Origin of the sequence: Flavobacterium piscisymbiosum (assembly GCF_020905295.1) — a bacterium.
Taxonomy (GTDB): domain Bacteria; phylum Bacteroidota; class Bacteroidia; order Flavobacteriales; family Flavobacteriaceae; genus Flavobacterium; species Flavobacterium piscisymbiosum.
In genome coordinates this window covers 3,228,997-3,286,667 of record NZ_JAJJMM010000001.1, presented here as the reverse complement: position 1 = coordinate 3,286,667, position 57,671 = coordinate 3,228,997, and the positions used below count along the sequence as shown (strand labels likewise).

Genomic DNA, 57,671 nt, shown 5'->3' with positions numbered 1-57,671 from the left:
AATCATAACAGAACTAAATGAAGCTTGTACAACGCGTGTTATCGAAATTTCGTTAGAAAAGATGAGCAGTCCTCCTCCGGTAAAATTTGCCTGGCTGGCTTTAGGAAGTCAGGGACGAAGCGAACAAATGCTGCATACAGATCAGGATAATGCAATTGTATATGAAAATGTGTCTGACGTTTTTAAGGATGAAACCAGAGTATATTTCTTAAAATTTGCTGCTCTTGTCAATAAAGGCCTTTTTGAAATTGGTTATGATTATTGTCCTGCCGAAATGATGGCATCGAACCCAAAATGGTGCATGAGTCTGGAGGAATGGAAAAATCAGGTACATCATTGGATTACCAATCCGGGGAAAAATGAAGTTTTATTGTCCTTTATATTTTTTGATTATAGTTTGACATACGGCGATGCTGAGATTGTGGATGAACTATCGGAATCTATTTTTGAAAACGTAAAAGCAAATCCTATTTTTTATGTTCATTTGGTAAGTGGCGCTTTGCAAAGTCCGTCACCAACAGGCTTTTTCAGGCAATTTCTTGTAGAGCAAGACGGTGCTAATAAAGATCATTTTGATATAAAAAGAAGGGCTTTGATGCCATTAACCGATGCTGCAAGGGTTTTGATTTTATCACATTCGGTTAAATCGATCAGTAATACGGCGGAACGTTTTGAAAAACTAGCCGAATTAGAACCTAATAACAGGGAATTGTATTTATCGTGTTCGTATTCGTTTAAAGCCTTACTGAAATTCAGAACCAAACAAGGCCTTTTACACCATGATTCTGGACAATTTATTGCTTTGGAATCATTATCGAAAATGGAAAAAATAAAGCTGAAAAGAACTTTTAAAACCATTAAGGAACTTCAGGAATTGATTTCGGTACGTTTTAATGTTTCAAATCTGGTATAGTTATGAGTTTATTAAATTTTTGGAAAAAGGAAGAAGATCTCTTTGATGAAAATGTTTCGATTGAAGAAACGCGCTTTGTCGTTTTGGATACCGAAACTACTGGTTTTGATTACGATAATGATCGAATATTATGTATTGGCGCATTGGTCCTGCAAAACGGAACAATTGCTATTCAGGATAGTTTTGAGGTTTATATAGAACAAGATCATTACGATCAATCGACTGCCCAGATTCATGGTATTTTAAAGGCATTTGTTATCCAACGCCCTACAGAATTAGAGGCTTTGCAACAGTTGCTGGCTTTTTTAGGCGATTCAATAATTATTGCCCATCACACTGTTTTTGATGTGACTATGATTAATAAAGCTCTCGAACGAAATGGATTACCCGAATTAACGAACAAGTGCTTAGATACCGCTATTTTGTATAAAAAAACACTGATCAAGTCTCATTTGTTCGAACGAAAAGATCACTATACTTTAGACGATCTGGCAGACAAATTTGATATCTCTAAAAAAGACCGTCACACTGCTTTGGGTGATGCGTATATTACAGCAATTGCTTTTTTGAAAATTGTAAAAAAACTAAAAGAGAAGAAACACGTTAATTTGAATGCTTTGTTTAAATAAAAAGCCTGATTTTAAAAATCAGGCTTTTTAGTAAATATTTTCTAAATGGTTGCAATTTCTCTTATAAACCTCTTCTAAGTGAATTTTTCATCCTTTTTAATTTATCTAAACTTATTATTGTTTTTAAATTTATAAGTGAACTCCGTTGATTGTTTTTCTCCCGGTAAGCTATATTTTAAAACTATTTCATAATTTCCGTACCTCATAAATAAATAGTTACTATTTAAAAAACGTTTTGCAATGGATTCGACACTAGTATCCCCATTAACATAAGCATTAATAATCTGATTATTTAAATCGACCCAATCTTGTTTGTATAGCAATGGTATGTTATACTTAAATGGGAAATTCCCTTTAGTCCATGACTGATTTACATCATTCTCAATGCTGGTCATGTAATATGCGTTTAGCGAAATTGCTTTTGCAGGAATAATTCCTAATTCATTTGTATCTCTATTACTTATAGAAAAACTATTATTTAAAGGATAATCTTTATATAGATACGGAAAAATATCTGTTGAATAGTACTCATCATTAAGCTTTGACTTTGCAATTATCAATGATTTACTATCGCTGTAAGTTACTCCCTGTAATTCAGCCAAATCAAATGCTTCCTGACTTGAAATAGTATTCGTTAAGTAGATAACATCTGAATATAGTACCCCAAAATTATAGCTTTGAGTATTTATAGCATTCATTTTAGAAGTAAATGTTTTATACTTACTAGTACTAAAAGAATACGATAAGCGATCAATACTACCTTCTGCTTTAGATAACGCATCAGCTTGATTTTCTTTTATCTGTATGTCATTACCATCATCACTGATTGTATTTATTCTTGCCTCTGATATAGTATTTCTCTGCGGTGCTTGCTTCAAATTACTCACTATCGAAAAGTTATACTTCTTTTCTTGTTTAATATCCGGTAAATCATAATAAACTTCATTCGAATTCGTATTGTAATTAAACACTGTCGCTTTTGCATTCGATATCCCTTCTTCATTTACTTTTATACTAGTTTCCCATCTGGTATCTTCAAACAAATAATCCTGTCCTCGTTTCAGCTGAATATATCCTTTTGGGTATTCTTCTTCAAGGAAATATTTCTGATCTACAACCGGGTATGAATATTTAATATTTGTCAAGGGAATATGGTCTGGCGCTCCTCCAGTTGTAAACATTCTTTCTTCATATTCTGTAGCCACTTTTCCATCTACTTTTATAGGCTGGAAAACACCATTTATCATTTTTTGAAAACTAACCTCAACCTGAACTTTAAGTTGTTTGTTTGGAGGCAGAATATCTGTTGAAACAAAATTTACTCTGTCTTTCATAGAACCCCACTCAAAAGTCCCAGGTATTTCTGTTACACCATCAAGTACTTTGAATTTCTCTAATATCACTTTATAAGTAACATCCCCAGTATCTTCAGGAATTACAAAAGCTTCATTTACTTTCATTGAGAAGGCTGCTTGTGGTATTGCAAAAACGTCTAAATCAGCTGAACTTTGTTTAGGAGTTACATCTGTTATCAATTTAATTCCTCCCAGTGGCGATGCATTCTCAAATTGACATTCCTGTCCTATTTCTAACTTAAAACGGAATTTTCCTTTAATTAGCCCTCCAAGAATATTCATATTTCCTCCTACATAACCACGCATCCAAACCGGATTTGGTAACTTTGCCTGTAACAAAACAGCAGCTCCTCCTGAAATAATAGGCACTTTAAATTTTAAAAATGCTATTTTTACCCTAATTCCTAACTCTCCTTGTAAATAAGCATACGATTGCCCGTTGGCATACCAGCCATTCATTCCAACTTGTTTACCTGTATTAGAGCATCTTGCTTCCTGATAATCTTTTAACATAATATCAAATCCCATTCCTGCCTGAAAACGAGCATAGAATAGCAAGAAACTTAAATCCCCGGTATCAAAATCTAAACTAGCCCCAAAAGCTAAACCTCCTCCATTAGCCAATGCGTTTTCATCACGCATATAATCTAATTGTTTTGCATCAACACCTAAAATTTGCGCAACAACTGCCGGTGGCGGCGGACTTGCGGGAAGCACCGTTCCTGCCATAAAGTAACTTGTTGTTTTTAAGAATAAACCCGCTATTCCTATTTTTATACCACATCTGTCATCAGGTGTTCCCAAATACATATACCAGTCTTTTGGGTCTTTATGGAAAACTCCCCAAACAGCTCTTCCTTCTGGTCCTGTGCCTGAGAGGAAATTTCCTGGTGTATTAATATAAACATCAGTTGTAGCGTGTAAAGATTTATTTTCAAAATCAAATTCGATTGCGGCCGCCATTCTTATACCGACGTCAGCTGATAGCTTATCCGGAGAAAATGCTTTTGCCTCTGGTATATATTTACTCGCAAACGATCCTTGAAGGTCAGTATCACTTACACCCAAAAACTTATTCTTTGAATTAATATCTGAAGTTACCTTATCTAATAAATCATTAATTTTTTTCATGCCCGGTATTTTCCCCGCAACATCTGCTTTTCCAAAAATGGCTAACCTATTCAGTCCTCCTTTTGAATTGAAAGCTACTTCGAATCCGGCCTCACCATTACAAATCTCCTCAGATCCTACATGAAAATAAATTAAAGCCTTAACTCCCAGATTTATTTTTTCATCGGGTGTATAACTTAGTCCCGAAGGAGAGAAATCTCCAATAGCAATATCTTGATTTCTGTGCATTTTATAATAAGCCCCGCCTCCAAAACCTGTAATCATAAATGGGGTTCCTGGTGTTGGAGGGAATTTTACTGCGGCATCAAAGTACCAGTACCTAAAAGTAGTACGGCCAAAAATAGCCTTAGCTTTTACGTTTACAATTTCTGCTACATCAACTTCCAGATCTGCATTAAACCCATTACCATAAACGGGATCTTTTTCCATTAAGATTAGACCTCCTTTAATTTTCAACCCGCTAAATTGGCAGTCAATTTTAATAGCTGACATGTCAAGACCTGCATACCTGCTTCGTTGTCTGTATCCATCTTCATACATTTTTCCAAGAATCCCAATTCTGGCGGTAGCTCCCGCTCCATTGCTTCCATCCATTAAATTAATCCCTAAATCGAAATCAATTCGGGAATCATCTCCATTTATGGCTACGTTTATGTTACCAATAGAAACTGGGAAATTTGCAAATGCAACCGTGCCTTTGTATCCCATGTTTCGTACAGAAATTATTGGCGAAACTGTCTGAAGCTGTAAATTTTCGAACGATATTCCTTTAAAATCAACCGTTCGTTTTCCTTCTACTTCCCTCTCATCTGTTGCCGTTTTATTAGTACCAAAAGATATTGTCCCGTTTAGATTGGCTTTAGGTAAAAATCTTCCATTTACTAATTTTAATTCAACAGAACTATTTGGGAGCAATAAAGCTTTAGCTTTCCAAATATCAAAAGAAATTGAATCTTTACTAACAACAACTAATTGTTGCTCTTCCATCGATATAAAACCACTATAAAGCAATCCCTTTCTATCAGTCTGAGTTTTTTTTAGGATCTGCTGTCGTTGATTTATTTTCAGTTGCTGCTTTAGTAATTGGTAATAAGATTTCGCCATTTAAATTTGCTTTTACAAAAGTATTGGCGGCAATCGTTACATCGATATGATCTAATGAATAAGCCCATGATTTTTCCTGACCTGTTATTCCACGATCTAACGGAAAAACATTATTAGCATAAAAAGTTCCTGAAACGCCATATTTATCTATAATAAGATTTTGGGCTCCTAAATGAATTCTTCCTTTATTTGATGCTGTATCTGTAGTTTGAAACTCTTTAGGAAGGCCTACATCAAAAGTCTGGATGAATACTCCTTTCCAGGCTTCCGGACTAGGTACTAAAAGTGCATTTTTTGTATAATAATCCGGAAAAATGACTGTTGGATCATTTTTTAAATCGCTTAAATCTAAAACTGCGTTACTTACTAAAAACTGAAAATTACCATCAAAATCTTTTCCATTACGTTTATCTTTCAAAACAAAGGGCTGCAGACTTACATTGACCAAAATGTCATTCCAATCGCTTGCTGTAAAACTAAAATCACCACGAACCCTATTAGGAACATCATATGTATTTCCATTATAGTATGTTTTTGGAATTTTTGTTTTGTTTTCATCCACTTCACCTGTCTGCAAATTTTCAATTGGTAATATTAAATCTCTGGAAAATTCAACTGCTCCGGAAATCTTCATTTCTTTAAACCCATCACAATCTATTGTTACATAAGTTAAATCATTTACATGCCCTGTCGCCATTTCGAAACCTCCGTACAAAGACAATTGCCATTTATTTTCACTAAATGGAATATCAACATTACCAAGTAATACCAATTTGGCTTCTCCAATAATACCTCCCTGATGAGAAAGTTTGACATCATCTGCTCCAAAGAACAATTGCATTGGTTGACCGTTCTTATCTTTTTGCGGAATATCAACCCTGCAAAATACGGTCAGCGTGGTATACTCCGGCGAGAAAATGGCTTTCGTAATCCCTATTGAATACTGAACATTATTTACTGTATTTCTAATTCCTACAGGCAACTCTACCAAATCCTGATTAGAAAAATGATCTATCCAGCGATTTGCTGCCTCGATCTTTTCGATAGAGCCTGAAGCAGCACTTAATTCTTTTGGAGGTACTATATTCTGCCCGTAAGAACTGACAATCGAGAATAATATAAAGAATAAGTAGAAAGGCATTTTGTAAAACTTCTTCATAATAAATAATCTGTATTATAAATCGAAAACTGAATTTCAATCTTGTTTTTTTAAAGTGTATTTTATCCCTAAAAACTATAACCGTAATTTAGGTTCATCATAATATCATTGTTAGAAGGCCTGTCTGTCGAACTTCTAAACATCGATATCATGCCTAATGTAAAATTGTGTTTTTGCAATAAGGTGTAAGTGTTATTGAGTTTTATCCCGAAAACAGAACCTGAATTGGTATCACTTTGAGTATTGTTATACAATAATCCAAAGTTGGCATTCATTTTTTCTTTTAGTATTTTTTTTGAAACACCAATTGAAGCTCCTAAAGATGAATTATCGAATTGTCCAACCTGATTGTTTGTATAATCTAAAGAACTGTTTAGAGCCGTTTTAATTCCAGTAAAATTTACAGTATGTGCTAAATTAAAATTCTGCACCGTACTGGCCTGCCCTCTCCTAATAATTCCTCCCTGCTCATTCGCTTGTCCTGCAATACTGTAATTAAAATTCATATTTTGATTTTTCTTTTTCCCAAAAGAATAAGTTACATTAAGATTTGCATTTGAGATAATTGCTTATAATTCAAAGTATCAGCAGCAATGACATTTGGATTATTAATCAATTCAAACTGGTCTAGTTTTTTATTGGTATAAGTTGAAAAGTTCGAGTAACTTCCCGTAAAATTAATTTGATCATTAATTTTATAATTCATATTTACAGAACCCACTACACGCTTAGAATTTTGTTTTTTATTTTGGGCCAAATCATCTCTTTGATAGCCTAAGCTTGTCGAAAAATTGATCTTATCATGATAAAAAGGTCTTGAAAATCGAAGCGCAATATTTTCTAAATCATTATTAAAATACATTGCTCCCAATGTGTTATAATTGGGATCAATACGTTCGTAAGTCAAACCTAAATTGCTTTTTTGTATAGCATAATCTAAATTTACATTCACCGCATTTAGATAACTGGTGCTTTCTTTTGCTGAAAAAAGTCTATCCCTATAATTTCTTCCTATAGTACTCTCTGCACGAGTATCGTCTGTCAAAACAGATAATGCATATTCTACATTAAAATTTAAATTCTTGACCAGGGAAGTATTAAAAGTGAAACTATTTACCCAGTTTTCTTTTGGGGTTACCCCGGCATCTGAGCCTACAAAAGATAGTGAGTTTTCATTGTCCTTAGCATAAAAACCAATCCATCCTATTTTATAACTTTCTTTTTCGAAACCTATTTTTGCACCGTAACCAAAACGTTCGTAAACGGGAACTCCTCCAAGAGCATCATCTTCAGATACTGCCTTTAATAATTTACCTCCCATTAAGCTAATTTTAAAAGGACTTCTGGGAGTTAGTTCCAAACCCACACCTTTAAAAGGAAAACCACTTAAGGTGTAAGGCGAAAAAGTCATACTTACATTGCCTATATAAGCTTTTACCCATTTGTATTTGGGCATAATACACAATCTGTTAAAATCGAAAGGTGCCGTATAACCTAAATTATTTCCCTGATTGGTAATGCTGTAAAATATTGGAATATTAAAACTAAATGCGGTAACATTTAAATTACCTGAAAGCAAATAGCTAAATGGTTCACGGGAATTCTGCTGATTTGAATTGTAGAACATCAGATTCGCATTTACACCACCTGTAACTTTAAAGTTAGGTTTATAGAAATTTTCAAGATCAACGTCTTGCGAATGGGCATTTTTTGTTATTAACAACAGTAAAACAACAAAGAGTTTTAACCAATATTTTTTATTTTCTATCTTCATTATTGATTTCCTTTCTATTGCTTTTGTACTTTTATGTCGCATAAAATATAAGAGCTGGGTCCATTTTTTACCATGTCTTTGATTTTGATTGCTCCCTTTCTTCCATCTTGTGTTTTAAACAAAATAATTCTTGGATATATAAATCCAAATTGCTGTTCTCCCGCTGCACTGTAATTTATATTTAATGATTTTATGGGCGTGTCATTTACCATGGCATCAAACTGTGCTTCGGTAAAATTTAATCCACAATTACACAGACTTTGAGAATTTACAAAAACAGTACTTTGAGCATTCTTAAGGTTCAGAAATCCGTAGTTATTTACCTGATCAGGTGAGATAAATTTGTTATAAGTCAGATTACTGTTAAGTCCCTGAAATACGATATCAATTAAACCACTGTTTTGATCATTAATTTCATTTGCTTTATAAACTTGTCTGGTTGTAGTCGAAAACATTGCCCCAATATTGTTGTTATTGTGTGCCGTATTTATTCCAAGTTTAATATTGGTTAGAACACGTATATTCGTATCAGGCTGTACTGTTATTATTGACTTAAAAATCTGACTGGTTTTATCATTAGACACTTCAAGAGTAACTTCATGAATTCCTATACTTGTAAAAACAACTGTTGGATTTTCTTCTGTTGAAGTGGCAGGATTTCCTCCCTGAAAAGTCCATTTGTAACTTGTAGCACTAATCGACTTATTGATAAAACTAATCGTTACAGGAGTTTCATAATCATCATTTTCAAACTTAGGTTGGTACAAAAATAAGCTCGCTAAAATTGGCTCAACATTGATCGTTTTGGTTAACTTTTGAGATTCAAATCCATTAGAAACCGTTAAGGTAATTGCATGTTCTCCTACAGTTGTAAAAATAACATTTGGAGGTGTTTTTCCTGTAAAATCAGATGGTACACCATTTTCAAAATCCCATTTATACATAAGTCCTTCACCAAGAGTGTTATTAGTTAAAACTACCTCAACAGGAGAATAATTACTTTTTATTATTTCATGTGTAAAATCAATATTGATTCCTTCTCTAATCACAACCGTTTTACTAATTTCTTTACTCTCGCCATCTGCATTTACAGCTCTTAATTTTATTGTATAGGTACCTTGTTTATCATACAGTACTTCACCCGGATTCTTTAGGTTTGAAGTACTGGGACTTCCTCCTTCAAATGTCCATTCATAAGTATCTGCGCCGGTAATTTTACTGTCAATTTTAATAATGACAGGTATTGATTCATCACCATTTACATAGGAGGCTGTAAAATCACCTTCTACAGCTATCGACGTTTCCTGATAGCACGAAGTAATTGCAATAAATACCAGTAAGAGTAAAGCTTTTTTCATTTTCTTGTATTTTAAACCACTAACCGTTTTATAAAATGGTTAGTGGTTTTAATCGTTTAATTATTTATTGCTCATGTTTTGATAATCTTTCAAGACTTTTATCAACCCTTCAAGTGTTTTAAAATCATGATCTTCAAACACAAACGAATCGCATTTTAAATATTCGATTGCATTTTTCTTCAATTTATCATCACTTGATTTGTTAGTATATAAACCTTTTTCCTGAGTAGGGATTTTTAGAATAAAATCTGATGGTAATAAAGGATCAACCAATACCAAATAACCATTATCTTCGTATAGAATTTTATAAAAACTTGAAAAATCAAAGCTTAAAGAATTTAAACTACCTGCTGCTGCAAGTGTATTTCCTGTTGTTTTAAGACCTAAATAACATTCTTCTTTTCCATTTTTATCTACGCAAAATCTTATACCGTTTTTTGATTTAAAATTTTCTGTTTTTTCTCTACCTTTCTCATTTGTAAATTTCAAAGTCACTGTTTTCCCATAAGCTGTCATATCAGCCATCCCGCTTGACGACTCTGCTTTTATAGATTCAAATTCTGCTGTAATAGGTCCTGTTCTTTTTTCTCTTTTTTCAGTTATAACATACCCGTTCTGCTCATAAATATTGGCAGAATTCGAACGTTCTGTTGCCACTTTTTCATCTTGAACTTTTATCTGTTCGGTTCTTATTTCAGCTACAGCCATTTTTCCCTGATGCTGCAACGTATATCCATTACCTACCAGAACCCTGACAATATTCATAGCGGTAATATCTTTGCTCATCTTATAACCTATTGGATTACCGTGATTATCAAAAGCCGCTTTAAATACTTTCATATCAAAAGTGATCAGTTCCTGATTTAGCAATTTATTGTAGCCGGAATACATCGCCCCTTTTGCAAACCATGTCGCGATTAGATAATTGTCTAAATCCAATACTTCATATTTTAACTCTCCATTTGTTGAGGGCGACGTTACTTTGATATAACCAATTCGTTTATCGAGCGGATCTTGATTTTGCGCTTTTATACTGTAAATAGTACCTGTATCGTCGATTGATAACTGATAGCTATCGATGATGTTTTTTTCTTGCTCTAAATTATTTTGAACACCAAGCAATTTTGCTGAAACTCCAGACGGCTCTCCATTAACAAAATTTTCAATTGCCTCCCTATTTAGTCCGTCTGTATTTAAATAATTATGTTCTATCATAGCATTTACAACGCTTTTCTCGCTATTAAAAAGATTAAACTTTCCTGTTGTAAACACAATTTCATTAAACTTTCCTGTTTCTTCATTTTTTAATTCCATGATAGGAATAGCTGGCACTGGTATTATTTGCTTTAATTCAATAGTGACTTTATAGCTTTTATCTAAATTATAAATCATAAAAACAGGCTTTTTACCTTCAATATAAGCAACCCTTTTTTCATCAAATTTTATTTCTCCTTTATCGATCTTGATTTTTTGACCAAAACTGCAAATAGAAAAAAGAACTATTAATAAGGTTAAAATTTTATTTTTCATACGTAAATACTTTTTATTAATTAATTTTAAGTACAAGAAAAGTCTAGCCAATTTGTTCAATGACTAGATTTGTTCTTTAATGTTAAGTGTGGTATTATTGGTATATTGAAATTTGCAATCTTAATTAGGCAGCGACAAAGCTTACTCAAATATCTTATCTCATTAGCTCTTAAATTTTGCTAATTATCTTCATTTTATGGTATTTCATCACTAAAACTTATAAAATAAACTCCCTGTTTTTATCTAATTTGTACTTTCTCTTTATTTATTATTTTTTTAGTTAGCGTGAACTAAATTTGTTAACGTTCACCCGCTACCACATTTGTACTCACTATGAGAAGTCTCCCAACTTCGTACCCTCACCATTATTCCTTTTTTTTATTCATGAACCCTAGGCTATTAAATCTGCTTTTGACTACTTGTTACTACGAAGTCTGGAAGCTTCGTAGAGCAAAAAAATTTAACAGACTGTGGTAAACTTTTGTTGCTATATCTTCATTCTTTATAATCATTTATATTTACTATTATCATCTTTTCATCAGCAAGATGTTCTAGCTGAAAAAATGGATAGGTTTTGTATCTTAATTAGAAGTCTTGCAGACTACTACTATTTCTCGAAAACTCCATAAATAAAAATACTTTCGGGCATATTTCCACCTTCCATACAATAAATAACAGCTAATTCTTCATTTTCAGAAATTTCAAATTGTCTAGAACTATGATCGTCGCTATAAGCATAATAAATACCTTTTTCTTCTTTTATTTTGAAATTATATTTAGTCGCTAATTTCTCAAGTTCTATTTTATCAAAATATCTAAAAGTGGATAATACTTTTACATTTTCTTTAATAATGTAAATTCTTTTATTTTGAATTTCAATATATGAATTATTCCAAACCGAATAATCTGTTGAACTTAACCAATTATCATATTCGTTAATTACGTTATGTAATTTTAAACCATCGAAAAATGTATAACGATCTGAAAATAAATCTAAATCATTATTAGGAATTTCATTATTTATTAATGTACTAGAATCTTCTATAATATAATTTCTCCAATCTCTTATAAAATCATAGATCTCTTGTGTTGTAATTTCTGAAATACATTTCCAATCATCATAAGTATCAATTACGAATGAGGTTTCTTTTTTACATTCAATGGAATAGACTTCATATCCAAAATCGTAATACTCCAATTCTCCGGATAGAACTTGTTCTAAGGAAACTACTATTTTATTTAAATAATCAAACTTTAGATTTTTAATTTCTGTAGAAAAATGCTCGCCGTACTTTTCTTCATTTTCAATTAATATTATTGAAGTTGATTTATTAAGATTATCTCTTTCGTCGAGATAATTATATTTTTCAAATTTATATTTCATCTTTTATTTATCTTTTATTTATCTTTTTTTAGGAAAAAATGAACCTATAGATCCATCAGCATTCAGATAAAAATGGATTTCCACTTTATTATCTTTTGAAAAACCAAAATATTCTGTTCCATTTGGATTTTCAGGAATTCTCCCATGATTATTTGCTATTGCATATTCTACTTCCTCTATTATTTTATTTTTATCCCAGTTTTTAGGAAAAAAAGAGGATATACCTTGATTATTTCCTTTAATTATTTCAGTACCATCTGATTTAATTACTACTGGTTTTGCTTCAAATACTCTTGATGTATTATCTAAACCAGAATTAATATCATAGGTAATATCTCTAAATTCGTATCGAGTCGTAGGATTACTATTTTTGTAATTTTGTAATGAAATTTCACTATGGCATCCTTTAAATTTTGTTCCTGTAGTATTTAAATCTAAAGTTTCTATCACATGCCCCACTTTTGAATTTACCTTGGTTGTAATATCGTCTACCTGAACCCAATTAAGATGCTGTACTTTGCTCCAAGTTCCATCCTTCATCTTCCATGTTTCCACAATTTCTATTTCTGCGGAAAGATTTTGAAAAGGACTTGACGTTTTTACTTGTATCGCACCACCCAATTCATCAAACCAAGGAATTGCTTCGCCATATTCAAATACCCCCGCTACCGCACGAATCCTTTCGTGTGGTACGTTCTACTTAAACATCAAACATTCTAAAAACAACTATATCATCTACCAAACCTTTCTGTCCTGAATAATCAATTGCACTACTATACACATAATCTTCTGCTTTATAAACCAAGCCTTCTTCAACTGGATTATTATGTACATAATCTATTTTTTGCTGAATAACTTTATTGCTCCAAAGTTCAATTGGCTTATTATCATGTCTCCAAAATTGATAATGTTTTACATTAGAACTTTTTTCTGCCTCTTTTTTAAAGAAATCTAACAAGAATTCTTTCCTACTTTCTCTTGGATTTTCTTGTATGCTTTTTACGATAGATTGACTTGTAAACCTCTTTAAATCTCCTATCAATAATTCAGGATTTTGCCCTTTTATACTTCTAAAAACCAAATGAACATGATTGGTCATAATACACCACGCATGAATTTCTAAACCCTTATTTTTTTGACAATATTCTAAACTTTCCAAAAACAAATCTTTATACTCGTTTCTTGTAAATACATCAAGCCAACCCACAACAGCAAAACTGATAAAATATAAACCTTCTGGATTGTGAAACTTGTAATTTCTACTCATAATTACCTTTATTCTTTACATTTAACTTGATTGCTCAACAGCCACACGAAAGGATTCGTGCGGGAGCGGGGAACATATATTCTTTTCTTCTATAACACCTCTTTAAATTTATGAGTAAGATGCTCGCAACAGCGGCAATAAACATCTACTAGTATTTTTTATATGGATCTTTTTTATACAAATCTGAAACATTTTTATATGTATCTTTTAAATCTTGCAATTTGTATTGTACATAAAACGTTGTATTTTCTAATTCACTAAAAATAGGTTCCACAACTTCTTCAAAAAGTACATGGCCAGAATATTGAAGTTTTGGTCTCTTATTTACAGCAAATAACTCAATGTAAAGCATATTTTTTAATCGAAATAATAAAAATTCTTCTTCCGACATATTTTCGCTGTTAAAAGCAACAACATTAATCTCATTTAAAAATTTCATTACCAGCTCAACTAATTCTATAACAGACTCTTCATATAAAATTATTAAATCTGAATATATTTCTTTTAAAGCATGTTTCTTCCTCATTTCTATCTTTCGTAATTCCAGTTTTTCTTTATCGGAAAGGGATAGCCATTCGACATCTTTTTTTAAACCTTCTATAAGTTTTATTTCATATTTGTGAGAATTGAATGAATTACTTTTTAAAAGATACAATTCTTCTATTTTTTTTATTTCATCTACTTTCATAATTCTTTTATTGTTATTAAATAAAAATTCTTAACTATATCTGGAGCTGCACCATCCATTGCTACATCATCTGGATTTAACATTTCTTTCTCAATAAATTCAATCTTTTCTATTTCAAATTTTGTTTTACTTTTATGTAACATTTCATACTCTCCTCTCCATACATCTCCCCCGCTACCGCACGAATCCTTTCGTGTGGTACGTTCTACTTAAACATCAAACATTCTAAAAACAACTATATCATCTACCAAACCTTTCTGTCCTGAATAATCAATTGCACTACTATACACATAATCTTCTGCTTTATAAACCAAGCCTTCTTCAACTGGATTATTATGTACATAATGTATTTTTTGCTGAATAACTTTATTGCTCCAAAGTTCAATTGGCTTATTATCATGTCTCCAAAATTGATAATGTTTTACATTAGAACTTTTTTCTGCCTCTTTTTTAAAGAAATCTAACAAGAATTCTTTCCTACTTTCTCTTGGATTTTCTTGTATGCTTTTTACGATAGATTGACTTGTAAACCTCTTTAAATCTCCTATCAATAATTCAGGATTTTGCCCTTTTATACTTCTAAAAACCAAATGAACATGATTGGTCATAATACACCACGCATGAATTTCTAAACCCTTATTTTTTTGACAATATTCTAAACTTTCCAAAAACAAATCTTTATACTCGTTTCTTGTAAATACATCAAGCCAACCCACAACAGCAAAACTGATAAAATATAAACCTTCTGGATTGTGAAACTTGTAATTTCTACTCATAATTACCTTTATTCTTTACATTTAACTTGATTGCTCAACAGCCACACGAAAGGATTCGTGCGGGAGCGGGGTCACTAAGTAATATTTTTAGATTGCCATTCATTAAATTCATTATGAGTACTTGTAAACAATAATTGATAAGGCTTTTCATCTTTTAAAAGACTATCATAAATATTTATTAAGAATATGATATTATTATCAAATCCTGTATTACAAAACTTGTAATCTTTATTTTTATAAGTCTTAAGTATAAACAGATTAATCTCTTCATAAAATTTATTACTTTGATTGGGATAATCTGAATACTTATTTATTTTTTCTTTTATTAATTTATCTATTTTTTTTTCAACATCAGAAAGGTTTATACTTATTACTTGGCAATTAATTTGATCATTAAAAGACAAAATTAGATCTTTTAATATTTTATATCTTTCAGATGTTATCTTTCCAAATTCAACAGATTTATTTTTGTTATTTAAAATATAAAAAAACTTCATGATTTATAATTTAGGGTTAAAATATATTATTACCTCATCAGCTGAGTTCTTTAAAATTTCAACAGTTCCATCAAAATTATTAGCTTTAAGAATTTTACCCGTTGGAGTTTCAAAAACAGCTTTTTCGGGAGAAAATCCTTCTTTTAATTTCTGCTTGAAAATAGAAAGATTTATCGATTCATTTCCAGTATAAATATCGGATGTTTTCCACCATCCTTTCACTTTTGATGGTGCATAATCAATAATTGCTTGTTTAAAAATCTCTGAGCCTATACCTTGACCTTGTAATTTTTCAGGAATATTTAAATGAAATTCTAAAATATTATTATTTGAAAAAGCAATCCCAACTTGTTCTCTATATGCTTGATAGGTCACATTAACATCATAATATGTTGCATGGTTTCCGTGAAAGTCTCCACTATGCTCGTCAATTTTTGTCCAAAGCTTCTCTAATTTATTTTCAATACCATACTTCTCAGGATGAGCCTGTAAATCTTCTAACGCATCTTCAACCTGTTTTGCTGTATATTTTCCTCGCCAGGCAGAAAATTTGCTTATACCAAAAGTAACTACTTTTTGAACTACAATATTTAAAATTCCCTGCTTTATTCCGTTTAAGGTGCTTTGGCTTACTTCTATTTCAGATAATTTTTTTCCACTTTTTAACTGTTTCAAAACATCATCGCTAAAACCTACCGCAAAACCGCTAATTCCAGCGCATCCTGTGCCACATTTATTGACCAATGTAGCTGTTGCGCAGCTTGTTGCTGCACTAGGCACTGAAATTTCTTTTACTAATTGCTGGGTTGTAAAATTTTCATTTAAATATAGTTTTACAATAGCATTTATACCCATTTGAAAACCTGCATCAAGAGCAAAACCAGTTACACATTCAGATAACTTTACACCGCCTGCCACTTCTGCGGCGGCAATGCTCAATGTGGCATAAAAAACTACTTCCTCAAAATTATCTGCAAGCTGAGCTTGAATGGAAACTCCTTTTGCAATAGTCGTTTTTTGCGTACAGAAAGGCTCTGCCTGATTTGGCACAGGTTCTTTAAAATAAACAACAACATCAATACTAGCTGCATTTCCATCCACGTTATTAGGAGCATAACTAAGCCAAAACTTTGTGATTTTTAGTTTGTTTAATTCTGAATCTTTAGTTTCAATCAGGAATAAATTCTGTACAGGACTACTAATGCTCCAGTCTTTATAATGTGTTATTTTTAAAGCACCATTTCCTTCATCATAAATAGAAACATTATACTTTTTGTCAGTCTCTGAAACTGAAGTTGCGTTTTTTGAAACTTCACTTGCTGCTAACTTTAAATAATTGATTTTTTCTGTTGCTAGAAAAGCTACAATACTTTTTAGAGAGGCATCACATTTGTCGCTAACGAATTTATTTAGTGCGTCATAAGCTTCATTTGTTTTGGTTAGATTTTCTATTGTTTGATTACCCTTTGTTGTAAAATTATTAGATGCTAATTCGACAAAAACAGGATCTAAATCTGCAATTTTTTTTCTTAAATCTTCGGGAATATCAGAAGTATTATCTACTAATATTTTGTATTTATCATTTGTTTTCTCTAAAGATTCATAAATTTCTTTCCAATTCTTGTTGTACTCGTCTTCATTGATTGTTCCATCCTTTTTTTGTTCTTCTAGTTTATTTGCTCTGTCAAACAAATCACTAATTCCATCAATTAGTCCTTTAAAATCATTAATAACATCTTGAACTGCAACAACATTACCCCACTCCGGATTGTAACTTGTCTCGACAACGCCGCTAATCAATTGATAATCTGTATTGATTGTAATGTTGCTAAATTCAACTGCAATTTTGGTATCTGCCAGATAAGGCACAATAATATATCCTTTGCCAGAATAAGGACTATTTTCTCCTTTCAATTCTAAAACTGTTACAGGAAAATCGCCTGCCGTGAAAGTTTCACTCTGAATTAAATTGGTAAGTGTTTTTTGGTTTTGTATATTGATTTTAGGGATAATACCACAATTGTAAGCAGGAACTCCGTTGGTTTGTGTCGGCGTTGTAAATGTGCTGATTTCTGAGTAAGTAAAGGACTGAACTCCTTCGGTTGCAGGATCACAACTTGAACCAACCCTGAACTGATAGGTTACTCCCGGCTCTAAATTGGTAATTAAACTTTGGGTGTTTAAACTATTGGTCGAAAACCATTGTGCATTTCTTACATCCTGCTTTTTGTATTGAAGCTGATATTTGGTATGCTCAGGAATTCCCTGCCAGGTTATTTTAACGCTCGTTGGTCCTTGGGCCTCACTTAACAAAAAGGTTGGCGAAGCACAGGAAGCAGTATACTTAAACGAATATATTTCGCTGTAACCATCGTTTTTAAATATTGCATTTTCTGAAAGCCCGGTTGTTGATATTGCCCTTACACGCCATGCATAACGCATGCCCGGAGTCAGTATCGGCATACTTAAATTATACAGCATAGCAGTACTAAAAACTGTTTCCTCATATAGAAGCGGTGCCATTTGAAACGCAAACTGTGGGTCTAATGTTGGGTCAATGAGTTGCTTTAATTCGAACTTATACGAAACGTTAGTTGCATTCATCTGGCGTGGTGTCCAGGTAAACATAATATTCGAAAAATCACTCGCTGCTATTTGTTCATTTTTTTGCGGTGTGTTTAATAACGGCGGATCATTTAATATAAGATAAATACTGGCACAGCTTTTCTGCGATATTTTTTGATTGGTGATGTAGTCATACATTTCAAAACAAAAATCATACATCCCATCAGGCAGAGGATTTGCATATTGTGAAGCAGTTATTCCCTGCAGGTTCTCTAACCTGAACAATGCTGAAATATCAGAGTTTGTTAAAGTTTGAAATTCACCTCCATTGATAAAAATGGGCCTTTGTCCTGTTATATAGTCACTGCTTCTTATGTTAACTCCATTGCCTTGTATGTATAATTTTAAGCGTACTTGTCTTTGCGATATTGTGACATCGGTAGGATTAATAAGCAATTGGAATTTGGTATCCATGCTAGTCGCGTAGTCGGATATTTTGACACTGTACGGGCTTTTAAAAACAGGCGTTAACTGAACAGGAAATAATTGGGCATAACCATTTAAACCGAAAAACAGTACGAGAACAAAAAGATAGATTTTATTGAAATGATTCTTCATTTTTAATAGATGATAATTTTTTTAACCATTGTTTGTTGTTCCGTTTCCAATACCAAAACGTACATTCCGGATTGTAACGAAGTATTAAAATCAACTTCGTAGTTTTTCCTGCCTGAATCTTTTTTCTGTGCAGTAAACTCTCCGGTTGTAGAAAACAGTCTTAAATTGACAGCGCTGTTATTTTCTAAATTAATAATGGCTTTGAAGTTTCCGTTGCTTGGGTTTGGTGTTACAATAAAGTCTATAATAAACTTGGGAGCACTGCCGGGATTTGGTAATGTGCTTCGTTTTTCTACGGTTATGTTTTTATTGTACTCAGCAAAACATTCTCCTTGAGTTTGCTGTAAACCAATGGCGTAAGTACCTATTTCGTCAAATTTTAGTATGATATATTTTTCTTTTTGCTCTACAATATTTACACCTTCCGGCACATTCCATTGTGTACTTTCTCCAAATGGATCACTGGTATTAACTAAGATTACTTCTTCGTCTAAATAAGCCTGAGAACTCAATAAAAACTCAGAACTAATTATTGCCTGGCTTGTTTTTATTACGATTTCATCTTCGCCAATACAGCCTAGACCTGTAGTCACTTTTACATGATAGGTTCCGGCTTTTGTTAAGCTTACTTTTGCCTGATTTGAAATAAATCCATTTGTAGAAGTCCAGCTATATTGCGCATTTATATCTGCAATTGTGGCATCTAAATCTAAAATTTGATCATTACACAAGGTTCTGTCTTTTCCTAAATCAACCACAATTGGGTTTGGATCTTTTAAAATAAATTTCTTTTTATAAACACAGCAATCTGCACAAGTAATAGTTACGTCGTAATTTCCTGCTGTAAGATTATTTAAGTCTTTTGTGGTTTCTCCCGTGTTCCATAAATAAGTGTAAGGTAAATTTCCTCCTGTGACATTTAGTTGTATTGATCCATCATTACCTGCAAAACAGGTAGGATTTTTGATGGTCTCAGTAGTAAATATTCCTTTAGGATCTCCCACAAAAATACTTCCCTGAACTGTACAGCCTTTTGCATCGGTAACTACTACAAAATAATTATTAGTCGTAATATTTTCAATTTTTGATGTTGTATCGCCATTTGTCCATTCGTATGTATAAGGCGCAGTTCCACCTGTTACATGAGCTTCTGCCCAGCCGTCATCTCCATTATTACAGCTCGCATTTAGTTTTGTAAAAGTCAAGTTCAGTTTTGCTGGCTCTGGCATAAACTTCGTAACATCTGTTTCTTTTACCAAAACATTGTTTACATAGGTTCCCAATTTTATTCCATTGGCATCTTCAATATTTAACGCATAGGTTCCGTCAGACAGGTTTTCTGCTGTTTCATCATAATCGTTCCAGATGCTCCATGAGCCATCTTTTTGTTGTTTTTTCCAAGTGTAGAAATAGGGTAATCCGTTATTTTGACTTGCCTGCAGCTGAATTCCTCCTTTTACGTGAGCTTTTAAAATTCCATCCTGCGACTCGTCTCTTTGATTATCTTGTGGATTAGCGTCTGTCTCATTTCCAAATTCGTTATTTACATTACAAGAAATGGTACGAACTACTTCAAAAGTAACTTCAAGTGGATCTGGGTCATCTAATGTTATGCTAGAATTGGCTACAGTACAACTCGTTTTATTTGTAGCTGCATTGTAATTGGCGTCACGAACATTTAAGCTGTAGGTTTCCTCCCCAAGTCCATTTAAAATAATGGTGTAAATACCATTACTAAAATTAACCGCTGTTGTAGTCTGCACTATTCCTTTGCTGTTTTTCCACTCAAACCAATAGGTATTGTCGGGGAAAATAGTACCGCCGGTAACCTCTACTACAATTTTTCCATTCGTCGCCTTGTAAAAACTTGGATTAAGAATTTCAGTGTATTTTATTGCAAGCGGCGCTGTTGGTCCTGTAATTGTAACATCGGCTTGTGTTGTACAGCCTTTGGCATCTGTAACAAACACCCAATACTCACCTGCTTTTAAAACTGTGTTTTTGTCAATTTCTACCTCATTCGACCATTTGAATTCATATGGAGGTGTTCCTCCTGTAACATTTGCAGTCGCCCAGCCATCATTTCCTCCATTACAAAAAACATTACCATACATAATGGTTACAGAGAGTTTTGGAGGTTCCTGCATCAATTGTGTTGCATCAATTTCCTTTACAAGAACATTATTAAAGTACGTACCCAGCATGATTCCGTTTCTGTCTTTTACGTTTAAGGCATAATTTCCATGAGAAAGGTTTGAGGCCGTTTCTGATGTAATGTTAGGCAATACTGTCCATGAACCGTCTGTTTCTTGCTTTTTCCAATAAAAATAATACGGTAATCCGTTATTTACAGAAACGGCCAGCGGAGTCCCACCGGTAACATGAGCCACTAAAATACCGTCCTGCGACTCATCACGCTGACCATCTTGTGGAGTTGTATCTGTATCATTCCCAAACTCATTGCTTGTATTACATGAAATAGTACGAACAATTTCAAAAACAACTTTTAAAGGATCGGGTTCATTCAGTGTTACTTTTGACTCTATTACTGAGCAATTTATAGTCTGATTATTTCCTTCATCGTTATTTTTATCCTTAATAGTTAAAAAATAATCATCAGCAGGAAGTTCTTGTATTGTAATAGTATAAATTCCGTCTTTTAATTCAGCAGCTGCGGTTTGCACCTCGCCTTTTGAATTTTTCCATTCATAATTATACGTTTGGTCGTCGTTTGGTGTTCCGCCTGTTATTTTAGCAACAATTCTTCCATTCGTTGCTCCGGAAAAAGTAGGTGTAAAAATCTCTTCATATTCAATTGCCACAGGAGATTGTGGTTCAGTAATCACAATATTTCCTTTTGTAAAACATCCATTTTTATCGGTAACTTCAACAGTATAGGTTCCTGCAATTAAGCTGGATATTTTATTTTTATCTATAATTCCGCTGCCTGTATTGTACCATGTATATTTATAAGATCCAGCTCCTCCTGTTACATTTACTGCAGCCCAGCCGTTATTGCCTGAATGACAAGAAACATTACCTAAATTAAATGATAATTCAAGTTTAGCAGGTTCTGAAATTTCTTTTGTTGTTGGAGTTGCTGTTACTAAATCAGTACTATTATAAATTCCCTGTACTATTCCGTTTGCATCTATAATATTTACAGCATAATTACCTTTAGAAAGATTTTGTAATATATTATATGTTTCATCTTCCAATATATCCCAGACATTTGTGGTTGTATTAAACTTTGACCAAACATATTGATAAGGCTGAATACCTCCTTGAACATTAGCTTTTAAAATACCGTCAGAAAATTTATCGGCAGCAGTCTCCAGATTCTCTGTATTACAAGAAATAGATTGTGTTTCTACTAATGCTATTACAATTTTTTCTGGCTGAGTTACTATTTGTGATGATTCTATAATAGAACAGCCTTCTTTATTGGTAGCAGTATTGTAATTTTTGTCTTTTACAGTTAGTTTGTATTGGCCGTCCGGAATATTATCTAATGTAATATTATAGGTTTTATCAGCAGTATTATACTGGGCTATTGCTGGTAAAATTACTCCGCTGGCATTCTTCCATTCATAATCATATGATTTATCTTCATTTATAGTTCCACCTGTTATTGCAGCAACAATTTTCCCATTTGCTGCTCCATAAAAAGTTGGATTTTGTGTGTAAGTATAATTTAATGCAAGCGGCGTTAAAGGTTCTGATATGGTGGTTTCTATAATTTTTTCTTCACCAAGTTGAATTTCGCCATTTACTAAAGTTTGAGTTTTGGCAATACAGCCATTCATGTCTTTTACTTTTACTCTATACGCATCAGGACCCAAACCTGTAATTGTATACGGTTTATTATTTGGAAAAGATATCCAGCTGGCTCCATTATCTAATGAGTAATAATCATTTGATAATATATTACGAGTCCCTCCTGTGGGAGTTATTGTTATGGTGCCATTATTGCTTCCATAACACAAAATATTTGAACTAGTTATTGTGAAATCAACAGGTTTTGGCTTAATTATTTCAAATTGCAATGGGTTTAATATAGTAGATGAGTAAATAGGTGCCCCATTATAAAAGCCATTAAGCTGTAAATTATATTTTCCTGGTTCTAAATTTAATATGTCAAATGAATTATCTTCATTTAAAACTATTTCAATATAATTGGTAAGTTCATCACCTTTATCTTTATTAGTTAGCGTAATGTTTAATTTTTCATTTTCAGATAAAGGTCTGTCAAACTTCACATTTAAAGAATTACCAGCTTCATCATAACATTTAGCATTTGAAGGTAGCAAAGAAGCAACATTTGGTGCAGATTTTAAATAAGTAAATGAAATAGCATTGGAATTGTAACTTTGGTATCCATCTACTAATTGTGGCGTATAAATTTCATCAAAGAATGTATCAAATTTTAGTGAGCAAGCTCTTCTACATATTGGACGAGTTAAAAAATTTCCAGTACAATTATCTGCACACTCGTTGACTTTATAAAATGCCTCTATCTTTGCAGAGCCTTTAGCTTGTTCTTCTCCTGCAGTACAATTCATTTTGACGTAAATTGAAACAGTTTTTCCGAAATCTGCTTCTGTCAAAAAGTCTGAACCCTTAATATTTAAAGTAGCTTTATAATTGTAAGGATAAGGAATTGTTTTTTCAATTCCACCTCCAACTCTATATTTCCAATCAAAACTACTTGAATCCAAATTATCAGGTAATTCTATTTTTATATTTTCTGAATCTCCAAGATATAATGGTTCTACAGGATTATTGATTTTAACGAAAGGCTTAGAAGTAACTGTTAAATGTAATAAGCTGCTTCCTGCATCTGATTGGTATGAAGAGAAACATTTATTAGTTATTTTGATTTGATCGTAATTATTATTTGGCCCCCCATCACAATTGCCTGCCCAATTTTTCCATCTAACTATTTTATAAAACTCTAAATTTACAATTGGATTAGCTTTAGTAAACGTTTCCTCTAAATTTATTTCAGAGTAGACTTTTCTACCTTGAAATATAAAAAAACTACTTCCATCCTGACGGGTTGCTTTAATATGTCTCAATCCATCACTTTCACCACATCCATCGGAATCGCGGTCCTGATAGCCCAGAATATTTAATTTATATTTTGTTTCACCACTTAAATTGATTTGTGCAAAACCAAATCCTGAAACCAATAAAAAAACTAATAAGTAAATCTTCTTCATACGTCTAATAAACAACGGTTAAAACTTCTTCTTTTGCAGGGCTATTGCTCTCTAGGACAGGAATTAAATGATATTCGTATTCCACGTTTATTTTTAGATTTTTATCTTCAAGAGTAAAAATATCGCCATTAAGTTCTTTCCATAATGTTGGCGGATTTCCTTTTGTATTCTTATAGATACTTAAACTTGTTACTTTATCTTTACTTTTATTATAATCCCAATTCAGAATGATTTTTTTATTTTCTCTATCTGGCAATCCTTGTAAAAATGAAATTATTTTAATTGGTGCAAAATCTAAAACCTGTACTGTAATCGTAGAATGATCTAATGATGACCAGTTATTACTTTTATCTTTAGCCAAAATAGCATATTGATATGTCTTTTTGTTCTCTACTCTTTCATCTGTAAATTCCTGAATAGTGTCGTTAATTTGTTTGATCTCCAACCACTTTTCTTGTCCTTTTTCTCTCCTTCTTAGGCTATATCCTACTACATCTTCGCTATAACTTCGTATCCATTTAAGATGTACTTTACCATCTTTATTATCATAATCTTTGAAAATTGGCGCGGCCGGCGGAATTTTATCCGGCTTCTCTAAAATCAAAATATCAGATGGTTCTGAAATATTAAAACGCATATCCTCGGCAGCGATTCTATAATATACCTTGCTGTTTGTCATTTTCAGACTCACACTGTCTTTATAAGTGTTGCCTATATATGATTTATGATAAATATCCACGAATTCTTCACCTGCTGTATTGGCTTTTAAAATTCGGTAACCTCTGAGATCCTTTTCCTGATTAGGTTTCCATTTTAATCGTACTACTCCGAGGCTGTCAATTATTCCTTCAAGACCTATTGGTTTAGATGGCGGAATAGAATCTACAGGCTGAACAAGCATGCTTTGAGATGTTAATCGCTGGTTGTTTTTACCTACAACAGATATTGTAAAGTAATTGGATGGATATAAATTCTCCTTATAATTTAGCTTTCTCTGTGATGGAGGAATAATTTTAGAAACAACTTTATAAGGTCCTCTATCATTAACTGCCAAGTTAATTTCATATCCCTGAATAAATCCTTCTGATGCTGCAGGAAATTCCCATTCCAAGTTAACCTCGTTTGAGTTGACAATATTATAATCTATCAGCCTTGCTGGAGTAACTATAGCATCAATTCCTGTTGCAGTAATAGGGTTTGTCAATTCACCTTTTTCTCCAAATGAGGTTGTACCATATAGCCTATAGTGATATATTTTATCGTTGACACTAAGTGTGTCAACATAATACATCGTTTTTGATGGATGATCTTCTTTATCATTTAAGTTAACCAATGCTGTATTTGAAATTGGGGCATAATTGATTCCATCAGAAGATTTCTCAACCATAAAAGAAGTATAAATTCTTTTAAAAGTTTCATAATCCCAGGAAAGTAATACTTTTTTATCGTCAGGAATTGCTATAAAATCAGTTGGTGCCGGTAAAATTCCGCAATCTTTCAAACCAATCATACAGGAAGATTCTTTTACTTTTGGACTTTCAAAAACACTTACCTGATAGGCATAAACTTCATTTTTCTTTACATTACTGTCTACAAATCCCCAGCCTGCTTTTACGGCACCTTCAAAACTCATATCAGCTGCATATAAAGCAAAAGTATAGCGTTGATCGAGCTCATCAGCCATATTTACTATTTTGGACAAATCCCCTTCTTTAGCGGCAGTTACCTCAAAGCTTTCACCATATATCGATTGCGCTATAATAGCCGCATTATTATCTTTTTGTACTAAATCAATCCATGAATCAAGAGGTTCAGGCATTAGAGGCTTTGGAGTTAGAAGAGCTTTTTCTGGTTTTGATAAAATATTACCATCCCGTAAGACAGTAGTTCTGGTAATTACAAATCCTTTTTTGTTCGCTTTTTGCCATTCTATTGGAGAATTAACTGCCCAACGTATCAAAATTTTATCTTTTTGAGCGCGGGCATTGACCATGACAGTTGGGTATTTACCCTGAGAATAGGATAACGTTATAAATAGTAAGAATAAAAAAAAGAGTAATTTTTTAGCCATTTTTTTGCAATTGTTATAATATAAAAAAACAAATACCCCATTGAAATGGAGCATTTGTTTTTTTAATTAAGAATTTTTAATAAGCGTACAGAGTAGTTTCTGTTGTAGTTGAACTACCATTTGGGAAGGCTGCTACTCTTTCAGTTGGATAATTGTTTGCATCATATTTATAACTATAGATTGTTTCATAAGTATAAACGTTATTACCTGATCCTGAAGTTTCAGTCCTTTTAATTACATTATTAGTAGTCGGCTCTTCATCTAATAATAAATTATAGCCAGCAACATTTTTAAAAGGATTATTTTGAGTGTCGTACTCATATATCTCCACAGAACCAAATTGATCATACGATCTTTCTGCTTTTATTAAATTGCCATCTTTGAATGTTAATTTTCCAGTTTGTCCATATTTTTCTTCATCGCCTGTAGAAATATTGACCTTAAATTGTTCATAAGAAACTGTTCCATCATTATTATGAATATATTTAGTTTTATGATTATAAAGATCATCGTATTTTTTAACATAGCTTGTCATTAGTCCATTGGTATAGCCATACTCAATAGGCCCCTCTGACAATCCATCCTCGTCAAATTCTTCGATTTTTACTATTTGATTTCCATTGTAAGTAAATTTTGTTTGAGAACCATCAGTTTCTGTTATACTTACAATTTTATTTCCATTATACAGAACATCTCTAGAAACAGGCAAACTATTTTCATACTCAGTTATTTTTTTAACTAAAATTGATGAAGCAGGATCAGATGAATTATTATCATCATTTGAACAAGAGGTAAATACCAACAAACTAGCGGCAAATAGGTAAAGTAATTTTTTCATGGTTTTGATTTTAAAATTAGGTGCAAACTTAAATTAAGTTAAAACCTAAAACCGCCACCAGAAGTTATAAAAGCACAATAATAAGACATTTATAAGCACTTAAACATCAATCAAAACACTAACATTCAATAAATTGCAACCAAACAATATTTCCGTATTCATCTAAGAGATGCCAATATATATTGGAAATGAAAAAACTGACATGTATTATAAAAAAAACGCTAAGATAAATCTTAGCGTTTTTTTGTTTGCATATTATTCTAAAACCAACCCAATCTGGCCGTCGTCATCTAATTCTGTTTCTACCGAATCGTCTTCATCTAATTCCGGTTTTTCAGGAACTTCTTCAACGGGTTCTTCATAAGGTAAAGGATCCAGTAAATTTACTTGCTTCAATTTATCAGTTGTAAGTTGATTTCCTAAAGCTTTAAAACCTTTTACAGCAATAAAATCTTCTACGTCAATATGTAAATCTTCTTTTTGAACGCCTTTTACTTTTGCAAAAATAAGTTGCGCTACCGGACGATAATCTGTTGATACAATTTCTAATTGCGAATTTGGATGGTCTGTAATAAAGCTTTCTTCTTTTCCTTCATTTTCTACAAGGAAACGTTTCAGATAATAGCGTTCTTTTTCTCCATCATAATAAATCGCCGAAATTGGTTTTTTAGGATTAAACTTCTCGAGAACAATCATATCTTCTTCGAAATGAGTTGACAATTCCGGAATAATGACTTTTAATTTACCTGTCTGACTAATTACTAAGATTTTATCACTTGGTTTAAACTCTCCTAACAATTCACCTCTGGCATCAACATTTAAACGTTTAACAGTATCATCAAACCAAACTTTTCTTGGCAATAAAGTCGAAATTCCTTTTTCTTTTAACTCGATTTTTTTGATTGGATATTTCGTTACCAAATTTCCTTTTGAAGCCCTGCCTTTAATAGCAAGCTTAGCAAAATCAATATCGAATTTCAGTTTTTTGATTGTTCCTACCTGACGCAATAAAATGGTTACGACCTCAGCTTCTCCATTCGGATTATGTGAAAAATAAACAACCTGAGAACCATTAGTTCCATTTGTTAAATCGTACGCTTTATCCCTGGTAACACCCGAAACATTGAAACGTTTGATATAAGAAGGACCGGATTTACCATCACGATACATCATATTATAAATCGTACGTTTATCACTCTTATCAAAAACAGCAATATGAATAATATCTTTTCCAATAAACGTTTTGGCATCAACTTTTGTTACCATCAATGTTCCGTCTCTTAAAAAAACAATAACATCATCTATATCAGAACAATCACCTACGTATTCATCTTTTTTAAGGCTGGTTCCAACGAAACCTTCTTCTCGGTTTACATACAATTTTGTGTTACGTAAAACTACTTTTGTAGCCTCGACATTATCAAAAACACGAAGTTCTGTCTGACGTTCGCGACCTTTTCCGTATTTCTCTTTTAATTTGGTGAAATATGCAATGGCAAAATCAGTAAGGTTGGCTAAATGATGCTCTACTTCTTTCATCTCATCTTCTAACTTGGCGATAAAATCATCTGCTTTATCAGAGTCAAAACGAGTAATACGAATCATAGGGATTTGAGTCAAACGCTGTAAATCATCGTCATTGATTTCTCTAACAAATGATTTTTTGAAAGGCTCGAATCTATCGTATAAATATTTATAAAGCGATTCTCTATCAGAATACAGTTTGAAATCGATGTACATTTCTTCACGAATGAAGATTTTTTCTAAAGTAGAAAAATGCCATTTATTTTTTAATTCTTCTAACTGAATTTCTAATTCTTGTTTCAGCAAATCAACAGTTCTGTGTGTCGAAATTTTCAACATTTCAGAAACTCCAATAAACAACGGTTTGTTATCCTCAATAACACAACCTAGAGGAGCTACAGAAGTTTCGCAAGCTGTAAAAGCAAACAAAGCATCTATTGTTTTATCTGGAGAAACTCCCGGGAAAAGGTGAATTAAAATTTCAACATCTGCCGCAGTATTGTCTTCAATTTTCTTGATTTTGATTTTACCTTTATCATTGGCTTTCAAAATACTATCAATCAAAGTCGTTGTATTGGTCGAAAACGGAATTTGCGTAATCACCAATGTGTTCTTGTCTAATTGGGCAATTTTAGCACGTACACGTACACGTCCGCCACGAAGTCCGTCATTATAGTTAGACACATCGGCAATACCTTGTGTCATAAAATCAGGATATAATGTAAAGGCTTTTCCTTTTAAAATTTTGATCGAAGCATCAATTAGCTCATTAAAGTTATGAGGTAAAACTTTAGTCGAAAGACCAACTGCAATTCCCTCCGCTCCTTGTGCCAATAGCAACGGAAATTTTACCGGAAGATTATTTGGTTCTGCACGACGACCATCGTATGAAACACCCCAATCGGTAATTTTTGGAGAATACAAAACCTCCAAAGCAAATTTAGATAAACGTGCCTCGATATAACGAGAAGCCGCAGCTCCATCGCCTGTTAAGATATTTCCCCAGTTTCCCTGGCAATCAATTAATAAATCTTTCTGACCAATTTGTACCATCGCATCACCAATACTCGCATCTCCGTGTGGGTGATACTGCATGGTGTGACCTACAACATTCGCAACCTTATTATAACGACCATCATCCAACTCTTTCAAAGAGTGCATAATACGACGCTGAACCGGTTTAAAACCGTCTTCAATCGCCGGAACTGCACGTTCCAGAATTACGTACGAAGCATAATCCAGAAACCAGTCTTTGTACATGCCCGTTACTTTGGTAATAACGTCCTCTCCTTCTTCTTCCTGATTTTCGTAAAAATGCTGTCCTTCAAAATTCTTAGCATTTACACTAATAATTTCTTCAGAATCATCTCCGTCCTGATTGTCATCAAACTGGTTTTCTTCAGAATTATTCTCGTCGTCGTTCGGAATTATGTTATCGTCTTCTTCGTCTTTCATTTATTTATATTCGAAATTATAAATTTGTATTTTTATTCTGAAAAATTTGATCTCCTTATCAAATCAAAATTAGTATATTCTTAATTCGAATTATACTTATCCAGAATAGTATTTTTTAAAATATACGGTTTTAATTCTTTATAACTAAAAAAAATCTCAGGTTCTCCGCCTGCAAAACCTACTAATTCATATGGAGCATAAGAAAAGGTAATTCCTGTTGGCAAAATATAAAAATTGTTAGCAAGTTTTATTGGAGTTAATAATTCATCACCGTAATCTGATCTTATCTTATTTCCATAAAAATCAATAAAATTTTCATCTTTTGTGTTTAGAATTTGTGCTATTTCTATTTTTTTTCCACTACTTACTTCGTAATTATCATATGATGTATGATACATACCGTGTGCTCCACCCATATAATTGTACCAATAATCAGAAACTACATAAATATTTGAATCAATAAAAATAGGCGAACTAACAGATAAACTTTCTGTCGTGTAATTGTCCTCATTACTTACCGCTTTTTTAATATCAAAATTATGTTTCCATTTATGATGATTTTTTATACTAACCGAATCAATAGGCAAATACTTTAAATTTAAACTTAAAGCTTCAAAGCTTTTATCGTTTGATAAAATTTCTCCTAAAAAAATATAATCCCTTGATGGGGTATAATCTTTTGCTATCCCTTTTTTATAAGTTTTTCCGGTATCAAATAATGTATAATCAATTTTATCAAAGCATTTATAAGATGGAAATTTTTTACTTGGATAAATTTTATATGTTTTTTTATTATAGATGCACTCTATAAACATTTCATTAGTGAATAAATTGTATAATTTAAGATTGCAAATAGTTTTCTCGTTTTCATTCCTGTCATAATACACTTCGCCTGTGTAGAAATCCTCTTTGTCATTTTTTATTAATCCAAAGCCAAAGATTTGGTTTTCTCCATCAATATAAAGATTACCTGACTTCCAATATCCTCCAAATTCTTCAGTCAATTTATTAGAAATATGAATTTGAATTTTTTTATCATTATCTAATTTCCCTTCAAAAGAATAGATAAAAGGAGCTTCGATTTTTAATGTATCACCACCTATTACTATTGTATTTTCTTTAATTTTATAAATTAAACTCTCGTTTTTTTCTTCAATTTTTATTTCACTTACAGGCTTAGGCACAATTACTGATTTCTTCTCATCATTTTTTGACTGACAAGAAAAACATAACGCGATTATCAATAAACCCAGAATAGTTTTTCTCATAAAATTAAACTTCCGCTTCAACCGCATCCAATTCTACCTTCAAATTCTTGATGATAAATTCTTGTCTGTCAGGTGTATTTTTTCCCATATAGAAAGACAACAATTGCTCAATCGAAGTATTTTTATCCATCATAATTGGGTCTAATCGAATGGTTTCTCCAATAAAATTCTTGAACTCATCAGGAGAAATCTCTCCTAAACCTTTAAATCGCGTGATTTCCGGTTTTGGTTTTAATTTTTCAATTGCATCTTTTCTTTCTTCGTCTGAATAGCAATAGATGGTTTCTTTTTTATTTCTAACCCTGAAAAGTGGTGTTTGCAAGATATATAAATGTCCTTCTTTGATTAATTCAGGGAAAAATTGCAAAAAGAAAGTAATCAACAACAAACGAATGTGCATTCCATCGACATCGGCATCGGTTGCGATTACAATGTTGTTGTAACGCAGTTTTTCAAGTCCGTCTTCAATATCTAATGCGGCTTGCAGTAAATTGAATTCTTCGTTTTCGTACACAATTTTCTTTGTCATTCCGTACGAATTCAAAGGCTTACCACGTAAACTGAAAACTGCCTGAGTATTCACGTCACGTGACTTTGTGATCGATCCGGAAGCCGAATCCCCCTCGGTAATAAAAAGCGTACTTTCTAAGTTTCTAGGGTTTTTAGTATCCGGAAGATGCGCTCGGCAATCTCTTAATTTTTTATTATGAAGATTAGCTTTCTTAGCACGATCTGTCGCCAGTTTTCTAATTCCTGATAATTCTTTACGCTCTCTTTCGGCTTGCAAAATTTTACGCAATAATGCTTCTGCAGTCGGAGGATTTTTATGTAAATAATTGTCTAATTTGTTTTTAACAAAATCATTTACAAACGTACGAACAGATACTGCCGGTGTTCCATCATCAGAACCCATATCTGTAGAACCCAGTTTTGTTTTGGTTTGAGACTCAAAAACGGGTTCCATTACCTTGATACTGATCGCACTTACAATCGATTTACGAACATCAGATGCTTCGAAATTTTTATTGTAAAACTCACGAATGGTTTTTACGATTGCTTCTCTGTAAGCTGCTAAGTGCGTTCCTCCTTGTGTGGTGTTTTGCCCATTAACAAAAGAGTGATATTCTTCGCTATATTGCGTTTTACTGTGTGTTAAGGCGATCTCAATATCATGATCTTTCAAATGAATAATTGGATATTCAAGATCTTCTGCACTAATTGTTTCTTCTAATAAATCTCTAAGACCATTTTCAGAAATATATTTTTCGCCATTAAAAATAATTGTCAAACCATTGTTTAGGTAACAATAATTTTTGACCATTTTAATGACATATTCCATACGGAATTTGTAATTTTTGAAGATGGTTTCATCCGGCGTAAAGGTTACTTTTGTTCCTTTTCGTTTTGTAGTATCAATAATATCTTCTTCGAGAACCAGATTTCCTGCCGAAAACTCTGCTCCTTTTTGTTTATCATCACGAACTGATTCTACTCTGAAATAATTCGAAAGTGCATTTACTGCTTTTGTTCCGACACCATTTAAACCTACTGATTTCTGGAAAGCTTTAGAATCGTACTTCCCTCCTGTATTCATTTTAGAAACTACATCGACTACTTTTCCTAACGGAATTCCACGTCCGTAATCACGAACCGAAACCGTTTTATCCTTGATGGTCACCTCAATAGTTTTTCCGGAGCCCATTACGAACTCATCGATACAGTTATCTAAAACCTCTTTTAACAGAATATAAATACCATCATCTGGCGAAGATCCGTCTCCCAATTTCCCGATATACATTCCGGGACGCATACGGATATGTTCTTTCCAATCGAGTGATCGAATATTATCTTCGGTATATTGATTTTGCTCTAGCATAAAGTAAATTGGATTTTTGGCTAATGTACCATTTATAGTCAAAAAATGAAAGCGTATTTTCTTTTTGTTACGATTAATAACAGCTTTAAATTCTATTTAAATTGATTTTAAAATAATACGGCCGATAAAAATATAAAAAATCAGCTTTTAAACAAAAAAACATTTGATTCCTAAAACTTGCTTCGCTAAAGCAATCATTTCGGGCGTTCCCGTATTTTTATTTTTTTCGTCAGAAAGCTTCACTACACCCTGCCAATGCGTGTTATCGAGTTTAACTTCGGTTAGTTTTATGACCATATTCATGGGAGGTAAACCTACATCATTGGTAAAATTAGTCCCAATACCAAATGACATTTTGATTTTGTCTTTACAGAAATCGGTTATGAGTTTTACTTTATCATAATTTAGTGAATCCGAGAAAACAATTACTTTCGATTTGGGGTCAATCCCCATTTTGGTATAATGCGAAATTACTTTTTGCGCAAACTCAATCGGATGTCCGCTGTCATGACGCACGCCATCAAAAAGTTTGGAATATTTTTTATCAAATTGTTCAAAAAAAACATCTGTGGTATAAGTATCTGTCAAGGCAATTCCGAGGTCACCTCCGTAAACTTGTGTCCAATGTTCCAAACTTATTAAATTCGCCATTTTAAAACCATATTGTGCCGCATGAAACATAAACCATTCGTGTGCATGCGTTCCTAAAGGCCTAATATTATTGACCATTGCAAAATGTACATTGCTTGTACCGATAAAACTTTCTGAACCAAAACTTTGCAAAGTTTTATTGATTAAAACATGTACATCATAAGAATGACGGCGTCTTGTACCAAATTCTAAAATTGAAACCCCTAAACTATTATAGTTGTCAATTTTGTTTTTGGTTAATGTTTTTATAGCCTCATCATTTAGGCGAATGAGATGATTTGATTTATAAAAAAGTTCCGAAATTAAAGCCATCAAAGGTACTTCCCATAAAATTGTACGGTACCAAAACCCCTCAATTGTTACTTTTATTTCTGATCCTTCTTGCGTAATCTGAACTTCTGATGGATCATAAACATAACCATGTAAAAAATCTAAATAGGTAGGATCCAGATACGGACAAAATTTGGACAAATACTGTTTTTCGTTTTTTGTCAATCGTAAATCAGCCATTGCATCTACTGATTTCCTAAGTAAATCAGCAAAACCCGGAGGAAAAATATGTTTGCCTCTATTTATAAAACCATAACGTACTTTTGCCTTTGGAAAAAGTTTTATTACAGCATGCTGCATCGTAAATTTATAGAAATCATTATCTAAAATTGATTTCAGGAAAGTTGTCTCCATACTCATAATCACATTTTAACAGCTACATTAACTGTTATCATTAAATCTCATCTCTTTACGGCTAAGATACGGCAATTCGATAAAAGAAGAAAATTCTTTAAAACAAACCTCTTAATTATATTTTATTTCCGAATTATTTTAAACGAAACAATGCTGGCAGTATCCAGATAAATAGTAATATAATCACCTATATTTTTATCATAGGTGATTTGAAATTCTAAACCACCACGCTTTTCTTTAGAGTTCGTAATCTTAACGGGTTGATTCTTTTTATTTAAATAGAAAATAAGGTCTGATTTTGAAGCATTTTTGATTTCAAAAGTAATCTTATCTCCGTATTTCGCTTCGATTATTCCGGAATCCGGTGATTTAATTTTAAAATCGCCCTGAATTGTTTTATTATAAATCAGAGGTCCGTTTAGAAATTCTTCTTTATTTAGTTTATTCCCCAGATAAGAACCCGAATCAGGAAAATGTTTGGCAAAAAAATAATCAGGATCTGTATCAAAATAAATGGGATCAAAATCATTTACCATTCGTCCTTTACTGCTGTCGTAATATCCCTGCCCCCAGGTAACATCAATTAATCTCCATTTTTTATCGATCAAAACCATATTCCAGGCATGATTTGATGAAGTGTTTTTTCGGCCAATATCTGCCAGTCTTGTTTTTGAATCTCCTCTAATTATTTCTGATTTCAAGCCCACCAGTCCTGCCAAATGTTGGTACAAAGCTGTAAAACCTTCACAAACTGCTTTTTGAGAATCAAAAGTTTTCTGAATCAGTTTATCGTTGATTTGTTTAATTTTCCTTTGTTTCTCAGCTTCAGTCGAATAAGTAAACCCCTGAGTTCTGGGTGGATTTAAATAAGCTTTGTAGTCATATTTTATATTAAGAGCAATCCAAGTGTAAATACCTCGTGCTTTATCCTGTTCTGAAGAAAAATCGTCTTGAATTCTCTGAGCCAAATCGTTTGTAGAACTAAAGTTTTTAGGATATTTAGCCACGATCTTATCAACATCACTATACTTTTGGGAGTACGAGGAATGCAAAAAAAGAATATTAAGAAAAAGAATTATAAAGGCAATATTTTTTATTTTCATAGATTTAAAAACATTCTTTTATAAGATCTTTTAATTCTTTGTCTAATTCTGCATTAGAAATTTTATTTTCTTCTAAATCAAAATTAGCATTAAAGGCAGGTAATGAAAATGTAGCTTTAATTTCGGCGCCATATCTTGGTAAAGCATTACGTCCTATTTCTAAAACTGAAGCACCGCCTCTTGTTCCTGGTGAAGTCGCCATTAATAACATTGGCTTTTTCTGAAATACGTCTTTGATAATTCGGGAAGACCAATCGAATACATTTTTAAATGCTGTAGAATAATTGTTGTTATTTTCTGCCAGAGAAACTACTAAAATATCCGCACTTTCTAGTTTGCCCAAAAATGCTTTTGCTTTTTCATGCTGTCCGACTTCTTTCTCAAGATCAACGCTAAATAACGGCATTGCAAAATCGTTTAAATCCAATACTTCAATTTCGGCATTTTCGAATAAACTTGCCGCATAAGTTGCTAAATGTTTATTGATAGAATGCTGACTGTTACTTCCTCCAAAGGCTATAATTTTCATATGTTTGTTTTTTATTAATTAAACCCTATAAGTTATATAAGTACATTGAATTACGTTATCAAAATTAGTTTCGACAAGCTTAAATTATCTTATATAACTTTTATGGTTAATTATATTTTATTTGGTTTTTCGATTTCGTAAATCTCTTTCTGAATTTCTACTGAGTATTCATTCGGGTAAATTTTACCTCCGTAAGATTTTGCATATACTTTGGTAAATTCTGCTCCAAAATACAGAATAATTGCCGAATAATAGACCCAAACCAAAATAATTATTACAGAACCCGCTGCGCCATAAACTGAAGCAACTGTAGAACTTCCTAAATAAAAGCCAATTGCAAATTTACCAATCATAAATAATATTGCCGTGACGGTTGATCCTATAAAAGCATCTTTCCATCTTATTTTTCCGTCTGGTAATGTTCTGAAAATAATAGCAAAAAGCAATGTTATACTCGCCAAAACAATAATGATATTGACTACATAAAACAAATAAACGGTACTTTCCGGAAAATATACTTTTAAACGTGCACTGACTAAATCTAATGTAGTACTTATAAAAAGACTGACCAACATTAAAAAACCAACTGAAGCAATCATCGAAAATGACATTAAACGATTTTGAATAAATTTCTTAATTCCTTTATCCGGTTTTGCTCTTAATCCCCATATAAAATTGATAGAACTTTGTATTTCGGCAAAAACTCCCGATGCCCCAATTAGCAACATCGCAATCCCAAATATGGTAGCAAAAACATTATCTCCTGATAATTGCACATTTTTTATCGCTTCCTGAATCTGAATTGCTGCGCCGTTACCCACCAAACCGTTTATTTGCCCGTAAAGCTGGCCTGTTACAGCATCTTCGCCAAAGAAAAAACCGCAAATGGTAATAATGATAATCAATAAAGGCGGTAATGCAAATATGGTATAATACGATAATGCAGCACTAAGTTTAATAGCATTGTCATCATTGAATTCTAAAAAGGTGTTCTTAAGCAGAAACCATGACTTGGAGAATATATTTTTGATTTTCACGATACTTCTGGTTTTTAGATATACTCTCAAATTTAAGAAATTATAAAAAAATGAGGATTCTTGCTTTTTTGATGAATTTTACATTTTTCCCATGTCGTTTTTACTTTTAAGTATTGTCATTAAGTTAAGCTTTGAAAAAATAATCTCGCAAAGGCGCTAAGGCGCAAAGTTTAAAGAAAATATTGTCATAAAATGAGAAAAAAAATTGCGCTCTTAAGCTTGATTTATTTATAATGGCAAAAAATCCCTTTATCATAAACCGTCCATAAACTTGCTTTTTGATTGGCAGCTTTTAAGGCGCAATTCGCCCAGGTGTTGCAGGTATAAAACAAACTATAACTTCCTTTGGCTTCATAGAAAGCATCTTTTCTTCCGTAGCTGTGACCTTCTATCCATTGTGGGTGAATGGAATCAGTAAAACTATCTGAAATAAAAGTGACTAATTTTTGATAGTTTTCTTTTGAAATTAAAATGCGTTTGCAATCATCACCTTCTTTTAATTGTTTGAAAAATGTGGTGTGCATTGCTGATGAACTGACTCCGAATGCTGCTTTTAAGGCTGTACTTGCTTTTAAGTCTGACCATTCTGGCGTATCGAGATAAAAGCCTTTGTCGCCCCAGCCAAAAGCGATATAATTCATCAAAGAATCTTTTGATTGTGTTTGACCAAACTGAATTTCGTTTCGCCAATCTTTAGTATCATTTACAATTGGAACTACAATATCCGTATGAACTCCGTTTGAAAGAATATAGATAGAAACTGCATCTTTTTCTTCTACCTGTGCAACATCTGAATTGACAGTGATTTTAGAAATCAGATAAACCGAAATGAGATACAAAACAAGAAAAGTTATGATTCCGAGGATAGTCCAGCCGAGAAATTTGAAGGTTGATTTTAGCATTTTGATTGGTTTGTTTTTAAATTAGTTATTGATTAATTTTTCTGTAACCAATTTTTAAGCCAAAAAAAAATAAAAGCTAATAATTTTGTTTTGCAAATTTAATGATTCAAACAAAAGGTCTTGTTTTTGCTGACTACCCCAGATTGAAACGGAAAGCATTTTTTATGAATTTATATTTTTTGTGGCGATAAAAAAGCGACCGGAGGAAGCTCTTTTTATGCCGGACAAAAAAATAAATTCAGGAAAAATCTTGAAGAGTAAAGCTGGAAATTGGTCCTGAAAAATGGCACACGGATGATACGGATTCGCTAACGCGAAAGCGCGGATTTGCACGGATTTTTTTACTCTTATTTTTTTATTTACTTCTTTTCTAATTTCTTTTTTGAGCATAAAAAAACTGCTGAATTCCTTCAGCAGTTTAGTCTATTCTCTATATTCTTTCTTCTTTATTCTTTATTCTTTATTCTTTACTCTATTCTCCAGAAATTTATACGTTGAAACGGAAGTGCATTACATCACCATCTTTTACTACATATTCTTTTCCTTCGACTTTGAATTTTCCTGCTTCTTTTGCTTTTGCTTCTGAACCGTAATGAACGTAATCTTCGTATGAAATAACTTCGGCACGAATGAATCCTTTTTCGAAATCAGTGTGGATAACTCCAGCCGCTTGTGGCGCTGTTGAACCAATGTTGATGGTCCAGGCACGAACTTCTTTTACACCTGCGGTAAAATACGTTTGTTGTTTTAATAACTTGTAAGCTGCACGAATTAAAACTGATGCTCCCGGCTCTGTTAATCCCATATCTTCAAGGAAAACCTGACGCTCTTCGTAACTCTCTAATTCTGTAATATCAGCCTCTGCTCCTACTGAAAGAATGATAACTTCAGCATCTTCGTCTTTTACTAATTCACGAACCTGATCTACATATTTGTTTCCGTTTACTGCTGAATTTTCGTCAACATTACAAACGTATAAAACTGGTTTTGCAGTAATTAACTGAAAAGATTCCATTAAAACTTCTTCGTCGTTTCCTTGAGGTGTAATAGTACGAGCTGATTTAGCTTGTAATAACGCTTCTCTGATTCTGTCTAAAAGTGCTTTTTCAGTTTGAGCTTCTTTATTTCCTGTTTTAGCGGCACGGTTTACTTTTTCTAAACGTTTTTCAACGGTTTCTAAATCTTTCAACTGTAACTCGATATCGATCGTTTCTTTGTCACGAATTGGGTTTACATTTCCGTCTACGTGTACGATGTTATCGTTATCAAAACAACGCAAAACGTGAATAATAGCATTACACTCTCTAATGTTTCCTAAAAATTGATTTCCAAGACCTTCACCTTTACTTGCTCCTTTTACCAAACCTGCGATATCAACAATATCTACTGTTGCCATTTGTACGCGCTCTGGTTTTACCAATTCTTCTAACTTGTTGATTCTTGGATCCGGAACGTTTACAACACCAATATTAGGTTCGATTGTACAAAACGGAAAGTTTGCACTTTGCGCTTTTGCATTAGATAAACAATTAAATAATGTTGATTTTCCAACATTTGGTAATCCTACAATTCCTGCTTTCATCTGTTGTTTCTATTTATTTTTTATTAGATCCTGATTCTCTCAGGTCTTTATCATTTAGCTTCTACCTTAATATATAGGTCGTTACTTTAATGATATATAATTTATGTATCGATTTTTTGTTTCTGCCAAAATGATATTTTTTGGCTTTAAAATTTTGCAAATATAAGATTTAATAGCTCGTAAGTGAAGTAAAAATGACGATTAATGTATTTTAAAACGCCTTCTTTAAAATAATTAAACTTTTTATTAATATTTTGTTAAAAAACAGTAATTTTATCAAAGATCAAAATCAAACAATAAACCAAACTCACAAAACCATGAAAAAGATTGCATTATTTTTATTTCTATTAAATACGATGTTTCTTTTTGCACAAAAAGAAATTTCAGGTGTTGTAAAAGACAAATCCGGCGCGCCTTTACCGGGTGTTAATGTTCTTGAAAAAGGAACTGCAAACGGCGTATCGACTGATTTTGAAGGAAGTTATCGTATAAAAGTCAAAGAAGGAGCTACATTAATTTTTAGTTATGTTGGCTATTCTTCTATCGAAAAAAAAGTTACAGGCGATAAAATAGAGGTTATTTTAGATGAAAGCGGCGGCCAAATATTGAGCGATGTAGTAGTAGTTGGTTCGAGAAACGCAAAAAGAACGGTTGTAAATTCGGCTGTTCCTATTGATGTTATTAATGTAAAAGATGTTACGACGCAAAGCGGAAAACTGGAAATTAATGAATTACTACAATATGTTGCGCCTTCGTTTAATGCGAATAAACAATCCGGTTCTGATGGAGCAGATCACGTTGATCCGGCTTCATTAAGAGGAATGGGTCCTGATCAGACGCTGGTTTTGATTAACGGAAAAAGAAGACATCAATCGTCATTGATTAACTTATTTGGAACTCGCGGACGCGGAAATACCGGAACTGATTTGAATGCTATTCCTGCTGCCTCTATTAAACGAATTGAGATTTTAAGAGATGGCGCAGCGGCACAATATGGTTCTGATGCTATTGCAGGAGTTATCAATATTGTTACGAATGATAATATAAACGAATTTACCGGAGCCATTACTTATGGTGCATTTAATACAGATGCAAAAGGAGATTTTCCTGATGGTACAGCCAACACTAAAGATTTTAGATTAGACAAAAAAGGTAATGGAAACTCATTTGGAAAAAATCAAAACTTTGATGGAGGATCTCTAAAAGTTTCTGCCAACTACGGTACTGCAATAGGTACACAAGGAGGCTATGTGAATGTTACCGGAGAATTTTTGAATAAAAACAAAACACTACGTCCTGGTTTTGATTTTAGAAAAGGTTTTGGAGAAGCCGAAATTCAGGGTGTAAATTTATTTGTAAATCTCGCTATTCCAATCTCTGACAAAACGGAATTTTATGCTTTTGGAGGAAGCAATTTTCGCGATACTGATGCGTATGCTTTTACCCGAAATGACGGAGAAAGAGTAGTCGAATCTATTTATCCTGGTGGATATACGCCCAGAATTACATCAAAAATAAATGATAATTCGTTAGCCGCAGGAGTTAGAACCGAAACCTCAGCTGGCTGGAAATGGGATTTAAGTAATACTTTTGGCAAGAACAAATTTCAGTATGATATAAAAGGAACTATTAATGCTTCTCTTGAAGATAAATCGCCACGAGAATTTGATGCGGGCGGACATAGTTTACTTCAAAACACTACAAATTTAGATGTTTCAAAAAATTATGGCGATATTCTTGGTGGACTAAACATTGCTTTTGGAACTGAATTTAGAGTAGAAAAATTTGAAATTTTTGCCGGAGAAGAAGGTTCTTATGCTACTTACGACACTAACGGAGTGCCAATTACAAATCCGGCTACTCAAAGCGCTCCAATTGACCCTATATCTGGAGAGCCAAGACCTGGAGGTTCTCAAGGTTTTCCGGGTTATAGTCCGGCAAACGAAGTAAATAAAAGCCGTACCAACTTCTCTTTATATGCTGATGCGGAATTGGATGTAACAGAGGCCTGGATGGTAAGCGGAGCTGTTCGTTATGAAAATTACAGTGATTTTGGAAGTACTGTAAATGGAAAATTTGCTTCGAGACTTAAAATCACAGATCACATAAATTTAAGAGGATCTGTAAGTACGGGATTTCGTGCTCCATCGTTAGCTCAAATCTATTACAATCTCCATTTTACGAATTTTAGTTCAGCCGGTGCAACTGAAGTTTTATTAGCTGCAAATGATAGTGAAATCACAAAGTCTTTTGGAATTGAAAAACTAAACGAGGAAAAAGCCATAAATGCATCTTTAGGATTTACAGCTAATTTTGGAGACTTTACTGCAACAGTCGATGGCTACTTAATTAATGTAAAAGACAGAATTGTGTTAACTGGTTATTTTGATGCGCCAGCTCTAGGAAATAAATCTAAGGCTCAGTTTTTTGTAAATGGTGTAGATACTAAAACAAAAGGACTTGATGTTGTTTTGGCCTGGAAAAAAACAATCAACGAAAATAGATTGGGTGCAACTCTTGTTGGAAACATTAATGATATGAAAATCGATAAAGTACATAATGGTACTTTACCTGCAAATCAATTCTTTGGAGAACGTGATAAAGCTTTTTTACTAGCTTCTGCACCGCCAAATAAATTTGGTCTTAACCTTAATTACGGAAGAAAATGGTTTGATGCAGGATTGGCTTTTACGAGATTTAGCGAAGTAAAATTACTGGATTATCAAATGGACGAAGATCCGGAAGACTATAGAACTTCTCCTGCCGAAACTGATGCTCAGGTTTTAGCCAATCAAAAGAAAGCCGCAACAGATACTTATGGAGCAAAAATCGTAACCGATTTAACTTTAGGATTTAAAGTTTCGAAATCTACTAAAATTAGCATCGGCGCCAATAACTTATTAAATATTTATCCTGACCAACAAGATGACTGGGTTGAAGCCGGAGGATATTGGGATGCTGTACAAATGGGTTTCAACGGAGCTTACTATTATGCAAGGCTTGGTTTTAATTTTTAATAAAATAAAAAAAACTGATCTTACTTGATCATTAAACACAAAAAATCCTGAGCGCTAAACTCAGGATTTTTTTATTTTATTAAAAGTTACATTTTAAAATCTAAGGAAGTTATGATTGCTTTTTCTTCTTCAGTGGCTGTAAATCCGGAAATATCCCAATAATTGGTTAGGATTTTATTTTGCTTGTTAAAGAGTGTTTTCTCTTTAAAAACATCACTTTCGTTGTACGTAAATTTCTGTTTATTGAAACTGGTCGTTATAAAATTATTCCTGACCTGAATATTCTTAACCTGATCTTTTAAGGTAAGATCATAAGCTATTTCTTCGTTCGAACTTAAAAGATAATAATCTGAACCATCTAATCTATAATCTACTTTTACAAAAGATCTGGTGATTTTTTTTGAACCTATTGCAGGTTTTTCTTCGATTTTATCAGGATTCCCGGGCGTAAAAACACACGAAAATTCTACAATTAATTTCTTTACAGGATCATAAATAACTTCAAAACTATCCGCATCTTTTTTAGATTTATCCAGCGGAGTGATGTTCATTATATAATAGTCCTTATTATTGGGATGTCCTTTTATAATAAAATCATATTCTTTTTTTGCTTTTGGATCTAAAATGGGCTGAAAGTAATTTAAGTTCGAATAATTCTCCATGATATTATTGAGATTATAACCTCTTAAATCTGCACTTACATCTGTTTCAAGCAAACCATAAGATCTGTTTTGCTCTACTAATAATGTAGTGGTTGACTTTTTATTTCCTGAGAATTGAAAATTCACTAATCCGTCATTATAATAGGAGTATTTATTATCGAGCATAAAAAACTCTCTCACATAAACTTTAAGACGGTAAGGTGTTGTTAATTTTTCTACCGAATTAGAAACGATTCTTTGCAATATTTTTTGCGGATTATCTTTAGACAAGACAATTTCATCCAATTTGTTGTCTTTATTTTGCAAATAAACTACAAATTGATCCTCTTTTAAAGTAGCCCAGCGCAAGGTTAAATTTTCATAATTCATTTCAGAAACCTGAACATTCGAAGCTCCGGTTAGCATAAAAGTAACTTTTCCGTCTTCATTACTTAACAAAACCTGTTTGGTTTTAAGTATAACAACCATTGCATTTTCTATAGGCAATTGTGTTTCTATATCTTTTACAATGATAGAATATTCTGTATTTTGAGCAAAAGTATTAACAGTAAAAAACACAATAAATAAAAGTATCACTCTCTTCATAGGCGTTGTTAAATTTTCAACTAAAGTATTGATTTTTTATTAATAAATTAACATTAAAAAAATAAAACCTTAAAAATCAACAAACTACCAAATATCAAAATTTAAAAATTTGAGCAAAAAAAAATCCTGAGTAATAACTCAGGATTTATATTTTCTATAATAAAAGTTTATTCATCACCATGTAAAAACGCTTGTCTGTTCAACAAGGTTTCTTCATCTTCTACGTGATTATCATCTGGTACACAACAATCAACCGGACATACTGCAGCACATTGAGGTTCGTCATGAAAACCTTTACATTCAGTACATTTTCCAGGAACGATATAATAAACCTCGTCAGAAATTGGTGTTTGAGCATCATCTGCATCAACCTCAGTTCCGTCCGGTAAAATTATTTTTCCTGAAAGTCTGGTTCCGTCTTTGTATCTCCAATCATCAGCTCCTTCATAAATTGCTGTATTTGGGCACTCTGGTTCACAAGCCCCACAGTTTATGCATTCGTCAGTTATAATTATTGCCATTTTGTTCTTAGTTTCGAGTTAAAAGTTATGGGATTTGCGTTAAAAATGTCAAACATCATAATCTGCTTTGCCTTATAACTTAATATAGCTTATTTTTGTGCAAAATTACAATCAAAACAATTCATAAGCAAACATTATGACATTAGAAACAAAAAAAAGTGTTTTTGTTGAATTAGGTAAATTCCTAAATCAGTTTTCTGAAACAGATAATACACAAAATCCGTCCGTTTTAGGCAATGACTTGTTTTTTGATGATTTTATAAAACTGATCCTTTTATCACAATCTCATAACGGATGGTATACACCTGAACAAGTATACTTTGCTATAAAATCATGGGCCGATGCGCTGACCGAAGAAAACATTACAAAATGGCTTTCTCAATACGCAACAGAATTTGCCCAGAATGACAATACTGAAAAAAATGTCGCTTTAATTCTGGCTGGAAATATTCCGTTAGTTGGTTTTCACGATTTTTTATCTGTTTTAATTACAGGAAATAAAGCTTTAATAAAAACATCTTCAAACGATCAGCACTTATTGCCTTTTTTAGCCAAATATCTTGTTTTTGTTGATGAAAGCTTAAAAGATAAGATCACTTTCGTGGAAGGAAAACTGGAAAACTTTGATACTGTGATCGCCACCGGAAGCAATAATACTGCAAGATATTTCGAATATTATTTTAAAGATAAACCTTCGATCATTCGAAAAAACAGAAATTCGGTTGCGGTTTTAAACGGAAAAGAAACTAAAGAAGATTTAGAAAATTTAGGCGAAGATATTTTCAGGTATTTTGGTCTGGGATGCCGCAATGTCTCCAAGATTTTTGTACCTAAAGGATATACATTTGATGCTTTTTTTGAAGCAATTTTCAAATATCAGGACGTTATTCATTACGAGAAATACGCTAATAATTACGATTATAACAAGGCGGTATTTTTAATGAGTAACTTCAAATTACTCGATAATGGATTTCTAACCATAAAAGAAGATCCGAGCTACGCCTCTCCTATTTCGAGTGTTTTTTATGAATTTTACGAAAATATAGAAGAACTACAATCTCGTCTTGAAGCTGATGCTGAACAAATTCAGTGTATTGTTAGCAATGATTTAATCAAAAATAGCATTCCGTTTGGACAAACTCAAAATCCTCAATTGTGGGATTATGCAGATAACGTAGATACTATAACGTTTTTGTTAACAACAAAGTAAAAATATGTTTAATTATTTCGAATAATTTATCGCTTTTTCAGCTCCTATTGCCGAAATTTGCCTCTTTAAAATTTTCGACTTTTAACAACAACCATGAAAAAACACAACTACAGCGCAGGACCAAGTATTTTACCTCAAGAGGTTTTTGAAAAAGCATCAAAAGCTATATTAAATTTTAATGATTCAGGACTTTCTATTCTTGAAATTTCGCACCGAAGTAAAGATTTCGTTGCCGTTATGGATGAAGCTCGTTCCCTTGCTTTAGAGTTATTAGGACTTACAGGAAAAGGATATCAGGCATTATTTTTACAAGGTGGTGCAAGTACCGCTTTCTTAATGGCTCCGTACAACCTTATGAAAGAAAACGGAAAAGCCGCTTATTTAGATTCGGGAACCTGGGCAACTGCTGCAATAAAAGAAGCAAAATATTTTGGAGAAACTATTGTTGTAGCTTCTTCGAAAGAACAAAATTATAACCATATTCCAAAAGGATACGAAATACCAAGTGATGCAGATTATTTTCACTGTACTAGTAACAATACTATTTTTGGAACTCAAATGAAAGAATTCCCTGCAACTAACGTTCCTGTTGTTTGCGATATGAGTTCTGATATTTTTTCTCGTGTAATCGACTTTTCGAAATTTGATATTATCTACGCCGGAGCTCAAAAAAACATGGGTCCTGCAGGAACAACTCTTGTTGTTATCAAAGAAGAAATCTTAGAGAAAAACGGAAGAACTATCCCAAGTATGTTAGATTATGCTAAACATATCAAAGCAGAAAGTATGTACAATACTCCTCCTGTTTTTGCTGTTTATGTATCCTTACTAACTTTACAATGGATTAAAGAAAAAGGCGGAATTGCTGCTGTTGAGAAATTAAACGACGCAAAAGCTGATTTACTTTATGCTGAAATCGACAGAAATCCATTATTTAAAGGTGCTGCAGCGGTTGAAGATCGTTCTAAAATGAATGTTACTTTCTTATTGAACAACGCTGATCATACAGAAACTTTTGATGCTTTATGGAAAGCTGCAGGAATTTCAGGATTGCCAGGACACCGTTCTGTAGGTGGTTACAGAGCTTCTATTTACAATGCTATGCCTATCGAAAGTGTTCAGGTTTTAGTAGATGTAATGAAAGCTTTGGAGTCTAAAGTTTAGTTTACAGTTACAGTCTCGGTTTTCAGCTTTTAGTTTGCCGAAAATGTGAATTGAATACTAGAATCCTAGCCCCGATAGCAGTGGAAATCCTTTTATTTTTTTTCTTTAAAAAAATAAAAGATTGGAACGAATAGCGGGATTAGCTCCTAAATCAAAAAAAGAAAAAATCATAATATCTGTTTATCCAATAATCTTTACGATTAAACAGTTAAACAAATAAACAAAATAAACACACAATGAAAGTATTAGCAAATGACGGAATTTCTAAAAGTGGAATTCTTGCCTTAGAAAAAGGTGGATTTGAAGTTATAACTACAAAAGTAGCTCAGGAACAAGTAGCTAATTTTGTGAATGAAAATAATGTAGACGTAGTTTTAGTGCGCAGCGCAACTAAAGTTCGTAAGGATATTATCGATGCTTGCCCGGGACTTAAAATTATTGGTCGTGGTGGTGTTGGTATGGATAATATTGATGTTGATTATGCTAAAAGCAAAGGAATTCACGTAATTAATACTCCGGCTTCATCATCAGAATCTGTTGCTGAATTGGTATTTGGACACTTGTTTTCTGGTGTTCGTTTCTTACATGATTCTAACAGAAATATGCCTCTTGAAGGGGATTCAAACTTTGATGGTTTGAAAAAAGCATACGCAAACGGAACTGAATTAAGAGGGAAAACTTTAGGTATTGTTGGTATTGGTCGTATCGGACAAGCTACAGCAAAGATGGCTCTTGGTTTAGGAATGAAAGTAATTGCTGCAGATAGTTTTATTCCGTCTGTAGATGTTAAGGTTGAGTTTTTTGATGGTCAGTCTATCACTACAACTATCGTTTCTCAATCATTAGAATCTTTGTTTAAAGAAGCTGATTTCATTACACTGCACGTTCCTGCTCAGGATGGTTACATCATTGGAGAAAAAGAATTGGCAATCATGAAAGATAGTGTTGGAATCGTAAACTGTGCTCGTGGTGGGGTTATCGATGAAGTAGCTTTAGTAAAAGCTTTAGATTCTGGAAAAGTTGCTTTTGCAGGTTTAGACGTTTTTGAAAGTGAACCAAAACCAGAAATGGCGATCTTAATGCACACTAAAATCTCATTGACTCCACACATTGGAGCTGCAACTGGAGAGGCACAAGACAGAATTGGTACAGAATTGGCTTCACAAATTATTACTTTGTTGAGCTAAACAAATAGATTAAATCATTTAAAGGGATTTGCTGCTTAATTGTAGTAAATCCCTTTTCTTTTTTTTTATAATTTTAGCGTTTAATTAAACTATAATATGAAAACAGACCAAAAAGGAGCTGGACTTAAGTGGATCTTTCGTTTGATCGTGCTTACAGCTGTAATTGCTTTATTTTGTGCTTATATCTTTGGAAATATATTTATGCTTATTATCGAAGGAGCCTATTTTATCCCTAAGCAATCTTCTATTTTTACTTTTAATGGAACAATACAAAATGAAGGTTCAAGTGATGTATGGAGATATGGAGAAGATTGCAGCAATTATTATTTTAATCTAAGTACATTAAATAACGACGTGTTATTTTTTCCTAAAAAGAACATCAAAAATTGCCCTGGATTTAATCCTGAAGATATCAAAACCTGGTGCGAAGTGAAAACACCAAACAACTAACTATAACATTATCTTTAAGTTAGCCCTATGTAAGCGTTTGAGTAATTTCTTAAATTGTTGAGCAAGTAATTAAAAAATAGATTAACTTTAGAGGTATTTATTATTGCTTTGTAGTAAATACCTTTCTTTTTGTTAAATTTGTCGTTTAATCTAAATCTAAACATTATGTTTGAGCAATTAACTCAATTAGTACAACAATACGGAGGTAATGCCGTAGTAAACAACTCTGCCGTTCCTAATGAACAAAACGAGGCGGTAATAAACGAAACAAGTACTTCGATATTTGAAGGACTGAAAAAAATTGCTACAGAAGGCGGCGGTGAACAACTTGCCGGTTTGTTTAGTGGTAAATCTTCTATAGATAGTTCGAACCCTGTTGTACAGCAAATAACACAACAAGTATCTGGAAACCTTGGAGAAAAATTCGGATTAAGCAGTGAAGCTTCTTCAGGTGTAGCTGCAAGCATGATTCCGCAAATATTAAGCTCTTTGGTTAATAAAGCAAAAGATCCTAACGATAGTAGTTTTCAGATTTCTGATATTATTGGTTCTCTTACCGGAAATAGCGGACAAGCTTCAGGCATTATGGATACCATTAACAAATACGGAATGCAGTTTGGTTTAGACCAAAACAATGACGGAAAAGTTGATGTTACCGATGTTCTTGTGGTTACAAAAAGCAAAGGCGGAATTGCAGGTTTTATTGGGAAATTGTTTGGAAGTAAATAAGGTTCTAAGTTTGCTGAGATGCTAAGATTCTGAGATGCTAAGATTCTTAGTGCTAAATTGAAATATATTTTAAAGCTGTTTATTTTATAAACAGCTTTTTTTTATATCTCACCTAAAAATGGCAAAGGTTTTGATATTCTAAGTTTTAAACAAACTTAAATCTGCAGTCAAAAATTACAAAGTGCTGTTAAATAACGAAATAGCTAACAGCTTTATTTGTAAATTTAAGTTCGAAACTCAAAATCATGAAAAATTACATTTACACTTTCATCCTCTTACTTACCATTGTAGCATGTTCTACCGCTACAAAAAGTAGTGTCGCAGGAAATACTCCTGTACATCCTCCAAAAGTTGCGGTAAACGATACGGTAAGGATCGCCAATGACTCATTAGAATATGAAGTTATTATTATAGACAATGGATTTAGCACCTGGCTGGCTGCAACGGCGCTTCCCCGCAATTATTATTCTTTATCTTATCTTGAAAATAAAAACAATTTGTACGTTACAGAATGGAATAATCGTGTTTTGCAACCACAACGTTATAGTCCAAATTTATACGAAATGTCGATTGACTATCGCCCAACCATTCACTACGGATATGAAGTAAATTATTTAATTTATAATTATATGATTTATTTTCAAAATACATACAAACAAAAGCTTTCAGGGTATGTGCCTATAAGATAATGTTCTTATATTTGTAATTATTGCAGATAAAAATGAACAGATTAAAGAAACGTTGGGGTATTACCTCAAATCTACAAGCCATAATTATATTGATTGTTTTTGCCATCACAGGATCGGCATCTGCATATTTGTCTAAACCTTTTTGTGTATTATTAGGTATCACCAAAGAAGATTTTGGAGGATGGTTTACCTTAATTCGTTTATTGATTATCTTCCCTATTTATCAGGTTCTACTCGTTGCCATTGGAACTCTTTTTGGACAATTCCGTTTCTTTTGGAATTTCGAAAAGAAAATGCTTAAAAATATGGGACTCGGATTCTTGTTTAAAGATTAATTTCATAATCTCATTAAAATAAAAAAATGGCAACTTTTAAGGTTGCCATTTTTCATTTATAAAATTGTTGTAATTTTAGTTTTCGCCTTTTTGGAAATAATAGGTATAAATCCACGTCAATGTAAACGACGGAATTATATCTGTAAAGGGCAATGCCTCTTCTATAAAAGTTAAAACACTCGCCACTCGCCCAACTCTGCCTTTGTACATTCTGGTCATAATAAATGCGGCAACGGGCGCCCAGATTACATCTGAGAATTCTCCAATCCACGGAATTGTAAAGGATATCATTCCAACACCGTCCAAAAGCAAACCCAAAAGGAGTTTTCTGGTTCTGTCGCTTTCGTTTATTGTTTTTACTTCCTGCATTTTCATTTCGTTTAGATATTATTCGAATTTATAAAAAATGATTCAACTGAACTTATTAATTAAGGCAATTTTATTTCTTAATTCCCATCTAATAAACCCTTTAATTATTCTTTTTTTCTGTTATAGCAAATAGCACACCAAAATTTCCATCGGTCTGAATCCAATTTTCGGATGGTGCATAAGCACGCGATACAAATCCGTCGAGATACAAAGCATTTTTGCAGCCTAAGCTTTTAAAATAACTGGCAAAATCATAAAAATTTATTTCTTTTTTCGACAATACAAAAACAACTTTTCCGTCTGGCAGAATCCCCACACCGTTTCGAATGTTCAGATTACTGGATCCTTTTGTAAAATCGGGATGAATTTTTCCGTCAATAACCAACATTGGTCCTGATTGAGTCGCATAATCTATCTTTCCATCATTACGAAAATCTTCTGTTTTACAAATTCCGGCAATTCTTTTCGTTGTGAGATAAAAAACACCATTGGGTTTTAAGTAGAAATTGCCTGAGGCTTTTATTGTATCTAAAGCAACCAAAACTTTTTGTTTTTCGATATAAAGTCCTTGTGGCGAGTTATCTTTTTTATACATTCCGCCATTCATCGCAAATTTTAAAGTCATCTTATTTTTTTCTATCCAAAGTTTTAAGTTTTGAATACTTCCAAAATTCTCATCCTTATTATTCTTCCAGTATAGTTTTAAATCTTGCTTTGTAAGGTCGGCTTTGTACACCAAAAAAGAATCATCAGCATATACTTTTGCCCCAATAAACAAGCCTAGAAGCATAATTATCAAAACTAATAACCCTATTTTTATCTTCATCTTTTTAAAATAATTTCTTATAAATTTAAAATAAATTTTCAATACCTGTTTAAATAACATTCTTCATAAAATTCTGTTACAACACATTTTTATATCGGCAGAATCTTTGTTTCTTTGTAAAAACAGTTTCAAAATGATTCACGCAAAAAATATACATAAGTTCTACGATAAATTAGAGGTTTTAAAGGGAGTAGATCTGCATATCAAAAAAGGAGAAATTGTGTCTATTGTTGGTGCTTCAGGTGCAGGAAAAACTACTCTTTTGCAAATTTTAGGAACTCTGGATAAACCTGAAATAAACCCCGAATCGTCCCTTACTATAAACGGAAAAAATGTATTGAAATTGCAGGATGTAGAAACCGACAATTCAAAACAGGAAAAAACTTTTAAATGGGTTTACCGAAGCGGTTTTGTTTATGCGCTTTGCCTCTTAAATTATATGCTCTTTTTCAAACGTACAATCCTCGATGATATAACACGATATGTTACTGCATTCGTTTTAGTCTTGCCTCTTTTAGCATTAGCGATCTATATGAATCGTTATTTCAAAAAGAAAAGCAAACAGGACAAAATATTATCGAATTTCAGGAATTTAAATCTTGGTTTTATTTTTCAATTTCATCAGCTTTTACCTGAATTTACCGCTCTGGAAAATGTTTGTATTCCCGCCTTTATGGCCAACAAACCAAAAGCTGAAACTGAAAAAGAAGCCAAAAGAATCTTAGAATATTTAGGTTTATCACACAGAATACATCATAAACCAAACGAACTTTCGGGCGGAGAACAACAAAGAGTTGCCGTAGCAAGAGCTTTAATCAATAAACCTGATGTTATTTTTGCCGATGAACCTTCAGGAAATCTGGACACTCATTCTGCTGAAAACCTGCATCAGTTATTCTTCCAGCTTCGTGACGAATTTGGACAAACGTTTGTTATTGTAACCCATAACGAAGAACTGGCTAATATGGCGGATAGAAAATTAGTTATGTCTGATGGACAAATTAGCAATTAGGAAGTATTCTTTTTGTAAATTAGTATTGCTGTCATATTTGATTTGTACTACTTAATTTATAAAATATAGCGCCGAAAAGAAATAGCAATGCTAATGAAATCAATAGTATCATCAGCATATTATTTTTTTCAATTTCATTTTCTTGACTTTTCTCTTTTACAAAAGCAGTAATTGCTACTTTTGAACTTTCAGAGTGGGAAAAATTATTTTCCGCTACATCTTTAAATTCTATTCTGCCGCCAACATCACATAAAATAAAAGAATCTTTACTCAATTTTGCATAATTATTTATTTTGCTTTTGAGTGTTTTTTGCCATAGTGTTGGTTTGTATTTACAGGAATTTCGTAGAAGTCCACAACGTCCAAAAGGAAGAATATTATCAAGAAATTCTTTGTCTTTTTCTGTAGCAATCAACTTGCCTTTAATTTTGGAATATTTTTGACTAGTTACTTGCAATAAAACGGTTTTACTTCCTTTATCACAAATCAAGGTTGAATCGGTAATAGTTTTTAATGACATATTTAATACTTAATAAGTTCAGGGTAATATTTTTTTACAGCTTTTATATACTCAGAAGGTAACTTTTTTATAATCTTAACTTTTACTGTAGAGTCATAAACATAACTTTTATCCTGATCTCCAAAGTCTTTAAAAGGATATTTATCAGCTTTGTAATAAACAGGATGTTCCCAATCATAATATATTTTTTCTATGGTATCAACTTTAATGCCTTGCCATCTCATTTTAAATACATGTACAATAGGAGATTGATGATTTACAACCTCAATAAACTCATTGTTTTTTACAGGATAGTAATTATATGTATTTATTTCATTACTTATTAATCCTGTGTTTTTATCTAATAAACAGATGTGAAATTCTTCAGGACCTGTTGTTGGTGAAGTAATTACAAAATCTTTCTGACCATCGTTATTTATATCTCTCGTGAAAATTTTGTTGAAAGGAATCTTTTTTTCAAAACTAATTAATTTAATTACTTCTTTATTTTTTATAATATAAACTGTACATTCATAATTATTTGAATCTATAATCTGAATGTATTTATATTTACTATCAAATAAATTACCATATTTTTCAACTGAATATTGATATTTATCTTTTTTATTATTTAATGATAATGCTACATCTAAATCCTTTAAATAGATACTATCGCCTTTTGTATTTGATGTAGAAACATATTCTTTTAAAAATCTATCTATTTGAAAATTGCCAGTAACAACATCTTTTTTAGTAGTATCTTTTTTGCAAGAAGTAAAAACCAAAATGAATATTATAATTGTTATTTTTTTCATTTTCTAATTGCTGATTTATTCAGGTAACGTATAGACTTTGTATTTATCTTGCGATTTATCCTCACTATTTCTTAGGTAAGCATATTTTTGTTTAAAATCTAATTTTCCATCATTGTTAAAATCTCCATAACAATCTTCTAATCCGTAAATACTATTTAGAATACAATATTTAATGCTTTTTTCATCTGTAATATCAAAAAGATGATGAATCCACCACATACCATTACTAATAAAAAATAATAAATATATTTTATTCTTAAACTTTAAAATCTGACCTCCATGAATAACAGATCGATTGTTCATTTTCTTAAATGAACCCATATTATAAAACTGATAATCAAGACTATCCGATACTTTTATTTTTGGAGTGAGCCATTTGTAGTTTTCTCCAAACCAAAAATATTGTCCGTTGCTAAATGAAATTTTTATAGAACCATCATAACTCAATATAAATTCCATCTTTTTAGTTGAAGCATTTATAAAAGGACTATACTCTTTATAAGGTTCTTTATATTCTAAATGATTCAATAAACCAAAATTTAAAAATTGGATTTCTTTTCTATAATCGGATGTCATAAATTTCGTAAATTCAATTTCACCTGGTGTTTCTAATAAAACAGATTTAATTTTTGTAAAATCGTTTTCTTTGTCATAGATTCTATTTTCGAATACAATAGTTTTTAATATTTCTTTATTATTAGCTGTTGTTCTTTTGTATTTCTCTTTTCTTTCTTTTATGACTAAAAGAGAATCCGTTATTTTTTGGGTCTGAATTATTGGTTTTGCAGTTTTATCGTTTTTGCAACTGATAAGACAGCATAATAATACTATGATTATTCTTAAGTTTTCTTTTACCACCATGGATTTAATATATATGTGTTATCTGTTTTTTCTCTTAAAGAATGTATTATGGCGGCTTCGTATTCATCGGACAATTTTACAAACATAGATTTAGCATGTCCACATGTAGTGGCGTATTTATAGGAATAGCATTTTTTTTCCGCAAAACTAACATCTTTTTTAGACCGTAAGTCATAACATTGTACACTATCTTTAACAAATCTATCTTTATCATTTTTAGGTTTTGAACTATCAATGGTTATTTTTTTAGATTTAATTCCAAGTACGTTATGTTTTTCATTACTTACAAAATAACCGTTATTTACTTTTTCATGATTATTATAATTATCTTTCAAATCAACTCCATCCCATAATAATGCGCCATTGGCAAAATCTTGAATAGTACTAATTCCTTTTAGCTTTCCCTTTTTTTGCTGGTCTCTTATGTGAGCCAATAAGCCTGCTTCAATATGAAATTGTTGCATCTTGTTGAATAATTCAGGGGTCTTTGATTTTTTCTTCAAAACCTTATAATTTGGTTTTCCTTGCGCAAATGCTCCCATATCTTTTATTACTTGTGAGATTATAGGATTGTATACCACTCTTACACTTTTCACATAATTATCATGGTCCCTCTTATTTTTATAATTAAAAACACAACAAGCAAGTGCTCTTGCTTCCAATCGCAATTCGCTGTCTTTTATATCCACTTCAACATTATATTTAACCATTTTTTCTCCTTCTTTTCTTTCTTTTTGAACAGTGTTTTTTCTGCCTAAAGAACTTTCTCCATAAGTGGTAGCAGCCAATTCTATTAAATCCTCAAATTCAATATCAGTCTCAATAATTCCTACATATAATTTTTGCTTTAAAGGTTTGTCGTTTTTAAAACATTTGTAACTTGAGATTCCAGTACATAATTTGACTTTGGTACTTGTACCTTCTTGTCCATAAAAAAAACCATTTATATTAAAATAGTATCCGTCTGCATTTCCTGTTCCCGTGCCCATTATTTATTAGTTTTAAGTTGCATCTCTTCTCTAATCTCTTTTTCAACCACTCTCTCTTTAAAAGGAAACGTAGCCGTACTCGAAACTTCGTTTATATCGGGTGATTTTATTTCTATTTTCTCTACTCCGTTCAAGACTACTTCATCTCCGCTTAACAATAAATCCGTTTGAGATCCTATATTCATTTTTTTAGCGGTCAAATCAAGTAAATCTGTAGATTTTAGATTGGTTTCTTTGGCAGTAAGTTGTAAATCTTCAAAACTTTCTATATCAACATATTTATCAGAATGTACAATTACCTGTTTAGTTCCAAATAAAAACATGCTTTCTTTGGCGTTCATATTTATATTTTTTTCTGCACTCATAGTGATATTCTCACTGGCAATAAGATTTATGTTTTTTGCTTTTAGGTTAATAATACTCAAAGCCTCAATATCTATAGTATCATTTGCGCTATCAATATGAAATTGATTTCCTTTTTGATCCTGAATTGTTATTTTTCCATTTTCATCAGTATCATCAAAAACAATTCGGTGTCCGCTTTTTGTATAAATACTCTTAATATTATTATTTAATTTTCCTCCAGCGGCTGTTTGACCGTTAAATAAATTTCCCATAATAAAAGGTCTGTTTGGGTCATTGTATCTAAAGCCAACTATAACATCGTCGCCTATCTCAGGAATAAAAACTAAACCTCTATTAGAGTCAACTAACCCACTTGATCCTGCGTCGGGTGTCATAACACGAAGCCAGGGTGTTTTTTGCAGCTTACCTTGTTGCCACAACATCTTTACCCGTACTCTTCCCTTTCCTCTTGGGTCGGCATTATCAACAACTTTTGCTTGCTGCATTTGTGCTTGCGGAAATGTTATTTGTGGTTCAGGTAATTTTTTTATAGAGGCAGATAAAGCTTTAAATTTATTAGAGTATTCGCCAATATCAGTTGCTAAGTGAGTAATTTCGGTAATGATATACTGCCCGATTCCTTGATTTCTATAATTGTTTTTTGTCACATCCAATCCTGACAAATGTGCTGTATTAATGTCTATTTCTTCTAATGCATCAATGTTAATAATTGTACCTATTTTTAATTTGTTATTGCGGCTTGTGGCTATAATATAATTGGCATCTGCCATTGTGCTTTCTTGTCTTTTTTTCAAATTCTGCTCTAAATGCATATCATATCCGGTAGGCAGATTTCCATACTCAAAAGAAGCAGTAGAATAGAGGTCATGTGAGATCTCTAAAACCTGATTCCCTAGTTTAGACAGACCCTCAACAGTTTTATCTGTTTGTGCCTGATAAAGTTGGTTGATATCATCATTATATGTAAAAGCACTAAACTGAATAGGAATAGCTTGTATGGTCATGTCTAATGCCAATAAATCTTTGCCAAAAGTTAGATTTATGGATTCCCATTTCTTTGGCGGTTTTCCAAAAAATAATTTTTCTCCATCATAATACAACCATTCATTATATTGCTTTGCTAATCGCTGAATATATTGAAAATCCGTTTCCATATACTGAGTTTGGTAACTTATTTTAGATGTATATTCCGGAACAATCTCATTTTGCAGTTTTTCTTCGGTTGCATTTTTGATAATTCCTTTAATCATTTCCTGTAGATCAATATCTTCCCATGAATGAAGTTTTTTACCCGATTCTAACAATATGGTTTTAGAAAAACCTGATAGAATAATTTGGCTGCCAACTTGATCTTGCTCTTGAGAAAATTGAATATTAGTTATAATACCCAGAAAATTATTTTTATTTCCTAAAACAATATGCAAAGTTTTGCCAAGCCAATGCTGCGCATTTTCAATTGCGTACGCTCTAGGTTTCTCAATTACTGAATGCGGTACTTTTATAGTAAATTTATGATGATTGTTGATACTTTGATATAACTCAATAGAAGTAAAATGCGAAACTTCTTTGCCTCCTATTCCAAAAGATAGATTTTCTTGTTTCATGTTCATTACCGTTAAATATTAAATGATTAAAATTTTAGAATTTAAAGATTAACTACGAAGTAAATAAATACGAATATACAAACAAAAAAAAATAGATTTAACTTATTTTGTAAGATTTTTTCTAAAAATAAAACTGAATTGTAAAATACAATTAATATTTTCAAGGATTTATTTAATAGGGATAACTAAATATTACAGTTTCAAAATCATATTTCTTTTCCCTCTAAGTCAATTTTTTATATATTTGAGGACGAAAAATACTGCTCAAAGCTTAATTGGATTTTCTACTAG

At 32.4% G+C, this 57,671-nt stretch carries 45 protein-coding genes and 2 pseudogenes (1 of these 47 running past the window's edge); 12 read left to right on the top strand and 35 right to left on the bottom strand.

The features are described from left to right. Together LNP81_RS14320 and LNP81_RS14315 are read left to right on the top strand one after the other, a co-directional pair. Positions 1-913, top strand: partial view of a DUF294 nucleotidyltransferase-like domain-containing protein gene (locus LNP81_RS14320; RefSeq protein WP_230036921.1) — the 3' end only. The gene continues 1,007 nt to the left of window position 1, outside the view; 913 of the gene's 1,920 nt are visible here — the last part of the coding sequence; its start codon lies off the left edge, out of view; the stop codon is at positions 911-913. Between the two features lie 2 nt (positions 914-915). Then, the gene (locus tag LNP81_RS14315) at positions 916-1,542 is read left to right on the top strand and encodes a 3'-5' exonuclease (RefSeq protein ID WP_230036919.1); all 627 of its coding nucleotides are present in this window, start codon (positions 916-918) and stop codon (positions 1,540-1,542) included. A 101-nt stretch (positions 1,543-1,643) separates the two neighbouring features. On the opposite strand, the gene LNP81_RS14310 is transcribed toward LNP81_RS14315, so the two are convergent. The 26 genes from LNP81_RS14310 to ychF form a co-directional block, all read right to left on the bottom strand. Further along, positions 1,644-5,132, bottom strand: coding sequence for a hypothetical protein (locus LNP81_RS14310; protein WP_230036917.1), 3,489 nt, complete (start codon positions 5,130-5,132; stop codon positions 1,644-1,646). After that, positions 5,050-6,291: a hypothetical protein gene (locus LNP81_RS14305; RefSeq protein WP_230036915.1), complete on the bottom strand. Its 1,242-nt coding sequence runs from the start codon at positions 6,289-6,291 to the stop codon at positions 5,050-5,052. Before LNP81_RS14305 ends, LNP81_RS14310 begins: the two co-directional genes overlap by 83 nt. 68 nt (positions 6,292-6,359) lie before the next feature. Further along, a complete protein-coding gene (locus LNP81_RS14300; RefSeq protein WP_230036913.1) occupies positions 6,360-6,797 on the bottom strand; it encodes a hypothetical protein in 438 nt (145 codons plus the stop codon). A gap of 32 nt (positions 6,798-6,829) precedes the next feature. Continuing rightward, positions 6,830-8,065, bottom strand: a complete 1,236-nt coding sequence (locus LNP81_RS14295; RefSeq protein WP_230036911.1) for a hypothetical protein — start codon at positions 8,063-8,065, stop codon at positions 6,830-6,832. A 14-nt stretch (positions 8,066-8,079) separates the two neighbouring features. Then, positions 8,080-9,423 carry a PKD domain-containing protein gene (locus tag LNP81_RS14290; protein WP_230036909.1) on the bottom strand — a complete coding sequence of 448 codons (1,344 nt, stop codon included), beginning with the start codon at positions 9,421-9,423 and terminating at the stop codon, positions 8,080-8,082. 60 nt (positions 9,424-9,483) lie between these two features. Further along, positions 9,484-10,953, bottom strand: coding sequence for a hypothetical protein (locus tag LNP81_RS14285; protein WP_230036907.1), 1,470 nt, complete (start codon positions 10,951-10,953; stop codon positions 9,484-9,486). A gap of 607 nt (positions 10,954-11,560) precedes the next feature. Continuing rightward, entirely contained in the window at positions 11,561-12,337 is a 777-nt protein-coding gene (locus LNP81_RS14280; RefSeq protein ID WP_230036905.1) for a hypothetical protein, read from the bottom strand. A gap of 18 nt (positions 12,338-12,355) precedes the next feature. Continuing rightward, complete coding sequence (locus LNP81_RS14275; protein WP_230036903.1) at positions 12,356-12,958, bottom strand: EndoU domain-containing protein; 603 nt, start codon at positions 12,956-12,958, stop codon at positions 12,356-12,358. A 79-nt stretch (positions 12,959-13,037) separates the two neighbouring features. Next, positions 13,038-13,604: an REP-associated tyrosine transposase gene (locus LNP81_RS14270; protein ID WP_230036901.1), complete on the bottom strand. Its 567-nt coding sequence runs from the start codon at positions 13,602-13,604 to the stop codon at positions 13,038-13,040. A 148-nt stretch (positions 13,605-13,752) separates the two neighbouring features. Further along, a complete protein-coding gene (locus LNP81_RS14265; RefSeq protein ID WP_230036899.1) occupies positions 13,753-14,292 on the bottom strand; it encodes a hypothetical protein in 540 nt (179 codons plus the stop codon). Further along, positions 14,289-14,435, bottom strand: a complete 147-nt coding sequence (locus LNP81_RS14260; RefSeq protein ID WP_230036897.1) for a hypothetical protein — start codon at positions 14,433-14,435, stop codon at positions 14,289-14,291. Before LNP81_RS14260 ends, LNP81_RS14265 begins: the two co-directional genes overlap by 4 nt. 66 nt (positions 14,436-14,501) lie before the next feature. Further along, entirely contained in the window at positions 14,502-15,068 is a 567-nt protein-coding gene (locus LNP81_RS14255; RefSeq protein ID WP_230036895.1) for an REP-associated tyrosine transposase, read from the bottom strand. Positions 15,069-15,142: 74 nt separating this feature from the next. Beyond that, complete coding sequence (locus LNP81_RS14250; RefSeq protein WP_230036893.1) at positions 15,143-15,565, bottom strand: hypothetical protein; 423 nt, start codon at positions 15,563-15,565, stop codon at positions 15,143-15,145. A gap of 3 nt (positions 15,566-15,568) precedes the next feature. Then, positions 15,569-18,748 (bottom strand): fibronectin type III domain-containing protein, encoded by a 3,180-nt coding sequence (locus tag LNP81_RS14245; protein WP_230036890.1) that lies wholly within the window; start codon positions 18,746-18,748, stop codon positions 15,569-15,571. A gap of 2 nt (positions 18,749-18,750) precedes the next feature. Further along, the gene (locus LNP81_RS14240) at positions 18,751-23,970 is read right to left on the bottom strand and encodes a T9SS type A sorting domain-containing protein (protein ID WP_230036887.1); all 5,220 of its coding nucleotides are present in this window, start codon (positions 23,968-23,970) and stop codon (positions 18,751-18,753) included. Positions 23,971-23,974: 4 nt separating this feature from the next. After that, a complete protein-coding gene (locus LNP81_RS14235; RefSeq protein WP_230036886.1) occupies positions 23,975-26,041 on the bottom strand; it encodes a fibronectin type III domain-containing protein in 2,067 nt (688 codons plus the stop codon). Between the two features lie 76 nt (positions 26,042-26,117). Next, on the bottom strand, positions 26,118-26,879 hold the full coding sequence (locus tag LNP81_RS14230) for a hypothetical protein (RefSeq protein WP_230036884.1): 762 nt from the start codon (positions 26,877-26,879) through the stop codon (positions 26,118-26,120). A 255-nt stretch (positions 26,880-27,134) separates the two neighbouring features. Next, positions 27,135-29,858 carry a DNA gyrase/topoisomerase IV subunit A gene (locus LNP81_RS14225; protein WP_230036882.1) on the bottom strand — a complete coding sequence of 908 codons (2,724 nt, stop codon included), beginning with the start codon at positions 29,856-29,858 and terminating at the stop codon, positions 27,135-27,137. An 80-nt stretch (positions 29,859-29,938) separates the two neighbouring features. Beyond that, on the bottom strand, positions 29,939-31,126 hold the full coding sequence (locus LNP81_RS14220; RefSeq protein WP_230036880.1) for an RsiV family protein: 1,188 nt from the start codon (positions 31,124-31,126) through the stop codon (positions 29,939-29,941). 4 nt (positions 31,127-31,130) lie between these two features. Next, entirely contained in the window at positions 31,131-33,002 is a 1,872-nt protein-coding gene (locus tag LNP81_RS14215; RefSeq protein WP_072955860.1) for a DNA topoisomerase IV subunit B, read from the bottom strand. 147 nt (positions 33,003-33,149) lie between these two features. Continuing rightward, the gene (pncB, locus tag LNP81_RS14210) at positions 33,150-34,337 is read right to left on the bottom strand and encodes a nicotinate phosphoribosyltransferase (RefSeq protein ID WP_230040916.1); all 1,188 of its coding nucleotides are present in this window, start codon (positions 34,335-34,337) and stop codon (positions 33,150-33,152) included. A 122-nt stretch (positions 34,338-34,459) separates the two neighbouring features. Next, on the bottom strand, positions 34,460-35,440 hold the full coding sequence (locus LNP81_RS14205; RefSeq protein ID WP_230036878.1) for a transglutaminase domain-containing protein: 981 nt from the start codon (positions 35,438-35,440) through the stop codon (positions 34,460-34,462). 4 nt (positions 35,441-35,444) lie between these two features. Further along, positions 35,445-35,969, bottom strand: coding sequence for an NADPH-dependent FMN reductase (locus LNP81_RS14200; protein ID WP_230036876.1), 525 nt, complete (start codon positions 35,967-35,969; stop codon positions 35,445-35,447). A 110-nt stretch (positions 35,970-36,079) separates the two neighbouring features. Further along, positions 36,080-37,006, bottom strand: a complete 927-nt coding sequence (locus LNP81_RS14195; protein ID WP_230036875.1) for a YihY/virulence factor BrkB family protein — start codon at positions 37,004-37,006, stop codon at positions 36,080-36,082. A 224-nt stretch (positions 37,007-37,230) separates the two neighbouring features. Next, positions 37,231-37,908 (bottom strand): TIGR02117 family protein, encoded by a 678-nt coding sequence (locus tag LNP81_RS14190; protein WP_230036874.1) that lies wholly within the window; start codon positions 37,906-37,908, stop codon positions 37,231-37,233. A gap of 487 nt (positions 37,909-38,395) precedes the next feature. After that, complete coding sequence (gene ychF / locus LNP81_RS14185) at positions 38,396-39,490, bottom strand: redox-regulated ATPase YchF (RefSeq protein ID WP_230036873.1); 1,095 nt, start codon at positions 39,488-39,490, stop codon at positions 38,396-38,398. 317 nt (positions 39,491-39,807) lie between these two features. On the opposite strand from ychF, the gene LNP81_RS14180 reads away from it, so the two are divergent. Further along, positions 39,808-42,507, top strand: coding sequence for a TonB-dependent receptor (locus LNP81_RS14180; protein WP_230036872.1), 2,700 nt, complete (start codon positions 39,808-39,810; stop codon positions 42,505-42,507). Positions 42,508-42,593: 86 nt separating this feature from the next. Here LNP81_RS14180 and LNP81_RS14175 read toward each other — a convergent pair whose 3' ends face one another. Continuing rightward, entirely contained in the window at positions 42,594-43,754 is a 1,161-nt protein-coding gene (locus LNP81_RS14175) for a hypothetical protein (RefSeq protein ID WP_230036870.1), read from the bottom strand. Positions 43,755-43,921: 167 nt separating this feature from the next. Continuing rightward, on the bottom strand, positions 43,922-44,275 hold the full coding sequence (locus tag LNP81_RS14170) for a 4Fe-4S dicluster domain-containing protein (RefSeq protein ID WP_065447848.1): 354 nt from the start codon (positions 44,273-44,275) through the stop codon (positions 43,922-43,924). Between the two features lie 136 nt (positions 44,276-44,411). Between LNP81_RS14170 and LNP81_RS14165 the strand changes: the two genes are divergently transcribed. The 7 genes from LNP81_RS14165 (at position 44,412) to LNP81_RS14135 (ending at position 50,039) form a co-directional block, all read left to right on the top strand. After that, positions 44,412-45,485, top strand: coding sequence for an acyl-CoA reductase (locus LNP81_RS14165; protein ID WP_230036868.1), 1,074 nt, complete (start codon positions 44,412-44,414; stop codon positions 45,483-45,485). Between the two features lie 93 nt (positions 45,486-45,578). Beyond that, on the top strand, positions 45,579-46,649 hold the full coding sequence (gene serC, locus LNP81_RS14160) for a 3-phosphoserine/phosphohydroxythreonine transaminase (RefSeq protein ID WP_230036866.1): 1,071 nt from the start codon (positions 45,579-45,581) through the stop codon (positions 46,647-46,649). 236 nt (positions 46,650-46,885) lie between these two features. After that, entirely contained in the window at positions 46,886-47,836 is a 951-nt protein-coding gene (locus tag LNP81_RS14155; RefSeq protein WP_230036864.1) for a D-2-hydroxyacid dehydrogenase, read from the top strand. Positions 47,837-47,932: 96 nt separating this feature from the next. Beyond that, entirely contained in the window at positions 47,933-48,286 is a 354-nt protein-coding gene (locus tag LNP81_RS14150) for a hypothetical protein (protein WP_230036862.1), read from the top strand. Positions 48,287-48,451: 165 nt separating this feature from the next. Further along, the gene (locus LNP81_RS14145) at positions 48,452-49,015 is read left to right on the top strand and encodes a hypothetical protein (RefSeq protein ID WP_230036860.1); all 564 of its coding nucleotides are present in this window, start codon (positions 48,452-48,454) and stop codon (positions 49,013-49,015) included. 245 nt (positions 49,016-49,260) lie between these two features. Continuing rightward, positions 49,261-49,704, top strand: coding sequence for a DUF6146 family protein (locus tag LNP81_RS14140; RefSeq protein WP_230036857.1), 444 nt, complete (start codon positions 49,261-49,263; stop codon positions 49,702-49,704). 32 nt (positions 49,705-49,736) lie between these two features. Further along, entirely contained in the window at positions 49,737-50,039 is a 303-nt protein-coding gene (locus LNP81_RS14135) for a DUF6787 family protein (RefSeq protein ID WP_230036855.1), read from the top strand. Positions 50,040-50,114: 75 nt separating this feature from the next. Here LNP81_RS14135 and LNP81_RS14130 read toward each other — a convergent pair whose 3' ends face one another. Both LNP81_RS14130 and LNP81_RS14125 read right to left on the bottom strand, forming a co-directional pair. Beyond that, positions 50,115-50,408, bottom strand: coding sequence for a hypothetical protein (locus LNP81_RS14130; RefSeq protein ID WP_230036852.1), 294 nt, complete (start codon positions 50,406-50,408; stop codon positions 50,115-50,117). 100 nt (positions 50,409-50,508) lie between these two features. Beyond that, a complete protein-coding gene (locus LNP81_RS14125; RefSeq protein ID WP_230036850.1) occupies positions 50,509-51,234 on the bottom strand; it encodes a phosphodiester glycosidase family protein in 726 nt (241 codons plus the stop codon). Positions 51,235-51,367: 133 nt separating this feature from the next. Here LNP81_RS14125 and LNP81_RS27420 point away from each other — a divergent pair. Both LNP81_RS27420 and LNP81_RS27415 read left to right on the top strand, forming a co-directional pair. After that, positions 51,368-51,592: pseudogene (locus LNP81_RS27420) on the top strand (ATP-binding cassette domain-containing protein); the annotation flags it as partial. Between the two features lie 204 nt (positions 51,593-51,796). After that, positions 51,797-52,246, top strand: a pseudogene (locus LNP81_RS27415) (ABC transporter ATP-binding protein); the annotation flags it as partial. Positions 52,247-52,277: 31 nt separating this feature from the next. Here the strand turns inward: LNP81_RS27415 and LNP81_RS14115 are convergent. Genes LNP81_RS14115 through LNP81_RS14095 form a run of 5 tightly spaced genes read right to left on the bottom strand, consistent with a single transcriptional unit; the run spans position 52,278 to position 57,380 of the window. Then, complete coding sequence (locus LNP81_RS14115; protein WP_230036846.1) at positions 52,278-52,766, bottom strand: DUF4280 domain-containing protein; 489 nt, start codon at positions 52,764-52,766, stop codon at positions 52,278-52,280. 2 nt (positions 52,767-52,768) lie between these two features. Beyond that, positions 52,769-53,560 (bottom strand): hypothetical protein, encoded by a 792-nt coding sequence (locus tag LNP81_RS14110; protein ID WP_230036844.1) that lies wholly within the window; start codon positions 53,558-53,560, stop codon positions 52,769-52,771. A gap of 15 nt (positions 53,561-53,575) precedes the next feature. Then, positions 53,576-54,421, bottom strand: a complete 846-nt coding sequence (locus LNP81_RS14105) for a hypothetical protein (RefSeq protein ID WP_230036842.1) — start codon at positions 54,419-54,421, stop codon at positions 53,576-53,578. Further along, positions 54,412-55,410, bottom strand: coding sequence for a hypothetical protein (locus LNP81_RS14100; protein WP_230036840.1), 999 nt, complete (start codon positions 55,408-55,410; stop codon positions 54,412-54,414). Before LNP81_RS14100 ends, LNP81_RS14105 begins: the two co-directional genes overlap by 10 nt. Further along, positions 55,410-57,380, bottom strand: a complete 1,971-nt coding sequence (locus LNP81_RS14095; RefSeq protein WP_230036838.1) for a type VI secretion system Vgr family protein — start codon at positions 57,378-57,380, stop codon at positions 55,410-55,412. Before LNP81_RS14095 ends, LNP81_RS14100 begins: the two co-directional genes overlap by 1 nt. Positions 57,381-57,671 lie beyond the last annotated feature (291 nt).

Excerpts from the sequence above, each read along its gene's own strand:
- LNP81_RS14315 (WP_230036919.1), top strand. The coding sequence starts at position 916 with ATGAGTTTATTAAATTTTTGGAAAAAGGAAGAAGATCTCTTTGATGAA.
- LNP81_RS14310 (WP_230036917.1), bottom strand. The coding sequence starts at position 5,132 with ATGGCGAAATCTTATTACCAATTACTAAAGCAGCAACTGAAAATAAAT.
- LNP81_RS14305 (WP_230036915.1), bottom strand. The coding sequence starts at position 6,291 with ATGAAGAAGTTTTACAAAATGCCTTTCTACTTATTCTTTATATTATTC.
- LNP81_RS14300 (WP_230036913.1), bottom strand. The coding sequence starts at position 6,797 with ATGAATTTTAATTACAGTATTGCAGGACAAGCGAATGAGCAGGGAGGA.
- LNP81_RS14295 (WP_230036911.1), bottom strand. The coding sequence starts at position 8,065 with ATGAAGATAGAAAATAAAAAATATTGGTTAAAACTCTTTGTTGTTTTA.
- LNP81_RS14290 (WP_230036909.1), bottom strand. The coding sequence starts at position 9,423 with ATGAAAAAAGCTTTACTCTTACTGGTATTTATTGCAATTACTTCGTGC.
- LNP81_RS14285 (WP_230036907.1), bottom strand. The coding sequence starts at position 10,953 with ATGAAAAATAAAATTTTAACCTTATTAATAGTTCTTTTTTCTATTTGC.
- LNP81_RS14280 (WP_230036905.1), bottom strand. The coding sequence starts at position 12,337 with ATGAAATATAAATTTGAAAAATATAATTATCTCGACGAAAGAGATAAT.
- LNP81_RS14270 (WP_230036901.1), bottom strand. The coding sequence starts at position 13,604 with ATGAGTAGAAATTACAAGTTTCACAATCCAGAAGGTTTATATTTTATC.
- LNP81_RS14265 (WP_230036899.1), bottom strand. The coding sequence starts at position 14,292 with ATGAAAGTAGATGAAATAAAAAAAATAGAAGAATTGTATCTTTTAAAA.
- LNP81_RS14260 (WP_230036897.1), bottom strand. The coding sequence starts at position 14,435 with ATGTTACATAAAAGTAAAACAAAATTTGAAATAGAAAAGATTGAATTT.
- LNP81_RS14255 (WP_230036895.1), bottom strand. The coding sequence starts at position 15,068 with ATGAGTAGAAATTACAAGTTTCACAATCCAGAAGGTTTATATTTTATC.
- LNP81_RS14250 (WP_230036893.1), bottom strand. The coding sequence starts at position 15,565 with ATGAAGTTTTTTTATATTTTAAATAACAAAAATAAATCTGTTGAATTT.
- LNP81_RS14245 (WP_230036890.1), bottom strand. The coding sequence starts at position 18,748 with ATGAAGAATCATTTCAATAAAATCTATCTTTTTGTTCTCGTACTGTTT.
- LNP81_RS14240 (WP_230036887.1), bottom strand. The coding sequence starts at position 23,970 with ATGAAGAAGATTTACTTATTAGTTTTTTTATTGGTTTCAGGATTTGGT.
- LNP81_RS14235 (WP_230036886.1), bottom strand. The coding sequence starts at position 26,041 with ATGGCTAAAAAATTACTCTTTTTTTTATTCTTACTATTTATAACGTTA.
- LNP81_RS14230 (WP_230036884.1), bottom strand. The coding sequence starts at position 26,879 with ATGAAAAAATTACTTTACCTATTTGCCGCTAGTTTGTTGGTATTTACC.
- LNP81_RS14225 (WP_230036882.1), bottom strand. The coding sequence starts at position 29,858 with ATGAAAGACGAAGAAGACGATAACATAATTCCGAACGACGACGAGAAT.
- LNP81_RS14220 (WP_230036880.1), bottom strand. The coding sequence starts at position 31,126 with ATGAGAAAAACTATTCTGGGTTTATTGATAATCGCGTTATGTTTTTCT.
- LNP81_RS14215 (WP_072955860.1), bottom strand. The coding sequence starts at position 33,002 with ATGCTAGAGCAAAATCAATATACCGAAGATAATATTCGATCACTCGAT.
- pncB (WP_230040916.1), bottom strand. The coding sequence starts at position 34,337 with ATGGAGACAACTTTCCTGAAATCAATTTTAGATAATGATTTCTATAAA.
- LNP81_RS14205 (WP_230036878.1), bottom strand. The coding sequence starts at position 35,440 with ATGAAAATAAAAAATATTGCCTTTATAATTCTTTTTCTTAATATTCTT.
- LNP81_RS14200 (WP_230036876.1), bottom strand. The coding sequence starts at position 35,969 with ATGAAAATTATAGCCTTTGGAGGAAGTAACAGTCAGCATTCTATCAAT.
- LNP81_RS14190 (WP_230036874.1), bottom strand. The coding sequence starts at position 37,908 with ATGCTAAAATCAACCTTCAAATTTCTCGGCTGGACTATCCTCGGAATC.
- ychF (WP_230036873.1), bottom strand. The coding sequence starts at position 39,490 with ATGAAAGCAGGAATTGTAGGATTACCAAATGTTGGAAAATCAACATTA.
- LNP81_RS14180 (WP_230036872.1), top strand. The coding sequence starts at position 39,808 with ATGAAAAAGATTGCATTATTTTTATTTCTATTAAATACGATGTTTCTT.
- LNP81_RS14175 (WP_230036870.1), bottom strand. The coding sequence starts at position 43,754 with ATGAAGAGAGTGATACTTTTATTTATTGTGTTTTTTACTGTTAATACT.
- LNP81_RS14170 (WP_065447848.1), bottom strand. The coding sequence starts at position 44,275 with ATGGCAATAATTATAACTGACGAATGCATAAACTGTGGGGCTTGTGAA.
- LNP81_RS14165 (WP_230036868.1), top strand. The coding sequence starts at position 44,412 with ATGACATTAGAAACAAAAAAAAGTGTTTTTGTTGAATTAGGTAAATTC.
- serC (WP_230036866.1), top strand. The coding sequence starts at position 45,579 with ATGAAAAAACACAACTACAGCGCAGGACCAAGTATTTTACCTCAAGAG.
- LNP81_RS14155 (WP_230036864.1), top strand. The coding sequence starts at position 46,886 with ATGAAAGTATTAGCAAATGACGGAATTTCTAAAAGTGGAATTCTTGCC.
- LNP81_RS14150 (WP_230036862.1), top strand. The coding sequence starts at position 47,933 with ATGAAAACAGACCAAAAAGGAGCTGGACTTAAGTGGATCTTTCGTTTG.
- LNP81_RS14145 (WP_230036860.1), top strand. The coding sequence starts at position 48,452 with ATGTTTGAGCAATTAACTCAATTAGTACAACAATACGGAGGTAATGCC.
- LNP81_RS14140 (WP_230036857.1), top strand. The coding sequence starts at position 49,261 with ATGAAAAATTACATTTACACTTTCATCCTCTTACTTACCATTGTAGCA.
- LNP81_RS14135 (WP_230036855.1), top strand. The coding sequence starts at position 49,737 with ATGAACAGATTAAAGAAACGTTGGGGTATTACCTCAAATCTACAAGCC.
- LNP81_RS14130 (WP_230036852.1), bottom strand. The coding sequence starts at position 50,408 with ATGCAGGAAGTAAAAACAATAAACGAAAGCGACAGAACCAGAAAACTC.
- LNP81_RS14125 (WP_230036850.1), bottom strand. The coding sequence starts at position 51,234 with ATGAAGATAAAAATAGGGTTATTAGTTTTGATAATTATGCTTCTAGGC.
- LNP81_RS14115 (WP_230036846.1), bottom strand. The coding sequence starts at position 52,766 with ATGTCATTAAAAACTATTACCGATTCAACCTTGATTTGTGATAAAGGA.
- LNP81_RS14110 (WP_230036844.1), bottom strand. The coding sequence starts at position 53,560 with ATGAAAAAAATAACAATTATAATATTCATTTTGGTTTTTACTTCTTGC.
- LNP81_RS14105 (WP_230036842.1), bottom strand. The coding sequence starts at position 54,421 with ATGGTGGTAAAAGAAAACTTAAGAATAATCATAGTATTATTATGCTGT.
- LNP81_RS14100 (WP_230036840.1), bottom strand. The coding sequence starts at position 55,410 with ATGGGCACGGGAACAGGAAATGCAGACGGATACTATTTTAATATAAAT.
- LNP81_RS14095 (WP_230036838.1), bottom strand. The coding sequence starts at position 57,380 with ATGAAACAAGAAAATCTATCTTTTGGAATAGGAGGCAAAGAAGTTTCG.